This is a genomic window from Shewanella mytili (genome assembly GCF_046765975.1).
In the GTDB taxonomy this organism is placed as follows: Bacteria; Pseudomonadota; Gammaproteobacteria; order Enterobacterales; family Shewanellaceae; genus Shewanella; species Shewanella mytili.
The window spans coordinates 113,665-161,638 of record NZ_JBKOUD010000008.1 but is presented as its reverse complement, the minus strand read 5'-3'; the positions used below and the strand labels follow the sequence as shown (position 1 = coordinate 161,638).

Annotated in this window: 41 protein-coding genes, 1 tRNA gene, 1 rRNA gene, 1 other RNA gene and 2 pseudogenes (1 of these 46 cut by a window edge); 31 read left to right on the top strand and 15 right to left on the bottom strand. The window is 52.8% G+C overall.

What is annotated here, in order from left to right:
• Window positions 1-48 precede the first annotated feature (48 nt).
• From rrf to ACIDEJ_RS09875, 4 genes are all read left to right on the top strand, one after another.
• Window positions 49-164: ribosomal RNA gene (gene rrf, locus ACIDEJ_RS09890) — 5S ribosomal RNA — on the top strand.
• 57 nt (window positions 165-221) lie between these two features.
• Window positions 222-298, top strand: a tRNA-Asp gene (locus ACIDEJ_RS09885).
• Window positions 299-720: 422 nt separating this feature from the next.
• Window positions 721-2,691: a formate-dependent uric acid utilization protein AegA gene (aegA, locus tag ACIDEJ_RS09880; RefSeq protein ID WP_411987902.1), complete on the top strand. Its 1,971-nt coding sequence runs from the start codon at window positions 721-723 to the stop codon at window positions 2,689-2,691.
• 127 nt (window positions 2,692-2,818) lie between these two features.
• Window positions 2,819-4,093: a CinA family nicotinamide mononucleotide deamidase-related protein gene (locus tag ACIDEJ_RS09875; protein WP_411987901.1), complete on the top strand. Its 1,275-nt coding sequence runs from the start codon at window positions 2,819-2,821 to the stop codon at window positions 4,091-4,093.
• Window positions 4,094-4,165: 72 nt separating this feature from the next.
• Here ACIDEJ_RS09875 and ACIDEJ_RS09870 read toward each other — a convergent pair whose 3' ends face one another.
• The 3 genes from ACIDEJ_RS09870 to argE form a co-directional block, all read right to left on the bottom strand.
• Window positions 4,166-4,699 carry a DUF1439 domain-containing protein gene (locus ACIDEJ_RS09870; RefSeq protein ID WP_411987900.1) on the bottom strand — a complete coding sequence of 178 codons (534 nt, stop codon included), beginning with the start codon at window positions 4,697-4,699 and terminating at the stop codon, window positions 4,166-4,168.
• Window positions 4,699-7,344, bottom strand: a complete 2,646-nt coding sequence (gene ppc, locus ACIDEJ_RS09865; RefSeq protein WP_411987899.1) for a phosphoenolpyruvate carboxylase — start codon at window positions 7,342-7,344, stop codon at window positions 4,699-4,701. The genes ACIDEJ_RS09870 and ppc overlap by 1 nt, the downstream gene beginning before the upstream one ends.
• 105 nt (window positions 7,345-7,449) lie before the next feature.
• Window positions 7,450-8,601, bottom strand: a complete 1,152-nt coding sequence (argE, locus tag ACIDEJ_RS09860; protein WP_411987898.1) for an acetylornithine deacetylase — start codon at window positions 8,599-8,601, stop codon at window positions 7,450-7,452.
• Between the two features lie 254 nt (window positions 8,602-8,855).
• Between argE and argC the strand changes: the two genes are divergently transcribed.
• From argC to argH, 5 genes are all read left to right on the top strand, one after another.
• Window positions 8,856-9,836: an N-acetyl-gamma-glutamyl-phosphate reductase gene (gene argC, locus ACIDEJ_RS09855; RefSeq protein WP_411987897.1), complete on the top strand. Its 981-nt coding sequence runs from the start codon at window positions 8,856-8,858 to the stop codon at window positions 9,834-9,836.
• Between the two features lie 38 nt (window positions 9,837-9,874).
• Complete coding sequence (argB, locus tag ACIDEJ_RS09850; RefSeq protein WP_411987896.1) at window positions 9,875-10,657, top strand: acetylglutamate kinase; 783 nt, start codon at window positions 9,875-9,877, stop codon at window positions 10,655-10,657.
• 13 nt (window positions 10,658-10,670) lie between these two features.
• On the top strand, window positions 10,671-11,576 hold the full coding sequence (locus tag ACIDEJ_RS09845; protein ID WP_411987895.1) for an ornithine carbamoyltransferase: 906 nt from the start codon (window positions 10,671-10,673) through the stop codon (window positions 11,574-11,576).
• A gap of 33 nt (window positions 11,577-11,609) precedes the next feature.
• Window positions 11,610-12,836: an argininosuccinate synthase gene (locus ACIDEJ_RS09840; protein ID WP_411987894.1), complete on the top strand. Its 1,227-nt coding sequence runs from the start codon at window positions 11,610-11,612 to the stop codon at window positions 12,834-12,836.
• A gap of 62 nt (window positions 12,837-12,898) precedes the next feature.
• Window positions 12,899-14,263 (top strand): argininosuccinate lyase, encoded by a 1,365-nt coding sequence (gene argH, locus ACIDEJ_RS09835; RefSeq protein ID WP_411987893.1) that lies wholly within the window; start codon window positions 12,899-12,901, stop codon window positions 14,261-14,263.
• Between the two features lie 68 nt (window positions 14,264-14,331).
• On the opposite strand, the gene ACIDEJ_RS09830 is transcribed toward argH, so the two are convergent.
• Entirely contained in the window at window positions 14,332-16,854 is a 2,523-nt protein-coding gene (locus tag ACIDEJ_RS09830; RefSeq protein ID WP_411987892.1) for a penicillin-binding protein 1A, read from the bottom strand.
• A gap of 183 nt (window positions 16,855-17,037) precedes the next feature.
• Here ACIDEJ_RS09830 and ACIDEJ_RS09825 point away from each other — a divergent pair, with 183 nt between their 5' ends.
• From ACIDEJ_RS09825 to ACIDEJ_RS09785, 9 genes are all read left to right on the top strand, one after another.
• The gene (locus ACIDEJ_RS09825; protein ID WP_411987891.1) at window positions 17,038-18,117 is read left to right on the top strand and encodes a pilus assembly protein PilM; all 1,080 of its coding nucleotides are present in this window, start codon (window positions 17,038-17,040) and stop codon (window positions 18,115-18,117) included.
• Window positions 18,105-18,698 (top strand): PilN domain-containing protein, encoded by a 594-nt coding sequence (locus tag ACIDEJ_RS09820; protein WP_411987890.1) that lies wholly within the window; start codon window positions 18,105-18,107, stop codon window positions 18,696-18,698. Before ACIDEJ_RS09825 ends, ACIDEJ_RS09820 begins: the two co-directional genes overlap by 13 nt.
• A complete protein-coding gene (locus tag ACIDEJ_RS09815; protein ID WP_411987889.1) occupies window positions 18,695-19,312 on the top strand; it encodes a type IV pilus inner membrane component PilO in 618 nt (205 codons plus the stop codon). Before ACIDEJ_RS09820 ends, ACIDEJ_RS09815 begins: the two co-directional genes overlap by 4 nt.
• Window positions 19,309-19,824 (top strand): pilus assembly protein PilP, encoded by a 516-nt coding sequence (locus ACIDEJ_RS09810; RefSeq protein ID WP_411987888.1) that lies wholly within the window; start codon window positions 19,309-19,311, stop codon window positions 19,822-19,824. The genes ACIDEJ_RS09815 and ACIDEJ_RS09810 overlap by 4 nt, the downstream gene beginning before the upstream one ends.
• Window positions 19,825-19,845: 21 nt before the next feature.
• Window positions 19,846-21,897, top strand: a complete 2,052-nt coding sequence (locus ACIDEJ_RS09805) for a type IV pilus secretin PilQ (RefSeq protein WP_411987887.1) — start codon at window positions 19,846-19,848, stop codon at window positions 21,895-21,897.
• Between the two features lie 211 nt (window positions 21,898-22,108).
• A complete protein-coding gene (gene aroK, locus ACIDEJ_RS09800) occupies window positions 22,109-22,624 on the top strand; it encodes a shikimate kinase AroK (RefSeq protein ID WP_411987886.1) in 516 nt (171 codons plus the stop codon).
• A gap of 8 nt (window positions 22,625-22,632) precedes the next feature.
• Complete coding sequence (aroB, locus tag ACIDEJ_RS09795; RefSeq protein ID WP_411987885.1) at window positions 22,633-23,712, top strand: 3-dehydroquinate synthase; 1,080 nt, start codon at window positions 22,633-22,635, stop codon at window positions 23,710-23,712.
• 17 nt (window positions 23,713-23,729) lie between these two features.
• Window positions 23,730-25,184 (top strand): AAA family ATPase, encoded by a 1,455-nt coding sequence (locus ACIDEJ_RS09790; RefSeq protein WP_411987884.1) that lies wholly within the window; start codon window positions 23,730-23,732, stop codon window positions 25,182-25,184.
• Between the two features lie 63 nt (window positions 25,185-25,247).
• Window positions 25,248-26,093, top strand: a complete 846-nt coding sequence (locus tag ACIDEJ_RS09785) for a Dam family site-specific DNA-(adenine-N6)-methyltransferase (RefSeq protein ID WP_411987883.1) — start codon at window positions 25,248-25,250, stop codon at window positions 26,091-26,093.
• A gap of 76 nt (window positions 26,094-26,169) precedes the next feature.
• On the opposite strand, the gene ACIDEJ_RS09780 is transcribed toward ACIDEJ_RS09785, so the two are convergent.
• Window positions 26,170-26,484: a hypothetical protein gene (locus tag ACIDEJ_RS09780; protein WP_411987882.1), complete on the bottom strand. Its 315-nt coding sequence runs from the start codon at window positions 26,482-26,484 to the stop codon at window positions 26,170-26,172.
• Window positions 26,485-26,707: 223 nt separating this feature from the next.
• Here ACIDEJ_RS09780 and rpe point away from each other — a divergent pair, with 223 nt between their 5' ends.
• The 3 genes from rpe to trpS are packed head-to-tail and all read left to right on the top strand — an operon-like array spanning window position 26,708 to window position 29,086.
• Entirely contained in the window at window positions 26,708-27,376 is a 669-nt protein-coding gene (gene rpe / locus ACIDEJ_RS09775) for a ribulose-phosphate 3-epimerase (protein ID WP_411987881.1), read from the top strand.
• 2 nt (window positions 27,377-27,378) lie between these two features.
• A complete protein-coding gene (locus ACIDEJ_RS09770) occupies window positions 27,379-28,059 on the top strand; it encodes a phosphoglycolate phosphatase (RefSeq protein ID WP_411987880.1) in 681 nt (226 codons plus the stop codon).
• 19 nt (window positions 28,060-28,078) lie between these two features.
• Entirely contained in the window at window positions 28,079-29,086 is a 1,008-nt protein-coding gene (gene trpS / locus ACIDEJ_RS09765) for a tryptophan--tRNA ligase (protein WP_411987879.1), read from the top strand.
• A 91-nt stretch (window positions 29,087-29,177) separates the two neighbouring features.
• Here trpS and ACIDEJ_RS09760 read toward each other — a convergent pair whose 3' ends face one another.
• The 4 genes from ACIDEJ_RS09760 to ACIDEJ_RS09745 form a co-directional block, all read right to left on the bottom strand.
• Entirely contained in the window at window positions 29,178-29,750 is a 573-nt protein-coding gene (locus ACIDEJ_RS09760; RefSeq protein WP_411987878.1) for a BON domain-containing protein, read from the bottom strand.
• On the bottom strand, window positions 29,747-30,340 hold the full coding sequence (locus tag ACIDEJ_RS09755; protein WP_411987877.1) for a phosphoheptose isomerase: 594 nt from the start codon (window positions 30,338-30,340) through the stop codon (window positions 29,747-29,749). The genes ACIDEJ_RS09760 and ACIDEJ_RS09755 overlap by 4 nt, the downstream gene beginning before the upstream one ends.
• Before the next feature lie 95 nt (window positions 30,341-30,435).
• Complete coding sequence (locus ACIDEJ_RS09750; RefSeq protein ID WP_411987876.1) at window positions 30,436-30,762, bottom strand: YraN family protein; 327 nt, start codon at window positions 30,760-30,762, stop codon at window positions 30,436-30,438.
• Between the two features lie 13 nt (window positions 30,763-30,775).
• Window positions 30,776-32,656, bottom strand: a complete 1,881-nt coding sequence (locus tag ACIDEJ_RS09745; protein WP_411987875.1) for a penicillin-binding protein activator — start codon at window positions 32,654-32,656, stop codon at window positions 30,776-30,778.
• Between the two features lie 88 nt (window positions 32,657-32,744).
• Here ACIDEJ_RS09745 and rsmI point away from each other — a divergent pair, with 88 nt between their 5' ends.
• From rsmI to ACIDEJ_RS09725, 4 genes are all read left to right on the top strand, one after another.
• Window positions 32,745-33,587, top strand: a complete 843-nt coding sequence (rsmI, locus tag ACIDEJ_RS09740) for a 16S rRNA (cytidine(1402)-2'-O)-methyltransferase (protein WP_411987874.1) — start codon at window positions 32,745-32,747, stop codon at window positions 33,585-33,587.
• 44 nt (window positions 33,588-33,631) lie between these two features.
• An RNA gene (gene rnpB, locus ACIDEJ_RS09735) (RNase P RNA component class A) lies at window positions 33,632-33,988 on the top strand.
• A gap of 484 nt (window positions 33,989-34,472) precedes the next feature.
• The gene (locus ACIDEJ_RS09730; RefSeq protein ID WP_411987873.1) at window positions 34,473-34,865 is read left to right on the top strand and encodes an ASCH domain-containing protein; all 393 of its coding nucleotides are present in this window, start codon (window positions 34,473-34,475) and stop codon (window positions 34,863-34,865) included.
• 23 nt (window positions 34,866-34,888) lie between these two features.
• On the top strand, window positions 34,889-35,401 hold the full coding sequence (locus tag ACIDEJ_RS09725; protein WP_411987872.1) for an ATP-binding protein: 513 nt from the start codon (window positions 34,889-34,891) through the stop codon (window positions 35,399-35,401).
• 34 nt (window positions 35,402-35,435) lie between these two features.
• Here the strand turns inward: ACIDEJ_RS09725 and ACIDEJ_RS09720 are convergent, their stop codons facing one another.
• From ACIDEJ_RS09720 to ACIDEJ_RS09700, 5 genes and pseudogenes are all read right to left on the bottom strand, one after another.
• Window positions 35,436-36,536, bottom strand: coding sequence for a hypothetical protein (locus tag ACIDEJ_RS09720; RefSeq protein WP_411987871.1), 1,101 nt, complete (start codon window positions 36,534-36,536; stop codon window positions 35,436-35,438).
• A gap of 25 nt (window positions 36,537-36,561) precedes the next feature.
• A pseudogene (locus ACIDEJ_RS09715) lies at window positions 36,562-37,635 on the bottom strand (IS3 family transposase).
• A 72-nt stretch (window positions 37,636-37,707) separates the two neighbouring features.
• A pseudogene (locus tag ACIDEJ_RS09710) lies at window positions 37,708-37,944 on the bottom strand (oxidoreductase); the annotation flags it as partial.
• A gap of 86 nt (window positions 37,945-38,030) precedes the next feature.
• Entirely contained in the window at window positions 38,031-39,641 is a 1,611-nt protein-coding gene (locus ACIDEJ_RS09705) for a BamA/TamA family outer membrane protein (protein WP_411987870.1), read from the bottom strand.
• Between the two features lie 99 nt (window positions 39,642-39,740).
• Window positions 39,741-40,961 (bottom strand): threonine/serine exporter family protein, encoded by a 1,221-nt coding sequence (locus ACIDEJ_RS09700; RefSeq protein ID WP_411987869.1) that lies wholly within the window; start codon window positions 40,959-40,961, stop codon window positions 39,741-39,743.
• A 163-nt stretch (window positions 40,962-41,124) separates the two neighbouring features.
• Here ACIDEJ_RS09700 and ACIDEJ_RS09695 point away from each other — a divergent pair, with 163 nt between their 5' ends.
• From ACIDEJ_RS09695 to ACIDEJ_RS09680, 4 genes are all read left to right on the top strand, one after another.
• Window positions 41,125-41,523 carry an MAPEG family protein gene (locus ACIDEJ_RS09695; protein ID WP_411987868.1) on the top strand — a complete coding sequence of 133 codons (399 nt, stop codon included), beginning with the start codon at window positions 41,125-41,127 and terminating at the stop codon, window positions 41,521-41,523.
• 149 nt (window positions 41,524-41,672) lie between these two features.
• The gene (locus ACIDEJ_RS09690) at window positions 41,673-43,961 is read left to right on the top strand and encodes a YgiQ family radical SAM protein (protein WP_411987867.1); all 2,289 of its coding nucleotides are present in this window, start codon (window positions 41,673-41,675) and stop codon (window positions 43,959-43,961) included.
• Between the two features lie 276 nt (window positions 43,962-44,237).
• Window positions 44,238-45,755: a flavocytochrome c gene (locus ACIDEJ_RS09685; protein ID WP_411987866.1), complete on the top strand. Its 1,518-nt coding sequence runs from the start codon at window positions 44,238-44,240 to the stop codon at window positions 45,753-45,755.
• Window positions 45,756-45,767: 12 nt separating this feature from the next.
• On the top strand, window positions 45,768-46,157 hold the full coding sequence (locus tag ACIDEJ_RS09680) for a cytochrome c3 family protein (protein WP_411987865.1): 390 nt from the start codon (window positions 45,768-45,770) through the stop codon (window positions 46,155-46,157).
• Between the two features lie 26 nt (window positions 46,158-46,183).
• Here ACIDEJ_RS09680 and ACIDEJ_RS09675 read toward each other — a convergent pair whose 3' ends face one another.
• Window positions 46,184-47,068 carry a LysR family transcriptional regulator gene (locus tag ACIDEJ_RS09675; protein ID WP_411987864.1) on the bottom strand — a complete coding sequence of 295 codons (885 nt, stop codon included), beginning with the start codon at window positions 47,066-47,068 and terminating at the stop codon, window positions 46,184-46,186.
• Between the two features lie 107 nt (window positions 47,069-47,175).
• On the opposite strand from ACIDEJ_RS09675, the gene ACIDEJ_RS09670 reads away from it, so the two are divergent.
• A complete protein-coding gene (locus tag ACIDEJ_RS09670; protein WP_411987863.1) occupies window positions 47,176-47,862 on the top strand; it encodes a TetR/AcrR family transcriptional regulator in 687 nt (228 codons plus the stop codon).
• 40 nt (window positions 47,863-47,902) lie between these two features.
• Window positions 47,903-47,974 carry the 5' portion of a YkvA family protein gene (locus ACIDEJ_RS09665; protein ID WP_411987862.1) on the top strand. It continues 264 nt past the right edge of the window, so 72 of the gene's 336 nt are visible here — the first part of the coding sequence; its start codon is at window positions 47,903-47,905; its stop codon lies off the right edge, out of view.

The window sequence follows — 47,974 nt, the reverse complement described above, 5'->3', positions numbered from 1 at the left end:
AAGTAGAGAACGGCTACTGAAGATTAGCTTTCCAGATTACCAAATTTGCCTGGTGACAATAGCGTTGTGGTCCCACCTGATCCCATCCCGAACTCAGAAGTGAAACACAATCGCGCCGATGGTAGTGTGGGGTCTCCCCATGTGAGAGTAGGTCATCGCCAGGCGCCAATTTCGGCGAGATGCGGTTGCATCAGCCAGTAAGAATTGGGCTTCGGTCCAGTGGGGTGGTAGTTCAGTTGGTTAGAATACCGGCCTGTCACGCCGGGGGTCGCGGGTTCGAGTCCCGTCCATCCCGCCACAAATAGCAAGGCCTCGTCAATGACGAGGCCTTTTGCTTTTTATCCCGTTCACTTTCTCTCTCGTTTCTTCGCCTGTCTTTTTATTGCCTGTCACTTGAGTCATGGCTCATGGTGCATGCAATACGCCTTTTTATCTTTGTCTACCATGTAGTTGACGTGGCATTTTCAATACAGACTAACTTCCTGAATAATTCAGAAATTTTGTTTTATTTTTAGGCAAAATGGCTGATCGGATGAGTGGGGTTTATCACATTCACGGCATTAAAAACTGGCTTGTTCCTGTTCAGTATCAAGTTTTTACTACAATTTAGCAGGTTAGAATATACGCTTGTAAATCTGTTGATTGTTTCTGGTGGTTATCGTTTGTGTTGGGGCACAACAAGTCATCCGGGACGTAATATCGCTTGATTGGGGAACAGTGATGAATCGGTTTGTAATTGCCAACGCCTATAGCTGTATCGGTTGTCGGGCATGTGAAGTCGCCTGTGTGTTATCGCACAATGACGGGCGTTATCCGGATGGGGCAGAAGCGTTTCACCCACGGATCCGGGTGGTGAAATGGGAGTCCCGTGTGTCAGCGGCGGTGTGTCATCACTGTGAAGATGCTCCTTGTGCCAATGCCTGCCCGGTGCAGGCGCTTACCTGTGAAGATGGCACCATCCAGTTGCAGCAAGACAAATGCATAGGGTGTAAAAGTTGTGTGCTGGCCTGCCCGTTTGGCGCCATCAACATGGTGTATCAAACCACTCCCAATGGGGATAAGGCCTATGCCCATAAGTGCGATTTATGCCATAGCAATGACGTAGGGCCGGCATGTGTACAGGCTTGCCCAACCCAGGCGCTGCGATTACTTGATGATCAAGGCCTGGCTGAACTGCGGCGTGAAAAACAGTACCGGAGTGCCGGGGTAACGTTTGAGCCCCGTTTGCCGCGTATCAACCGGGTGGCCCCGCTGCTGGCCGCTTTGCCGGATCATCCCCGTCAGGAGGCGCTGAAAACGCCATTGGCGCTGCGCAAAACCAGTTTTGTGGAAACCTATCAGCCTTTTTCAACCCAGCAGGTCATCTCTCAGGCAGAGCGTTGCCTTAGCTGTAGTGATCATGCCGTGTGTGAATGGACCTGCCCGCTCCATAACGATATTCCACAGTTGCTGAGCTTGGCAAGGCAAGGCCGTATTGATGAAGCGGTAGCGCTTTCCCATCAAACCAGTTCATTGCCGGAGGTTTGTGGCCGGGTTTGTCCACAGGATAGGTTGTGTGAAGGTGCCTGTACCCTGAAAGATCAATATGGGGCGGTGACCATCGGTAATGTGGAGCGCTACATCACGGATACTGCCTTGGCAAATGGCTGGAAGCCCGATTTGCGCCATGTTAAGGCAACGGGTAAACGGGTGGCGGTGATTGGCGCCGGTCCTGCTGGGCTGGGTTGTGCTGATGTTTTGGCCCGCAATGGGGTTCAGGCGGTAGTATTTGATCGGCACCCGGAAATTGGCGGCATGCTGACATTCGGTATTCCTGCATTCAAACTGGACAAACAGGTGCTGATTAATCGTCGGGCACTGTTTAGTGACATGGGGATTGAGTTTCGCCTGAATACGGAAATAGGCCGTGACATCCCGTTATCCCAGTTACTTGACGAGTTTGATGCGGTGTTTGTGGGTACCGGCACCTATCAGTCTATGCAAGCTGGGTTGGCGCACGAAGATGCTCCCGGCGTGTATGAAGCCCTGCCATTTTTGATTGCCAATACCAAACATGAGATGGGGCTGGCTGAATTGGCGGAAGAACCCTATATCAATCTTTCCGGCAAAAAAGTGGTGGTGTTAGGCGGTGGGGATACGGCGATGGATTGCCTGCGCACATCTTTGCGTCAGGGGGCGGCCCAGGTGACCTGCGCTTATCGGCGTGATGAAGCCAATATGCCCGGCTCCAAGAAAGAAGTGAAAAATGCCAAGGAGGAGGGCGCCGAATTTTTATTCAATGTGCAGCCTTTGGGGATCTTGCTGGATGCACAGGGCAATTTTGCCGGCATCGAACTTATTCGCACGCAATTGGGTGAACCTGACAGCAGTGGCCGCCGGCGGCCGCAGCCGGTAGCGGGTTCTGAATTCGTGCTCGAGGCTGATGCACTGATTATCGCATTTGGTTTCAGTGCTCACCAGATGCCATGGCTGGAGCAAGCACAGGTCAAATGCAACCGCTGGGGGCTGATTGAGGCGCCTCGTGGTGGTCAATTCCCCTGTCAGACCAGCCACCCGCAGATTTTTGCCGGGGGCGATATTGTTCGCGGCGCGGATTTGGTGGTGACCGCCATGGCGGATGGCCGCAAAGCCGCATTGGGGATCATCGCTTCTTTGGGGCTGGCGCCCCAGACCGCACCCACGTTATCGTAAATCGTCATGCACGGCCCGCCAAGTTGCGGGCCGCTTTGTTATCTACTCTTCCCTTTTCATACCCTTATGCCATGAATTAGCGTAATCTGGCAGTCATTACACGGACTTGAAAAGAGCAGGAGCTTTTATGAAATTGGAGATGATTTGCACCGGGGAAGAGGTGCTTTCCGGGCAGATAATAGATACCAATGGTGCCTGGTTTGCCAATCTGATGATGGAGCATGGCATTGAGGTGCAACGCCGGGTGACGGTGGGTGATCGGCTAGAAGATCTGGTGGCGGTTTTTCAGGAGCGTAGTCAGCACGCCGATGTGATTTTGGTCAATGGCGGCCTAGGCCCTACCTCTGACGATTTGTCTGCCGAGGCCATGGCCATGGCAAAGGGTGAACCGTTAGTGGAAAACCAGGCCTGGCGTGAACACATGATTGACTGGTTTGCCCGCAATAACCGGCCCATGCCCGCCAATAATTTCAAGCAGGCGTTGTTACCTGCATCCGCGGTCATGGTGGATAATCCGGTGGGAACCGCCTGTGGTTTTCGGGTAAAGCTCAACCGGGCTTGGCTGTTTTTTACACCTGGCGTTCCCTTTGAACTGCATCATATGGTGCAGGAACAGTTTTTGCCTTTCATTCAGGAGCACTTTGCCCCGACAGCGGCTGTGGCGTTGGAGAAACTGCTGACGATTGGTCATGGTGAATCCTCACTGGCGGAAAAACTGGAGCCGCTTTCATTGCCTGCCGGGATTACGTTGGGGTATCGCTCTTCCATGCCCCATATTGAAATTAAAATCTTTGCCAGAGGCGATGAGGCCATTGCCCAGTTACCCGATGTGACTGCCCAGGTAAAGCAGGCGCTGGGCACCGCGGTGGTGGCGGAGAACTGCAGCTCTCTGGCTCAGGAGATCCACCAGCGCTTATACCAATCAGGCCTGAGCCTGAGTGTGGCAGAGTCCTGCACTGGCGGCATGATCACCAGCCAATTGGTGGCTTTCCCCGGTAGTTCCTCTTATTTGCAGCAAGGACTGGTGACCTATTCCAACGAAAGCAAAGTGCGGGTTCTTGGTGTCAAGGCGCACACGCTGGATGATAACGGCGCCGTGTCCATTGCGGTTGTTGAAGAGATGGCGCGGGGGGCCCGCGAGTTGCTGGACAGCGATTTTGCCTTGGCCACCAGCGGTATTGCTGGTCCTGATGGTGGCACTGCAGAAAAACCTGTGGGCACCGTTGCCATTGCACTGGCAACCCGTAACGGCGTGTATAGTCAGATGATTTTGCTCTCTGGTCGCTCCCGGGCATTGGTGCGTAGCATCAGTGCGGCAGTGGCTTATGACATGTTGCGCCGCGAGTTGCTTAATGAGGCGGTGATTGTGGATTACTCCTTCATCAAGCGCTATCCCAAATAGGCCCCAAAATAGGTAGAGGGCATACACTTGTCTGCCCTCCTTGACGGCTTGGCCGCAGCTGCCTTGGCAGGATTACTGAAACAGCAGTAACAGCCTGCCCTTTTCCACTTTTATCTCACGGGTGATTTGCGCCAGCTTCGCTTGGGTGTTGTCCCGGTTGTCCAACACATACACGGGTTGGCTTTCCAGCAGCGTTCGTGTCATCTGTAGTAGCTGCGGGGTGATGCCACTGAGCAACCGTTGCAGTTGCGCCGGTCGGGAGCTGAGCTGCACCAGTTGCAGGTCTTTGAGAAACACCCCATGGCTTGATGCATCGTAGACAGGCTTGGCGGTGAATTCCGCCTGCAGCGTGGCGCTCAGGGGCATAATGGGGGTGAGCAGTTTGGCCCTTGCCTGCGCTGTCACCGCCATTATCCCGGGTTGATGCCCCAGTTTGACGCTGACGTTTTGCAATCCTAACGTCAGCGCTGCTGTGCCCTGTTGCATCTGGTACTCTTTGGCAATTTTATCATTTAGATAATGCGCTATCTGCTGTTCACTGATGCTGTACTGGTTGGCACATCCCCCCAGGTACAGCATTGCCAAGAATAGGGTGACAAAACGCATCAGCCGGTATTCCTCATGCCCGCTGCAACACCGGCAATGGTCAACATCAGTGCTAGCTCCAAGGTGGCAGAGGTTTGCTGTTCTTTCCGGGTGCGCCCCAGGAGTTCGGCTTGCAAGAAGTTGAGTGGGTCGATGTAGGGATTGCGCAGTTTCACCGACTCCCGGCTCCAGGGGGTATGGGCCATCAGGGTGTTGCTGCCGGTGAGCTCCTGCACCATCTGGATGCCTAGTTGCAGCCTGCCGATAAGCTCATCGCCAAGATGATGCAGCGCTGGCGGTACCAGGCAGGTTTCGTAGTAACGGGCCAGATTGGGCTCCGCTTTGGCGTAAACCATTTCCATCATGGAAATCCGGGTGCGGAAAAATGGCCAGTCCCGCTCCATTTCCAGCAATAACGATTTTTCACCGCGTTCCATGGCGGCTTGCAGGGATTCGCCTGCGCCCAGCCATGCCGGCAACATCAGCCGGTTTTGTGACCAGGCGAAAATCCACGGGATGGCCCGCAGGCTTTCTATTCCCCCGTCCACCCGACGTTTGGCCGGTCGGCTGCCAAGGGGCAGTTTCCCCAATTCGACTTCCGGGGTAATGGCGCGAAAATAGGGCACAAAATCTGCATTTTCACGCACTACCTGCCGATAGGCGGTGACGGAATCAGCGGCAATTCTTGCCATGCCATCGCGCCATTGGGGTTTAGGTTCCGGCGGCGGCAGCAAGGTGGCTTCCATGACGGCAGAGGTATAAAGCGCCAGAGACTGGATGGCCTGTTTGGGCAGGCCGAATTTAAAGCGGATCATTTCGCCCTGTTCGGTTACCCGGATGCGGCCGTCCACGGAGCCCGGCGGTTGGGATAAAATGGCATCATGTGCCGGGGCACCACCTCGGCCCACGGTGCCACCGCGGCCATGGAACAAAATGAGTTTTACCGCTGCATTGCGGCAAACCGCTACCAACTGCTCTTGAGCCTGGTATTGGGCCCAGGCCGCAGCCATCACCCCGGCATCCTTGGCGGAGTCGGAGTAACCTATCATCACTTCCTGCACCCCTTTGGTATAACCGCGATACCAGTCAATGTTCAGCAACTCGGTCATGCAGTTGGCGGCATTATTCAAGTCATCCAGGGTTTCAAACAGGGGCACTACCCGCATGGGGTGCTGGCAGCCGGTTTCTTTCAATAGCAGCAACACGGCCAATACATCGGATGGTTGGCTGGCCATGGAGATCACATAAGATCCCAGGGCATTGGCGGGCTGCTTGGCAATCAGGCGGCAGGTGGACAGGACTTCCGCCACTTCATCAGAGGGTTGCCAGTGGGTCGGCAACAGCGGCCGGCGGTTGGTGAGTTCTTTTAGTAAAAAGCCCTGTTTTTCCGATTCGTCCCAATGGGCGTAATCGCCAATGCCCAGATAGCGGGTAAGCTCTGCAATCACATCAGCGTGTCTGGCGGCATCCTGGCGGATGTCCAGCCGTACCATGTGGATGCCAAAGCAGGCCAGGCGGCGCAGGGTGTCGAGCAGTAGTCCGTTGGCAATCAGGCGCATGTTGCAGTCGCACAGGCTGCGGTACAGCAACATCAACGGGGTTTTGAGATCTTCTTCATGCCAGATGATGGTGTGGTAATCCACCTCGGGTTGGTGGCCTTCAATGCGGGCATTGAGAAAGTCGATGGTATTGCGCAGTTTATGGCGTAAATCCCGCAATACATCCCGGTAGGGCTCGCGGCTGTTGTGGGTGTAAGCCAGCAGTTCTGGGTTGGCATCTTCCATGGACAGCTCGGTAATGAGCTCTGCCACATCCTTAAGGTGCAGCCGTGCAGCGGCATGGCGGTTTCTGTCTAGCACTTCCTGGGTCACTTGGGCGGTGACAAAGGGGTTGCCGTCCCTATCGCCGCCCATCCAGCTGGAAAATCTTACCGGGGCGATATCAATGGGTAGCTGGGTGCCGGTGCGCTCTTCTATCTGATCGTTGAGCTGCCTGAGAAAATCTGGCACGGCCTGCCATAGTGAGGTCTCGATGGTGGCCAGTCCCCAGCGGGCTTCATCCACGGGCGTGGGGCGCTCGCTGCGGATTTCATTGGTATGCCAGATTTGCGAGATCAGCTGCCTTAGGCGCAAATTCAGCTGTTTTGTTTCCCGTTGCCCCAGCTTGTCGTTTTCCAGTGCTGCCAGACAATCCACCACGGCGGCATATTTCTGGATCAGGGTGCGCCGGGATATTTCGGTAGGATGTGCCGTCAGTACCAGGTCGATGTCCATGGTTTTCAGGCAGTCCAGCATCTGCTGTTGGTCAATCGGGCCATTGAGCATGCGTCCCAGCAGCAAGTCTACCGGATCCGGCACGCATACCAGTTCATCGCAGTTACGGCTGATGGTATGAAACTGCTCGGCAATATTGGCCAGATTCAAAAATTGGTTGAAGGCTTTGGCCACCGGCACCAGCTCATCATCGGGCAGTGCATTTAACAGCTCCAGCATCTGTTCCCGGGCAGCGCTGTCACCCTTGCGTGAGCGCTTGGCCAATTGGCGGATCTGCTCGACTTTTTCCAGAAATGGCTCGCCCAAGTGATCGCGCATGGTGTCGCCGAGAATTTGCCCCAGCATACTGACATTGGCCCGCAGCGAGGCGTACATATCTGTCGTTTGTTCCATTATGGTTTCCATTTCCCCAAAAAATGTGTGGCTGTACTGCCGTGCTGTTCACCATACCCAGCCGCAGCGCCAAAGGTCAATCACGTCACCCTGAAAAGGCTGTCCTCATGCAATACAAGCATGATAAATCAGCTGTTTTAACAACGAAACCGTTGGTTGTATCTGACTCAAATCCAAAAACTCGTTGGGTTGATGGGCTTGTTCAATGCTGCCGGGCCCCAATACCAACGTATGGCAACCCAGGCTGCGGATGTATGGTGCTTCGGTGGCGTAGTTTACCACTTCCGGTGCGTTGCCGGAGAGTTTGGCCACCAGTTGACTCCAGGGGGAGTCGGCGGTGTCGGCAAAAGGTTCGGCGCCCGGATATAGGGTGCGAATGCTCACCGTGCCCGGGTATTTTTCTGAGATGGGCAACAGGTATTGCTGCAGCATCAGCTCCAAATCGGCAATCGCGATGCCGGGGAGCGGGCGGATATCCAGATGCAACTCACAGCAGCCACAAATTCTGTTGGCCGCATCACCACCGTGAATATGGCCGAAGTTCATGGTGGGATAGGGCACACTAAAGGCGTTTTCACGATAGTTATCAGCAAGATGCTGTTTCAGTTTCAACAGCTGGCCTATTACCTGGTGCATCACGTCTATGGCATTAAGGCCCTTGGCCGGATCAGAGGAGTGGCCGCTGCGCCCGGTAATGCGGATCCCTTGCGCCAGATGGCCTTTGTGCATGTAGACCGGCCGCAGGCTGGTGGGCTCACCGATGATGGCATATTCCGGGCGAATGGCCGCATTGGCGGCAAATGCCTTGGCACCGTTCATGGTGGTTTCTTCATCGGCGCTGGCTAAAATGTGCAGTGGCCGTTGCAATTGTTGCAGCGGCATGTCTTTAAGGGCTTCTAGAATGAGGGCGAAAAAGCCCTTCATGTCGCAGGTGCCCAATCCATACCAGCGGCCGTCCTTTTCGGTCAAGGCAAAGGGGTCCTGTTGCCAGTGACCTTCATCAAACGGCACGGTATCCGTGTGTCCCGCCAGTAACAGCCCCCCCCGGCCACTGCCCAGTGACGCCAGCAGGTTATGCTTGTTGCGGCTGTCCGGCACGGCCTGTTGCTGGCAATCAAAGCCCAGCTCGGCAAACCAGTTGCTGAGCAAATCCAGCACGGGTTTGTTGCTTTGATCCTGCGCGGGTTCAATGGCACTGATAGAAGGCGCGGCAATCAGTGCGGAAAATGTGTGTTTAAGTTCCGGTAGTGTGGTCATAATTCCGCCAAATCAAACAATATAACTATTCATATATATTGCATAAATAAACTTGTGTGGTAGTCTAGCAGACAGCTAAGACCGGCGTCATCAGGCAAAACTGACATGTTAATAAAATATCCTGTTTGTATGCTGTATTCAGTTTAATACCAACAGCGACCCTATCCATGCATTTACCGTGGATACCGTTATCCAGCTTTGTTGCCAGGGCATGACTTTAGCCCTTCTTTTTGACTAGATATAGATTTGAGACCATGAAAAAAATTGCCATCATCGGTGCCAGTGGCTATACCGGGGCCCAAATAACCGCGTTGATTGAACAGGAAGCCGGACTGAGCGTACAAGGGTTGTATGTGTCCGAAAACAGCTTTGATCAGGGCAAAGCACTGACAGAGTTGTATCCGGTTTACCAACCGTTGCCATATGTATTGCAACCTTTGAGCGATACCGCCAAGTCCCAAATTGCCGCTGAAGCCGACGGTGTGGTGCTGGCCACCGAACATGTGGTGAGCCTGGAACTGGCCGCGTGGTTTTATGAAAAGGGCCTGAGTGTGTTTGATCTTAGCGGCGCCTACCGTTTTGCGGATGTTTCCCAATACCCAAAATGGTACGGTTTTAACCATACTCAACCCCAGGTATTGGCGCAGGCCGTATACGGGCTGGCCGAGTGGAACGCTGAGCTGATCCCTGGCAGCCGGATGATTGCGGTTCCCGGTTGTTACCCCACCGCCTCTTTGCTGGCCTTGAAACCGCTGGCCCATTTACTGACCGATGCCTGGCCGGTCATCAATGCGGTCAGTGGCGTTACCGGCGCCGGGCGCAAGGCGCGGCAACACACCAGCTTTTGCGAAGTGAGTCTTACGCCCTATGGGGTGCTGGGCCATCGCCATCAGCCCGAAATTGCCACTTATCTGGATCATCCGGTTGTTTTCACGCCGCATCTGGGCAATTTCAAGCGGGGGATCCTCGCCACCATTACCGCTCAGTTGCAGCCCGGTACCACGGCCGCACAGGTAGAAGAGGCTTACCGGATATATGATGACGCCAACGTGGTGATGGTCAATGGCCAGCGTTTTCCCAAAGTGGACGACGTGGTACTGACGCCAAATTGCCATATCGGCTGGAAATTTGATGAAAGCAGTGGTTATGTAGTGGTTGCCAGCGCGATTGACAATTTGATGAAAGGCGCTGCCAGTCAGGCACTTCAATGCATAAAGATTCATTTTAATCTGTAATTTGAGCCGCTAAGGCGGCATTTTTGAGAGCTTGGGTTATGAACACGAATGACAGTGTGTTGGTTCTGAAGGTCGGCGGCGCGTTGATGCAGTGCGAAATGGGCATGGCGCGATTGATGGACACGGCCGCCAAGATGTTGTCCCAGGGACAAAAAGTGGTATTGGTGCATGGCGGCGGTTATCTCGTGGACGAGCAGCTAAAAGCCAATGGCATGGAAACCGTGAAACTGGAAGGACTGCGGGTGACTCCGCCAGAACAGATGCCCATTGTTGCCGGCGCATTGGCGGGCACCTCCAATAAAATCCTGCAGGGCGCCGCTGTTAAGGCGGGCGTCGTGGCGGTAGGCATGAGCCTGGCAGACGGCAATCTGGTGGAAGCAAACATCAAGGATGAACGGCTGGGGCTGGTGGGTGAAGTGACCCCCAAAGACAGTGCCTACCTGCAGTTCGTGCTGGCCCAGGGCTGGCTGCCCATTGTCAGCTCCATCGCCATCTCCGCCCAGGGCGAATTGCTCAACGTGAATGCGGATGAAGCGGCAACGGTTTTGGCCAAACTGGTGGGCGGTAAATTGGTGCTGTTGTCGGATGTTTCCGGGGTGCTGGATGGTAAAGGACAGTTAATCCCGCAACTGAACCGGGCGCAAATCCAGCAGCTGGTGCAGCAGGGCGTGATTGAAAAAGGCATGAAAGTAAAAGTAGAGGCTGCGCTGGAGGTGGCGGAGCAGATGGGGCAACCGGTACAGGTGGCCTCGTGGCGAGATGCAGCCCAGTTGGCTGCCCTTGCCCAGGGAGAAAACATCGGAACACAAATTCAACCGTAAGTAAGGATTAGTTATGAAGCACCTTTTGTCCCTTAAAGACTTGAGCCAATCCCAGTTGTTGGCTCTGCTGGAGCTGGCACAAAAAATCAAGGCCAACCCCGCCGAATACCGTCATGCGTTGGATGGAAAAAACGTTGTGATGTTGTTTGAAAAGCCGTCTTTGCGCACCCGAGTCAGTTTCGATATCGGCATCAATAAACTCGGCGGACACTGTGTCTACATGGATCAACAAAATGGTGCTTTGGGCAAGCGGGAATCCGTTGCCGATTTTGCCGGCAACATCTCCCAGTGGGCTGACGCCATTGTGGCGCGTACTTTCAGCCACCTGACCATTGATGCCTTGGCTAACACCGCAAGCGTGCCGGTGATCAATGCCCTGTCAGACCTGTATCACCCTTGTCAGGCGCTGGCGGATTTGCTCACCCTGAAAGAGGTGCTGGGAGATTTGAGCCACCTGAAGCTGGCGTACATGGGGGATGGTAACAATGTGACCCATTCGCTGATGCTGGGCGTTGCATTGCTGGGCGCACAGATGACCGTTATCTGCCCGGAAGGCAATTTTCCCGACGGTTTTGTTGTCACTCAGGCACAAGAAGTGGCGGCAGCACACGGCGGCAGCTTGTTGTTAACCCCGGATGTAAGCGCCCTTGAAAACGTCGATGCGGTTTACACCGACACATGGATTTCCATGGGGGACGATACGGAATTGTCCGACATCGAAGCCAAATTTGCCCAATATCAGGTCAATCAGGCGCTGATGGAACAATACAAGGTGAAATACTTCATGCATTGTCTGCCGGCGCATCGCGGGGTGGAAGTGACAGATGAAGTGATGGATGGTGAGACATCGCTGGTGTTGCAGCAGGCACAAAACCGGATGCATGCCCAGAACGCAGTACTTGTCACATTGTTAAGTTGATGGCCCGAGGCCTTTTTATCCAGGAAATATAAGATGTCTATTGCACAGAAAAAAACACAAGTGAAAAAGGTGGTACTGGCTTACTCCGGCGGTTTGGATACTTCAGCCATTATCCCTTGGTTGAAAGAAAACTATGACAACTGCGAAATCGTCGCCTTTTGCGCCGATGTGGGCCAGGACCCGGAAGAACTGGTTGGGCTGACGGAAAAAGCCCTGGCATCCGGCGCATCCGAGTGCCATATCGTGGATCTTAAAGAAGCGCTGGTGGAAGATTACATCTACCCGACCATTGCCACCGGCGCCGTATACGAAGGCACCTACCTGCTCGGTACCTCCATGGCGCGGCCGATTATTGCCAAAGCCCAGGTGGAAGTTGCCCGTAAAGTGGGCGCTGATGCCCTGGCCCATGGTTGCACCGGCAAAGGCAATGATCAGGTACGTTTCGAAGGCTGTTTTGCCGCATTGGCACCGGATCTTAAAGTGATTGCACCCTGGCGGGAATGGACCATGCAAAGCCGTGAAGATTTGCTGGCATATCTGGCAGAGCGCCAGATTAAAACCACCGCGTCTGCCACCAAAATCTACAGCCGTGACGCCAACGCCTGGCATATCTCCACCGAAGGCGGTGAGCTGGAAAGCCCATGGAATGAACCCAGCAAAGCGGTTTGGACCTGGACCGTCGATCCGGAAGAAGCCCCGGATGCTGCCGAATATGTCACTGTAGACGTGAAAGACTGCCGGGTGGTTGCCGTGAACGGCGAGCAGCTGTCCCCTTATGCCGCCCTGGTCAAGCTCAATGACATTGCGGCAGCTCACGGCGTTGGTCGGGTGGACATTACCGAAAACCGCCTGGTGGGGATGAAATCCCGTGGTTGCTACGAAACTCCCGGTGGCACCGTCATGATGACCGCCCTGCGCGCGGTGGAAGAACTGGTGCTGGATAAAACCAGCCGTGCCTGGCGTGAGCAGATCGCTGCCCAGATGGCACACCTGGTCTATGACGGCCGCTGGTTTACGCCGCTGTGCAACTCCCTGTTGGCCGCCTCTGAAGCACTGGCCCAGGATGTGAACGGCGAAGTGGTGATTAAACTCTATAAAGGGCAGGCCACTGCCGTGAAGAAACGTTCACCCAACAGTCTGTACTCCGAAGCCTTTGCCACTTTTGGTGAAGATGATGTATATGATCAGAAACATGCAGAAGGCTTTATCCGTCTGTATTCTCTGGCCAGCCGTATCCGCGCCATTAACAGCAACAAGTAAGCTTGTGCGCTATGGGGCGCTTCGGCGCCCTTTTTGTTTATCAGTAACCGAGGAATTTCAACATGGCACTATGGGGTGGCCGGTTCAGTGGCCCAAGCAGCGAGCTTTTTCAACTTTTCAATGACTCTCTGCCAGTGGATTATCGCTTGGTGGAGCAGGATATTCAGGGGTCCGTGGCCTGGGCGGCCGCCATTGCCAGCGTGGGTGTGTTGACCGAGGCGGAACGGGTATCCTTGCAGCAGGCACTGGAGCAACTGCGACAGGAAGTGAAAGACAATCCTCAGCAGATTTTAGCGTCAGGTGCAGAAGACATTCACAGCTTTGTAGAGCAAAAACTGATTGAAAAAGTGGGCGATTTGGGCAAAAAGCTGCATACAGGACGCTCCCGTAACGACCAGGTAGCGACCGATCTCAAACTGTGGTGTAAGGAAGAGTCCGAGCACTTGCTCAGCTTGTTGACCCAGTTGAAAAGTGCCCTGCTGGCGCTTGCTGAACGGGAACTGGATGCGGTAATGCCGGGGTATACCCATTTGCAGCGTGCCCAGCCTGTGACCATGGGACATTGGGCTTTGGCCTATGTGGAAATGTTTGAACGGGACTTGAGCCGCCTGCAGGACACCATGAAGCGCTTCAATACCTGTCCACTGGGCAGTGGCGCGTTGGCCGGCACCGCCTATGCCATCGATCGCCAGGCGCTGGCCAGCAGTCTGGGATTTGCCGCGCCGACCCTGAACAGCCTTGATGGCGTGTCAGACCGGGATCATGTGGTAGAGCTTTGCAGCGATGCCGCCATTAGCATGATGCACTTGAGCCGTATGGCGGAAGACATGATTTTCTTCAATTCCGGTGAGGCTAACTTCATTGAACTGGCGGATAACGTTACCTCCGGCTCTTCGCTGATGCCCCAGAAAAAAAATCCGGATGCACTGGAGCTCATCCGTGGCAAAACCGGCCGGGTTTATGGCTCGCTTACCGGCATTCTGACCACCATGAAGGCATTGCCACTGGCCTATAACAAGGACATGCAGGAAGACAAGGAAGGGCTGTTTGACGTGATGGACAGCTGGAGCTTGTGCCTGAAAATGGCAACCTTGGTACTGGAAGGCGTAAAGGTTAACCGCAGTCGTGCTTTACAGGCGGCGCAGCAGGGGTATGCCAACGCCACCGAACTGGCGGATTATCTGGTATCCAAGGGCATGCCGTTTCGTGAAGCTCACCATGTGGTGGGTGAAGTGGTGCTCAAAGCCATTGCCGAAGGCCAGCCCATTGAAGCCTTGCCGTTAGCCACACTGCAATCCTATGCCGCGGTGATTGATGATGATGTGTATCCAAACCTGACCATTGATGCTTGCCTGGCAAAACGCAACGTATTGGGCGGCACGGCGGTGGTGCAGGTAAAAGCGGCTTTGGACGCCAAAAAATACTAATGCCCGTTCTGGGAGATAAAAAAACGCGCCCATGGGCGCGTTTTTTTACATGTTGCTTAAGTGCTCAGTTAGTGAAACAGCTCTTCGGCAGTGCTGCCGGCATCCAGGAAAATATTGTTGCCCTCTGCCCCGTCATTGGCATATTCCTTGGGCTCCGTGCCCTGAATGAAATACTCAAAATCACTGGTGTAATCATTTTTCCGTGACAGTTTGCCGGTAGCCAAATCAATGCGCACCGAAACAATGCCAGGGGGTGGCGTTATCGGACGTTCAGGGGTGCCCTGCAGCACATCATGCATAAACTCGTTCCAGGCAGGGCCTGCGGTTTTGGCGCCGGATTCCGCCCCGGAAATCTGATCCTTGGCACCATTGGGGTTCCAGGCGACCCGTCCTAATTTGCGGCTGTGATCATCAAATCCCACCCATACTGTGGTGACCAAGTCGGGATTGAAACCACTGAACCAGGTATCCCGTGATTCATTGGTGGTACCGGTTTTCCCCGCGATATCATGGCGTTTTACCACTCGGGCAGCACGCCAGGCCGTACCGTTCCACCCGGTGCCGTGTCGCCAGTTGCCGCCCCCCCAGATAACGCTTTTGAGGGCATCGGTAATTAAAAATGCTACCTGTTCGGAAATGACCCGTTGAGCCCGGCGAGCTTGCGGATTGTCACAGTTGTAAGGCAGCAAGTGCGGGGCGCCGTCTGCTATTGCTTGTGGCGTCATGCTTGGTGTGGCCGGGTCTGGCTCCGGAGTTTTACAGGCGAGAGCGGGCTGTGCCTGCTCAATGCGGTCACCATAGGCATCTTCCACCCGGTTGATAAAGTAGGGCTCCAGTAACAGCCCGCCATTAGCGAAACTGGAAAATGCAGTGACCACCTGCAAGGGGGTTACCGAGGGCGAACCCAATGCCAGTGATTCATTGCGGTTTAAATCCGCAGGGTCAAAGCCGAATCGGGTCAGTTTTTCAATGGCCGCATCCAGCCCCACGTAACGCAGCGTTCTGACGGACATTACGTTGATGGACTGGGCCAGTCCCACACGCAGGCGGGTAGGGCCGCCGTAAACATCCGGTGAGTTTTTCGGCCGCCAGGCAATGCCCTGGCTTAAATCCGGTTTGTTGATGGGGGCGTTGTTAATCAGGGTGGCAAGGGTGTATCCCTTTTCCAGCGCCGTGGCATAAATGAAGGGTTTGATGTTGGAACCCAATTGGCGTTTGGCCTGCACCACCCGGTTGTACTGGCTTTGGCTAAAGCTGAAACCACCTACCAAGGCACGGATGGCACCATCGTGGGGATCAAGGGATACAATGGCGCTGGCCACCTGGGGAATTTGTGACAGCTGCCAACTGTCACCCATGGGGCGAACCCAGATTTGCTCGCCAGGCTTTAGCACCTCTTCCGCGGTTTTGGGAATGGCGCCCTGGCGCCGATCACTAATGAAGCGCCGGGCCCAGTTCAGTCCTTCCCAGGGCAGGGTGATCGTATTGCCATCAGCCAGCAACACTTGTGCCTGCTGGGCTTCAACCTGCATTACCGCCGCCGGTTGCAAATCCTGTAAGGGCGCCGTGGCCTGTAATTTTTCCAGCAGTTGTGGTTGTGATGGCGGCGTATCGGTCCAGAGTACGGTTTGTGGTCCGCGATAACCATGGCGCTCATCATAGGCGTATACATTGTTACGCAGCGCTTTTTGGGCTTTCTGCTGCATGTGGGAGTTCACCGTGGTGTATACATTGTATCCACCGGTATAGGCTTCCTCTTCGCCATATTTTTGCACCATGTAGTCCCGGGCCATTTCGGAAACATAAGGGGCATAAAGATCAATTTCAGCACCGTGGTAGGTGGCGGTAATCGGCGCGTCTGCCGCCAGCGTATATTCCTGTTGGTTAATGTAACCCACCTCAAGCATGCGCTTTAACACCACATTGCGGCGGGTAAGCGCTCGCTCCGGTGAAGAGATGGGGTTCATGGTCGAAGGGGCCTTGGGCAAACCGGCAATAACAGCCATCTGTGCCAGCGTGAGTTCGTTGACATCTTTGCCATAATAGACTTGGGCGGCCGCCCCAACACCGTATGCCCGTTGTCCCAGATAAATCCGGTTGACGTACAACTCAAGAATTTCATCCTTGGTCAAGAGTTGCTCTATGTGAAGTGCGATAAAGATTTCTTTCACTTTGCGGATAAACTTCTTATCCCGGGTCAGAAAGAAATTGCGGGCCACCTGCATGGTAATGGTACTGGCACCTTGGCGTTTCTGTCCGGTGGTCAACATGACCAAGGCCGCGCGCATGACACCTATGGGGTCGACACCTTTATGCTCATAAAAACGGGCATCTTCCGTGGCAATGAAAGCCTGGAGTAGAGGTTTGGGGACTTCATCAAGCTGCAGCGGGATGCGACGCTTCTCGCCGAATTGGGAGATGAGCTTGCCGTCGCTGGAGAATACTTTCAGCGGCGTTTGGAGTTTGACCGTTTTTAGCGTTGTGACATCTGGGAGATCGGGCAAAACGTAATAATAAGCGCCGACAATGGCAATGATGCCCAATAGCGTAAGACTAAAAACAGCGATAAGAATGCGTTTTAACCACTTCACCGGATTATTCCATAACCTGTTGAGGGTTAAATAGTATATAAGGCACAGATGCTGGGGTGAAGTGAATTACAATTATTAAAAAATAAACAGTTTAAAATGTTAATGGAATTTTATATAAAGATCACAATCAAACTATGATTGTGCTACGCTTGGGTGCAACAAAAACGATAAGGCGCAGGGATCATGCTTTCTAATCTGTGGAAGCGTCAAGCCCCTCAAATGGTCGGCATAGACATCGGCTCATACGAGGTCAAGGCTATTTTGTTGGGTAAGACCGCTGAAAGTTATAAAGTACAGGCATACGCGTCGGTGCCTGTGAAAAAGGGCGCCGTCAGCGACCATGATATTAGGGATACAGACGCCATTATCGAGTCTTTAAGGCAACTCCGGCGTCAACTGCCAAAATCCTGCAAATATGTTGCGGTTGCCGTTTCCGGTTCAGCGGTGATGACCAAGGTCATCTACATGGATGCCGCATTAACCGAAGCAGAAATGGAAGCCCAAATTGAGATTGAGGCCGATAACCTCATTCCCTATTCCCTCGATGAAGTGTCCATTGATTTTGAAACCCTCAATGCAAATAAGACCGACCCCTCCAAGGTGGATGTATTACTGAGCGCCTGCCGTACCGAGAATATCGACTCCCGCATTGATGTGCTCGATGCCGTGGATTTGGAAGCCAAAGTGGTGGATGTCGAAGGCTACGCCTTGGGGCGCGCTTACGAACTCATTGCCGGTCAACTGCCGCCGGAGGCCGCCAACGGGGTGGTGGTGCTGGTGGACATCGGGGCCAATATGACCACGTTTGCCGTGGTGGAGCAGGGCGAAACCAGTTTTATCCGTGAACAGGCGTTTGGTGGCGAAATCTTCACACAATCAATCCTTTCCTTCTATGGCATGAACTATGAGCAGGCGGAAAAAGCCAAGGTGGATGGGGAGTTGCCCCGTAATTACATGTTTGAGGTCTTGTCACCGTTTCAAAACCAGCTGCTGCAACAGATAAAGCGCACCCTGCAGATATACTGCACTTCCAGCGGCAAGGATAAAGTGGATCAGCTAGTGCTTTGCGGTGGCACTTCCAAGCTGGAAGGCATGGCCAATCTGCTGACCAATGAGCTGGAAATTCCCACCGTGATTGCCGATCCGTTTCAGGGCGGATTGCAGGCCGACGAGCATCTGCAACAACAATTGCAACCGAATATCAGTAAATACATGGTGGCTTGTGGTCTCGCATTAAGGAGTTATGGTCAATGGCGAACATAAACTTACTGCCGTGGCGTGAAGAAGCGAGAGAAAAACAAAAGCGGGATTATCTCGGTATTTTGGTAGCGGTATTTATTGCGGCCGGATTGTTGGTATACCTGGCGCTGCAATTCGTTGGGCTGATGACCCATGATCAACAGCAACGCAATGCCTATCTGCAAAATGAAATTCAGCAGCTGGACAAACAAATTGTCGAAATTAATAAAATTAAGCAGCGCAAAGCCGATATTGAAAAACGTACTGAAATTATTTTGGAGCTGCAGCAGTCTAGCAATTTGCCAACGCACATACTGGATGAATTGGTCAGGGTTATCCCGCCCGGTGTTTACCTGTCCAGTGTGGAAAAGAAAGGCAGCATCATCTGGATTGAAGGGCGCAGCGAGTCCAATAACAACGTTGCCAACATGATGCGCAAGATTACCGCATCCACCTGGTTACAGGACCCTACAATGCAATCCATTGTGTCGCAAAAAGACGATATAAGAGAGCTGCAACGGTTTAGCCTGAAAGTGACCATCAAGGGCGTGGAACACATGGCGGCGAAAACTGCCCGCGCCGGTAAAGGGGGCGCAGGCAAATGAAATTTGATTTGAGTCAGTTCAATGACTTGGACATGGAAAACATCGGTGGCTGGCCCAAACAGGTCAAAGTGGTATTTGCCATTATTCTGGCCATTCTGGTATTTGTTGGTGGTTATTTCCTGTTTGTGTCAGATGCTATTGACAGCTATAAATCCGCGCAAGCCAAAGAGCAGCAATTACGGGAAGATTTTCGTAATAAATACCAATTGGCTGCTAATCTGGAATTATATCGTCAGCAGTTGCAGCAGATGGAAGCGCAATTTGCAGAATTGCTGAAAATGCTGCCGTCAGAAAATGAAATGCCCGGATTGCTGGATGATTTGACATTTGTAGCCACCAACGCGGGATTGAGAATTCACAGCATTGACTGGGATGCGGAAATTCAGCGGGATTTTTATGTGGAGTATCCCATTCGCATGTCGGTCACTGGCGATTACCATCAAATGGGCCATATGGTGAGCGGCGTGGCAAAATTGCCCCGTATCGTCAGTCTGCATGATTTCGTGATCAAGCGGGAGGCGGATGGCAAGCTCTCGATGGACGTGTTAGCCAAAACCTATCGTTTCAAGGAAGAGGCGAAAGATGCGACCAAGGCGAAGGGGAAAAGCAAATGAGATGGATATTGCCCCTGATGTTGACGATGTTGTTGGCTGGCTGCATTGGCGACCGTGCAGACCTGCAGCAATTTGTTGAAAGTGTCAGGCAAAACCATGTGGCACGCATACCGCCATTGAAGGAGCCGCCTAAATTTGAGCATTTTCAGTATGATGCTGATTTATTGCGAAGCCCTTTCGTGCCACCGTCGCGGGAATTGACAGCAGAAGCCGTTGATACCACCAAAGACTGTTTGCAACCGGATCTTAACCGGCCAAAAGAGCGCCTTGAAAGTTACGCGCTGGATAATTTGAAAATGCGCGGTACCCTGCGGGACGGTGACAGCATTTGGGCCTTGATTGAAACGGCAGACGGCAATGTATACCGCATCAGCACCGGCCACCATTTGGGGCTTTTCAGCGGGCGCATTACCAACATCACTCCCAGCAGTATTGAAATTACAGAATTGATTCCCGACGGTTCCGGTTGCTGGACAGAACGCAGCAGCAGTCTGGATTTGACCGGCGAATAATAAGCAAAGGAAGAAAGAATAATGAGATTTTCTTTGGTGCATAAAACCCATGAAACAGCAGGCAGCTGGTGGAAAGTTGCGTGGGGCTGCGTGTTGATGGTGAGTCTTGTTCCTTGTGCTTTGGCGGCGAACAAACTTGTGGATGTGAAATATCACACGGTCATTGATCATCAACTGGAGCTGGAGTTGGTGTTTGACAACCCGGTGGCCGAGCCGGCAATTAAACTCAGTGCGGATCCTGCCACGCTGAAACTCACCTTCAGCGATGCCATTTCCACCCTGAAAAAATCCGTGCTGCCCATTAAGCAGGTTGGGGTGACACAAGTCTCCATGGCGCAGCAGCAAAACCAGTTGTTGGTGGATTTGCAATTGAATAAGGTGCGTCCCTATCAGGGCAAAATCGTGGGTAACAGCTATCGTTTGACCATTAACGATGAAGCGATGAGCCCTGCGGATAAAGCCAGTAATCCATTTGTAAACACCATCAAGAATGTCGATTTTCACCGCGCCGGGGATAACGGTGGCGAGCTGCTGGTAAAACTGGGAAATGCCTCAGTTGCCGCCGATGTGCAGCAAGTGGGCGCAAAACTGGAAGTGAAGTTCTATAACACAGACATTCCAGAAGAGATGCTGTATGTGATGGATGTGCAGGATTTTGCCACCCCCGTTCGCAGTTTTGAGACTTTCCGCGAGGAACTGACCTCTCGGTTCCTCATTGATATCCAGGGACCGTATACCTACGACTACAAGCAGGACGGCAATCTGTTTACCCTCACCATGCAAAAAGCGGAAAAAGCCGCGGCAGTGGAGTCGGAAAAAACTTACACCGGTAAAAAGTTGTCACTGGATTTTCAGGACATTTCGGTACGTACCGTGTTGCAAATCCTGGCCGATTACAATGACTTCAATTTGGTCACCAGCGATACGGTTGATGGCAACATCACATTGCGGCTGGATAATGTGCCTTGGGATCAGGCGCTGGATCTGATTTTGAAAACCAAGGGGCTGGATAAGCGTATCGAAGGCAACATCTTAATGGTGGCGCCAGCAGAAGAGATCGCTATCCGTGAAAATCAGGAGCTGAAAAACAAACAGGAAGTGCAAAGCCTGGCACCCTTGTATTCAGAATACCTGCAAATTAATTACGCCAAGGCGACCGATATTGCCAAGTTGCTCAAAGGCGAAGGCACCAGTTTGCTGTCAGAACGTGGCTCAGTTGCGGTTGATGATCGCACCAATACCCTATTGGTAAAAGATACCGCTGCCACCATTGAAAATGTTCATCGGCTTATCAAGGTGTTGGACATTCCCATCAAGCAGGTACTGATTGAGTCCCGCATGGTGACGGTCAGCGATACCGTGGCACAGAACTTGGGGGTACGCTGGGGCGTTACCGATCTGCAGGGCAACAAAGGCACCTCCGGCACGTTGGAAGGGGCATCAAGCCTGGTTTCTGGCACAACGCCGGCATTGGGTGACCGTTTGAACGTGAATCTGCCGGCGGGGGCCAACAGCGCCGCCAGCATTGCGTTTAATGTGGCCAAATTGGCGGATGGCACTATTTTGGATTTGGAATTGAGTGCGTTGGAGCAGGAAAATCAGGGCGAAATTATTGCCAGCCCCCGTATCACCACCTCCAATCAAAAGGCGGCATATATTGAACAAGGGGTGGAAATCCCTTATGTTGAGTCCGCCTCCAGCGGTGCCGCCACCGTGCGATTTAAAAAGGCGGTGCTGTCTTTGCGAGTGACCCCACAGATCACTCCGGATAATCGGGTCATTCTAGACTTGGAGATTACCCAGGATTCTAAAGGGGAAGTGGTAACGACCCCGCTGGGTGAAGCCGTGTCCATCAATACCCAGAAAGTGGGGACTCAGGTGTTGGTGGATAACGGTGAAACGATTGTATTGGGTGGTATTTATCAGCAACAACTGATTAATAGCGTAAACAAGGTGCCGGTATTGGGTGACATTCCCGTACTGGGGGCTCTGTTCCGTAACACCTCAGATGCCAATGAACGTCATGAATTACTGATCTTTGTGACCCCCAAAATCGTGATTGAAAATTTCTGATATTACAGCACTATCCATAAAGCCAGTGTCCTCCACTGGCTTTGCTTTGTGCTAATAATTTAGCTTTAATGGGTGGCGATGCTTGCCTAAAGCCTCATTAAGCTGAGATAATCCCCGGTCAAGTCTCTATAGAGCAAGGTAAAAAAATCCTGTCGGTTTGACTCTGAACCGGCTTTCGGCAAACTTTTCATAAGATTCAGACGTATAAGAAATGGCTGAAAAACGTAATATATTTCTGGTAGGTCCTATGGGGGCGGGTAAAAGCACCATAGGTCGTCACTTAGCACAGATGCTGCATCTGGAATTCCACGATTCAGATCAGGAAATTGAAAGTCGCACCGGCGCAGACATAGCGTGGGTATTTGATGTAGAGGGTGAAGAAGGTTTTCGCCGTCGCGAAGCTCAGGTGATCTCCGATTTAACTGAAAAACAGGGAATTGTACTGGCAACCGGCGGTGGCTCAGTGCAGAGCAAGGATATCCGTAACTATCTCTCTGCGCGGGGCATTGTGGTATATCTGGAAACCACCATTGACAAACAAGTGGCGCGTACACAGCGTGATAAGCGCCGCCCGTTGTTACAGGTGGACAATCCGCGGGACGTGCTGGAAAAACTGGCCGAATTGCGTAACCCGTTATATGAAGAAATCGCAGATGTTGTGGTGAAAACCGATGAGCAAAGTGCCAAGGTTGTTGCCAATCAAATCATTGAACAGTTAGGTTTTTAAGGCCGATTATGGAACGGATCCAGGTAGCGTTGGGGGCACGTAGTTACCCTATTGTCATTGGCCGGGATCTGTTGAAACAGGCTGACGCATTGCTGGTGGATTTTACCGGCAAAACGCTGTTTATTGTCACCAATGATACTGTCGGCCCGCTGTATTTGCAGCGGGTAACCGATGTATTGTCCACCTTCGCTGCAAAAGTGCATGCGGTGATATTACCCGATGGTGAGCAGTTTAAGACACTGGCGCATCTGGACGATATCTTTACCGCGTTACTGGAGCACAATTGTAGTCGTGATGTGGTGATAGTGGCCCTTGGGGGCGGGGTGATTGGCGACATGGCAGGCTTTGCTGCCGCCAGTTATCAGCGCGGCGTGGATTTTATTCAATTACCCACCACTTTACTGGCGCAGGTAGACTCATCGGTTGGCGGCAAAACCGCGGTCAATCATCCGTTAGGCAAAAACATGATAGGTGCGTTTTATCAGCCCAAAGCGGTGCTGATAGACACCTTGTGTTTGCAGACACTGCCCGCTCGGGAATTTGCAGCCGGGATGGCTGAAGTCATCAAGTATGGCATTATTTGGGACAGGGAATTCTTTGCCTGGCTGGAGCAGCATGTGGCTGAGCTTCAGGCGCTAGACCCCCAAGCGTTGTCCTACGCCATTCGCCGTTGTTGTGAAATCAAGGCCGAAGTGGTGGCCGAAGATGAAACTGAACATGGCGTGAGGGCATTGCTCAATCTCGGCCATACCTTTGGTCATGGGATTGAGGCTGAAATGGGTTACGGCAACTGGCTCCATGGGGAAGCTGTTGCGGCTGGCACGGTCCTTGCTGCTGAAACCGCTAACATCATGGGATTGCTGGATGCGTCAATTGTCCGTCGTATTCGACAGCTGCTGGTGAATTTTAATTTGCCGGTAAAAGCGCCTCAGTCCATGGATTTTGAAAGCTTTATCAAACATATGCGGCGTGATAAGAAAGTCCTGGCCGGTCAGATCCGTCTGGTGCTCCCCACCGCCTTGGGGCAGGCAGCTGTCTTTGGCGATGTGAGCGATTCACTTCTGGCACAGGTTATCCGCCAACATTAATCACTGTGGTGATGTGAATGGCTGGCGAACAACTGCTTTTACCCTCCCAGGAGGCCTTGCTTCACCGATTGCAGCACCTTGCTTGCTATGGCGAGCAACTGGTGTTGCTGGAAGGTGAAAAGGGGGCCGGTAAAACCACCCTGTTGACGGCATTGGCGAACGGGCTGGATGATTGCAATCTGGCGCTTGTTGCGTGCCCTCAATATGCCACTGCCGGCGAAATCCGTCGTAAAATCATCATGCAGTTGTTGCCAGATCCCCTGTTTGACGATGAAGCACCATTGGCGGATACACTGCTGCGTTTTATTCCCGAACTGCACACCCCTTTGCACATACTGGTGGATGATGCCGAATACCTGCCGCTCACGTTGTGGGCGGAGTGCTTGTTGTTGACCCAACTGCAATGCGCCGGTGCTACCGTAACGCTCACCTTGGCGGTTAACGCCGGGTTCGGCCAGCAGTTATTGCCCCAGTTGCCAAAACCCCAACGACAATGGTTATTGCCGGTAACGCTAGAGCCTTTGTCGTTGCCTGAGCGGGAAGGCTTGTACCAAACCCTGCTGACACGTTCACAACAACCGGTATTTACCCCCAGAAGCATTGTTATTAAGCAGCTGGAGCAACAAAGTGGCACACCGGCGGCGGTGCTGCAACTGGTACAATTGGCGCTTGACGGAACCCCCAGTGCCCGTAAAACATGGCCATGGCGCCGGTTGACGCTGGGGTTGTTGCTGGTCGTTTTATTGCTGTCGTCAGCCATCTGGTACATTGGCAAGTGGATGACCCCCTTGCCCCAACAGCCCGTGGCTACACTAGTCATCCATGGGGATTATCGCTTACCGGACACATTATGGCAGTGGTTGCCAATAGCCTATCGCCCCACGGCAGCTCCAATTGCCCCGGATGACGTTGCGCCGTTGTCGCCGCTCTTGCCGGCACTGACAAGCCCTGCCGTGATGGCCGCACATCAAACAGTTGTGGCCCCTAACACGGCGCCAGTTAGTGAGTCGAAAAGTACATTGCTGGAGGATGCGGCGGCCACCGCTGATGTGGTGACGGCGGACATTCCCACTAGCACTGCGCCAGCTGCAGTGGAAATCGGGCAGGCAAGCGCGGTATCTGCTGCCGAAAACCCGGTGGCTGCAGCCCCCGAACAAAGTGTTACTGTTGAGCCTGCCATTACCGTGGTGGGCGAGCTGCCCAAGCGCGGTTATACGCTGCAGCTGGTTAGCATGAAACAGCGCGCCTCTGCCAATGAATACCTTACGGCACTTTATCTCAAGGCTCCTGCCGGTAGAACGGACATCTGGCTGTGCCGTCATGGGCAGTGGTGGGTCATTCTCCAAGGCAATTTCACCAGCCGTCAGCAAGCACTCACTGCGGCACAAAACTGGCAGCAAGAAACCGGTGAGCAGGCATGGATTCGGGCGTGGAAAGCCATTCAGGGCTACCAGCCCCAACCCTTGCCATAACCGTGATATTTACAGGCAAACAAGGTACAATCTCGGCTTCGTACGAGTGGGCATCACACATAAATGAATAAAAAACAACGGGCCTTTTTGAAGTGGGCTGGCGGAAAATTCAAGCTGGTTGATGCTATCACCCGTCATTTACCCCAAGGGCAGCGCTTGGTGGAACCTTTTGTCGGCGCAGGCTCCGTCTTTCTCAACACCCATTACGCCAGCTATCTGCTATGCGATATCAATCAGGATTTGATTGACCTGTACCAGATTATTCAGCGTGAGCCACAGCGTTACATCGGTGCGGTAGGGGAGCTTTTTGTCCCTGAAATGAACGACCGGGATGCCTTTTACCGAGTGCGGGACAGGTTCAACCGCAGCCGCTGTGCATTTGATAGGGCCGTGAGTTTTTTGTACCTGAATCGTCACGGTTTTAACGGATTGTGTCGTTACAACCGCCGCGGCGCTTTCAATGTGCCGTTTGGTTCCTATAAAAAGCCCTATTTCCCCGAACGGGAAATCCTCGCCTTTGCCGCCAAGGCCGACAAAGCCGAATTTGTGTGTATGGGGTATGAGCAGGCGTTTGCCCAGCTGCAATCCGGCGATGTGGTGTATTGCGATCCGCCTTATGCTCCCTTATCCACAACCGCCAGCTTTACCACCTATGTGGGGGCCGGTTTTAGCTTGGATGATCAAGCCATTCTGGCACGTTGCTCTCGGCATACGGCCTGTGAAAAAGGGATCCCCGTGGTGATTAGCAATCACGACATTGCCCTGACGCGGGAGCTTTACCGTGGCGCGCAGATGGAAACACTGCAAGTGCAGCGCAACATTAGCCAAAAGGGCAGCGCCCGCACCAAAGTGGATGAGCTGATTGCCCGTTATGATCATACCTGCCAATGGGATGACAACGCGGTTTAAGGCAAATTGCCGTTAGTTAGCGGTGAGAAATGGAGAGAAAAAGGCATGTTTACCCGCACCATGCCAAGACAAGCTGCTATAAAGCGGAACGTCTGGCCGGTGATATGCCATCAAGCGGTTTGCGCTCATGGCCGTGCAACAACTCCAGCAAATCAATAAAGTGGAATTGTCCGGAGCGGCTTTTGCCGCTGAACCAGCTGCCCCAGCTCAAATCATCTTCCTGCACGGCACAGCGGTTGTTGGGGCTATTGCCCGGCAGTTGGGTGTTGTAGTCGGTGATCTGGCTGCAGTATTTGCTGCGGGAATTATCGGTGATCAGCAGGGTTTGCACTGTCACGGCGGTAAGCCCTACACTACCGGCAGCGGTTGCCAGTATCAGCGCAGATTTCATGCCAACGATGCCATGCATTATTTTAGAGGCCATTTTCCCTTCGCCGAAGATGTGACAGTTTTTCGAGTATATCAAAATTGCTGTTAAATTAAACAGCTTTTTGGTAAGACCAGAAAAATGCCATTTTATCGACCGCAATCGGGATAATCATGGCGCTTTCGCTAGAGCCTGACCGCCTTGGCGGGTAAAATAGACGACTTCTTAAACATCCCGTGAGAATTTTATGCGACCTTTTTTGATAGCCCCATCCATTTTGTCGGCTGACTTTGCCCGTTTGGGGGCAGAGGTTGATGCGGTGCTGGCAGCGGGTGCCGATGTGATTCATTTTGATGTGATGGATAACCATTATGTCCCCAACCTCACCTTTGGGCCGATGATATGCAAAGCGCTGCGCAAATACGGGGTTACTGCGGATATTGACGTGCACCTGATGGTGAAACCGGTGGACACGCTGATCCCTGATTTTGCCAACGCCGGCGCTTCCATCATCACTTTCCATCCTGAAGCCAGTGAGCATGTGGACCGCTCTTTACAATTAATCCGTGACCACGGTTGCAAGGCGGGACTGGTATTTAATCCGGCCACGCCCTTGAGCTATCTGGATTACGTGATGGACAAACTGGACGTTATCATGCTGATGTCGGTAAACCCAGGGTTTGGCGGCCAGTCTTTCATTCCGGCCACCATGGACAAGTTGGCCCAGGTACGGCAACGCATTGAGCAAAGTGGCTATGATATTCGCCTGGAAGTGGATGGCGGTGTCAAAGAGGACAATATCGCCGCCATTGCCAAGGCCGGTGCCGACATGTTCGTGGCCGGTTCGGCAATTTTTGGTCAGGATGACTACAAAGCGGTAATTGACAGAATGCGACAGGCATTGGCAGGGCTTTAAGGATGACAGATTTTACACAAATAAAAGGCATTGCGTTTGATTTGGATGGTACGCTGGTAGACAGCGTACCGGATTTGGGCGCGGCTTGCCGGGCAACATTGCAGGATTTGGCATTAAGCCCCTGCAGTGATGAACAGGTGCGTAACTGGGTGGGCAATGGCACCACCATGCTGATGCGCCGGGCCATGCACAACAGCCTGGGCTGTGAGCCCACCGATGCCCAGATGGACAAGGCCATGCCGCTGTTCATGCAGCATTACCAGCAGTGCCTGAATCAGTACAGCTGCTTGTATGAGGGTGTGGCTGAGGTGTTGCCAAAGCTGCACCAGCAGGGCTATCGTCTGGCAATTGTGACCAATAAACCGTACAAATTCACCGTGCCCTTATTGCAGTCCTTTGGCATTGCGCCGCTGTTTTCATTGATTCTTGGGGGTGACAGCCTGGATAAAATGAAGCCCGATCCGCTGCCGCTGCAGCATGTGATGCAACAATGGCAACTGGAGACCCACGAATTCCTGATGGTGGGGGATTCCCGTAACGATATCCGGGCAGCCAAAGCGGCATCGGTGGCTGCCGTCGGCTTGACCTACGGTTACAACTACGGTGAAGATATCAGTCTCAGCGGCCCGGATGTCGTCTGTGATCATTTTGAGCAAATTCTGGCGTTATTGGCGTCAAAGTAAACGGAGTAAATAAAACATCATGAGCAGTAACAGCAAACCTATTGTATTCAGCGGTGCCCAGCCTTCCGGTGAATTGACCATCGGCAACTATATCGGCGCATTGCGGCAGTGGGTGAATATGCAAGAAAGCCATGATTGCATTTACTGTGTGGTGGATTTACATGCGATAACGGTACGCCAGGACCCGCAAAAACTGCGTAAAGCCTGCCTGGATACACTGGCCCTGTACCTTGCATGTGGTGTAGACCCGCAAAAAAGCACGGTATTCATGCAATCGCAGGTACCGGAACATACCCAGCTGGCCTGGGCACTCAATTGCTACACCCAGATGGGTGAGCTGAGCCGCATGACCCAGTTCAAGGACAAGTCCCAGCGCCATGCCAATAATGTGAATGTGGGCCTGTTTGATTATCCGGTATTGATGGCCGCCGACATTTTGCTGTACCAGGCCAACCTGGTACCGGTCGGGCAGGATCAGAAACAGCACCTGGAACTGACCCGTGATATTGCCACCCGTTTCAACAACGCCTACGGTGATACTTTCACCGTGCCGGAGCCGTTCATTCCAGAGTTGGGTGCCAAAGTCATGGCATTGCAGGAACCCACCAAGAAGATGTCCAAGTCCGATGACAATCGCAATAACGTGATTGGACTGCTGGAAGATCCCAAAGCGGTGATGAAAAAGCTGAAAAAGGCGATGACCGACAGCGAAGAGCCACCAGTGGTGCGTTTTGATGTGGAAAACAAACCCGGGGTGTCTAACCTGTTGAGCCTGATGTCCGGGGTGACCGGCGACAGCATCCAGTCACTGGAAGCGCAGTTTGAAGGCAAAATGTATGGCCATCTGAAAACCGCTGCCGGTGATGCCGTAGTGGCCATGCTGGAACCGCTGCAGCAGCGTTATCAGCAATACCGTGAGGATACCGATTACCTTAACCAGGTGTTGCACGAAGGGGCCGAAAAAGCCCGGGTGCGTGCTGCTGCCACCTTGAAGCTGACCTACGACAAGCTGGGGTTCCTGCTGTAATGGCAACAGGGGTGTGCTAAAAGAAAAAGCCGGCAACAGTCACTGTTACCGGCTTTTTTAGTGCCATGTGTTGGCCATTGTGCAGGGAAGATTAGTTGGTCGCGATATAGTCGAACATGCGGATGACTTTGCGCACACCGGAGGTGTTGCGGGCAATCTCCGTGGCCAAATCCCCTTGCTCCCTGCTGACCAGCCCCAGCAAGAACACCTCGCCATTTTCGGTGACCACCTTGATGCGGGTCATATCCAGATTCTTGTCGTTCAACATGCGCCCTTTCACCTTGGTGGTGATCCAGGTGTCATTGCTGCGGGTGGTAAAGGATACCGGATTGCCGATGCGGATTTGATTGTGAATCTTGCCGCCCAACTGCAGGGATTGCACCTGTTTAACCGCTTGATCACGCAGTCGGGAGTTAGGGGCCTGACCAATCAGCAGTACATTGCCGTTCATGCTGATGCCGTTGATGTTGCATTGGGATTTCAGCGCTTCATCGGTGGCCAGTACGGCGCTTATTCGAAATTCGGTATTGGTATCGTCCAGTTGGGTTGAAAGCGGGCGCTCATCATTGAGCATCACCGCGCCGCCCACCGTGCCCGCCATCATGGCGCCGGCACATCCCCCCAGTAACCACAGGCTAAGGCTCAGCAGGAGCAATGCTCTCATTGGTTGTCATCCTGTGGGAAAAGCGTGCGGTCAATGCTGTCACACAGGCAGTGGATCACCAGCAGGTGCACTTCCTGGATGCGGGCGGTAACGTTGGAAGGCACGCGAATTTCCACATCATTGGTGCTTAGCAGTCCCGCCATGGCGCCGCCGTCTTTGCCGGTAAGTGCCACAATGGTCATGTCCCGGCTCAAGGCGGCTTCCATTGCTTTAATCACGTTACGGGAGTTACCGCTGGTGGAGATGGCCAGCAGAATGTCGCCGGGCTGGCCCAATGCCAGTACCTGCTTGGAAAACACTTCGTCATAGCTGTAATCGTTGGCAATGGCTGTCAGGGTTGAGCTGTCCGTGGTCAGTGCCAGTGCCGGCAGGGGTGGACGTTCAATCTCAAAGCGGTTGAGCAACTCCGCTGAAAAATGCTGGGCATCACCGGCGCTGCCGCCGTTGCCGCAAGCCAGAATTTTATGGCCACCCAGCAGGCAGTTCACCATCATGGCGGTGGCTTTTTCAATGTCGTCAGGTAACGCTTCCGCCGCATCGATTTTGGTTTGGATAGACTCGGTGAAGCAGTCTTTGATACGTTCTAACATCTGTTCATCCTTCACTGACAGAATCACTATCATGCCATAGTCTGTGAGATATTTCAGGCATCGACAGCGGTTAAATAAGATGATTTTTTAACGGGTTAAAAAGCAGCGATAAGCCAATTTACCTGGTCGCCGTCAATGGCTATCACGTCAAAACGGCAGGCATCGCTAATGTCATGTTGTTGCAAATAGCAGCTGGCGGCTTTGCGAATGCGTTGCTGCTGGGCGGCGGTCAGCGCCTGTAATGCACCGCCAAATCCCCGGCCGGTACGGTATTTCACTTCCACGAATACCCAGGTGCCGTGCTGTTTCATCACCAAATCCAGCTCGCCAAAGGGGTAGCGCACATTCTGTTCGACAAATGACAGCCCCTGTTGTTCAAGATAACGCCGGGCGAACTGTTCTGCATCCTTGCCGCTACTCATGCCATCTGCTCCGTTACTGAGGGCGCAATACTCCGTGGCGGTATTTGCCCCATTGCAACTGCCGGTTTAATACGCCGTCATTATCCACCGAGATAAGCCCGGTGCGGCCACTGAATTGATAGCCCGGGAATGCGCGCATCTGCGCCAGTTTGTTCACTAGCTGCAAGGCATCAAAGCCCATGGCATACAAGCGTTTTTGGGTACTGCCCCAGGTTGGCCACAAGGTGGCTACCGTACTGTCGCCATCATGTTGTAACAGCCAGGGAATATCGCTAATGGTGATGTTGTTGAGCTCTTGCACCGTTTGGCGGTTATCGTGCTGGCGTGCCCGGCTGCTGGTATAAATGGGCACGGGCTCGGCAAACACGCTGAAATTCACGTCGATATAGGGTTTGAGCAGTGGAAGTGCCTGATTGCTGCAGATCATGTAAATGGCATCAATGTCCCGCCGGGAGCGAAAATCCGCCTTTATCTGACTTCCCAGTACGCTGCGAAGCTGCTTGATGCGATGCTGACTGTCGCTGACCCCAAGGGCGGTTTGTACTGTATCGCGCATGTTATCCGGTGCAAAATAATGGACTTCAGCGGCCTCGTCGGTAAGTGACTGCCAACTGGCATTAAAGCTTTCCGCCATCCGGCGGCCGATATTGTCGTTACTGACCAGCAGCAGGGGCCGTTCAATCCCGTCCTGATACATGCGCTGGGCCGCATCTGCCGACTCCTGGGTAGGCGACAGGGCAAAATAGTATTTATCTTGATCCACCACCATCTTGGCGGTGTGGTTCAGAAAAAGCTCTGGCGGTGCGGTTAATGACTGAGGCGCTGGCATGGGCGCCGTGGCGGCGGTTGCAGGCGTCTGCGGGGGAAGTTTGGGCGGCTGCAGGGCGAGGATTTTATCCACTTCATTGGGCAGCAGCGGGCCGATGATGAAATCACTTCCCTGGGTCAGGGCTTGCTGGTACGCGGTGTCGGCGCCTTTGGCAGTATCGTAAAAATTGATGCTGACGTTTTCATCCGGCTCTGCCAGATAAGCGGCAATTATTCCCTGGCGCAAGGGCGCTGCCAGTTCTGCCCGTGGGCCGCTAAGGGGCAGTAATACCGCAATTTGCCGGGGATGATAGGGTTTGGTGTTAAGCGCCCGATGCAGGTCTTGTGGCAACTGCAATGCCGCCGGATGAGACGGATTGAGGCGCTGCCATTGGCTTAAATGGCTGATGAGACTGGCAGGGTCCACGGCATAGTGCTTGGCCAGATAGGCCAGCTGCAACCAGCCCCGGTACAGGGCATCACTGCTGTGATTGGCTTGCTGCTCCAGCTGCGTTTCCGGCAACGGTTTCAGCAGGCGCCATATCTGTTGGTATTGCTGCTGGGCCGCAGTGGCCGGCAGGTATTGGCTCCAGAAGCTTAACTCTTTGGCTTGCAACAAGGGCTGTTTGGTCTTTTCATACAGCCGGGCCCGCATTTGGTGATAATCATTCCATTGCCATTGGGGCAGTTGCCACTGGGACTGAAACTGCAATTGGCCCAGCGCTTCGCCAAGCTGGCCTTGCTGCTCCAGCACTCTGGCCTGCAAATAGCGGTATTGCGCCATCAACTCGGCATCTGTGCGCTGCTCATGCTGCAAGGCATTGAGGATTTCAGCGGCAGAGGTGGTCTGGTTATCATCCAGATACGCTTTGGCTGCCAGCAACATCAAGCGTTGCCGGTGTTGGGCATTGCTGGCTTTTGCTGCCTGGGCCAGATAGGCCGCTGGCGCTTGTGTCGCCGTTTGCAGCGAAATTGCCTGACGGTCACTCGGGGCTACAGGCTGGGTGGGGCCACTGGCACACCCCCAGAGGCTGGCAAGCAGCAAAACGGCAATTGTGGGCTTAATGAGATTCTGGCTTTTCAACACAAGGCGGTACTCTGGTAAGATGCTGGCCTTAGTTTAACCTTCTATGTTGTCCAGCGAAAGACCGGACAATCTGTTATCCGAGGTGGTTATGAGCGTGTCCGTTGCTCTTTATATTGTTCCAACCCCCATAGGGAATCTTGGTGACCTCACCCCGCGGGCGATTGAGGTGTTGTCAACCGTGAGCCTGATTGCTTGTGAGGACACCCGCCACAGCGGTAAGCTGTTGAGTCACTTCAATATTACAACCCGTACCATGGCCTTGCACGACCACAATGAACGGGCGAGAGCCCAGTGGTTCATTGACAAACTGCAAGCCGGTGAGTCGGTGGCGCTGATAAGCGATGCCGGCACGCCGCTGATTTCCGACCCGGGTTACCATTTGGTGTCACAGGTACGCGCGGCAGGTTTTCAGGTGGTGCCGCTTCCGGGCGCCTGTGCGGCCATTACGGCCCTGTCTGCCTCGGGATTGCCGTCAGATCGCTTTTCGTTTGAGGGTTTTTTGCCTGCCAAAGACAAAGCCCGTACAGACAAGCTGGAATCGCTGAAAGAAGACAGTCGTACCCTGATTTTTTATGAGTCCCCTCACCGCATTCTGTACAGCCTGGCGGCACTGGAACAGGTGTTCGGTGCCGAGCGGCCCATGGTGATGGCCCGGGAGCTCACCAAAACCTTCGAGACGTTTTTATCCGGCACCATAGGGGAAATCCGCCAACAGGTGGAAGCCGACCCCAACCAGCAGAAAGGGGAAATAGTGCTGATGTGCCATGGGCATGTTTGCGCAGATGATGATGCCATTCCCGCCAAGGCACTGGACACCCTGCAACGGCTTTGTGGTGAGTTGCCCCTGAAAAAAGCCGCGGCCATTACCGCTGACATTTATGGCCTGAAGAAAAACGCACTCTACAAACAGGGCTTGGAGCAGGGCTGGTAACAGAAAAAATTGGCCTTGGGCGCTACCTGGGATATAATCCGCCGCGAGTTGACCGGGCAGTCGCTGCGTTCGCAAGAACGGGGAGGAAAGTCCGGGCTCCACAGAGCAGGGTGCCAGATAACGTCTGGGCGGCGCGAGCCGACGACAAGTGCAACAGAGAACAGACCGCCTGCCTTCGGGCCGGTAAGGGTGAAACGGTGCGGTAAGAGCGCACCGCGCGGCTGGCAACAGTCCGTGGCAAGGTAAACTCCACCCGGAGCAAGATCAAATAGGGTTCCTTATGGCGTGGCTCGCGTTGGAACCGGGTAGATTGCTTGAGCCTGCGAGCGATTGCAGGCCTAGAGGAATGGCTGCCGCTCCCTTTGGGAGAACAGGACCCGGCTTATAGGTCAACTCACCTAAACAATATAAGACGCTGTTTTTGCTTTGTTTTTGATTTTATTTGAAACCGCTGGTAAAAAGGTGGTACACAAGTGAGACATTTACAATGCAGAAATGGCGTTTTTTGTTTCAGATATAGGCTACCCCAACGACTTATTCCAATTGTCGGAAAAACAGAGACTATATACAATTTGATTGTTCCCTGTAGGGATTTTAAAATTATCACATGACTTGTAAGTGATGTGATGCCACACTGCCAAATGCATCGACATGCTTAACATAAACAGAGCGTATAGCTGGCTTTCGTAAGTATTGCCAAGTAGCTTTATGTTAGAAGGGGCATTGAGAATGCGTGAGCCAGTTGGAGGGTGGCGTGAGCTTAGCTTGCAAATTCAAGTGGATTTGTTTTTTAACCAGTGGTTTGGCGTTTGATTTAACTAGCTTAATTAGAAGGTAAAATATGGATTTTTGCATTTAACTATGGGTTAGTTTAGGGAATAAGAAATGAAAGCTTTACTTTCAATAAAACCAGAGTTTGTTGATAAGATTTTTTCGGGTGAGAAACTGTTTGAATATAGGAAAGCGATTTTTAAACGACCAGAAGTTAAATCTGTTGTTATATATTCTACTATGCCGGAAGGTAAGATCGTCGGAGAGTTTAAGATTGGAAATATTTTAGCAAAGTGTCCTGAAGAACTATGGGAAGAAACAAAAGAGGCGTCAGGAATCGAAAAGGAATTTTTTGATGAGTACTTTGTTAATAGAAAAGTTGCATACGCTATAGAGATTAAGGAATTGACTAGATATAGTCAGCCTATAGACCCTTACGAAAATGATGTGGATTTTAAAGCTCCGCAATCGTTCAAATATTTAGATTATTCTGGAAGTTTTTGCTAAGTATCTTAGTTAAGGATAGCATTTTGGATATTTACTTTATTGCTGGTATTCATGGTGTAGGGAAAGGGACTCTTTGTAAAATGCTGAGCTCTCATTTGAATTTAGATTTTTATTCCTGTAGTGACATTATTAAGGCTAACTCAAAGTATGTTGAGAAAAGCAAAGGCGTTAAGGATGCCAAGGAGAATCAATCATCATTATTAATGGGGATTAGTAAGCTAAAGTGTAATAAAGTCGCCTTGGATGGGCACTTTTGCTTACTCAATAGCATGGGGGGTATCGTTGAACTTGATTACGATGTCTTTGACTGTATTAACCCTAAGAAGGTTGTCACCGTTACATGTGATGCGAATGAAGTTAGTAATCGTCTTATTCATAGAGATGGTACTAGTCCAGATGTAGCATTGCTTGATGAATTCCAACAGAAAGAGTTGAAGCGTTCGATAGAGTTTTCCTCAAGTCGTAATCTACCACATTTTACTTATTGTTCGGGTGATGAAATTGATACACTGATAGAGTGGATTAAGGCTGATTAAAGGGGGCGTGACACATCACGACACCCCTTACCTTTTATCTTACGAGAAATTTTCTATCTAGCTCTGATAGGTCAATAATAGCCTCAAATTGTTGATTATTTAGCGGCATTACCCCCCAGTAAGCATTACGTGGCAGGCCTGCATTATCAGCCAAATACTTACGTATAGGCCGTTTTGGGAATGCAGCGTTATATGTAAAATTTATTATGAAACAATATCTTCTTTCTCTGTATATTTGCTGAAGTTCAATTTCAGAAAAAACGCTAAATTTTATGCAGTAATCTATGAAATCATCCTCATCGTCGAATTCGTCTATATGTTTCACATTCTCAATAACACATAGTGAAGTAGCTACAGATGTGTATTCGGCTGAATTCCCATCTTTAGTTCGATATATGACAACAACATCGCCTCTTCTAAAATTAAGAACATCTTGCATAGAACATATGAATATTTTATGGATACTGTTCGAATATGAGATGTCTTTTACGATATCTGGAGACTCTGTACACAATTTAGAGTCAGGGAAAAGTCTAGTATGAAAATCTGGATATATAGAAAGGAGATATTTTCTATTACCATTGATATTCACAAATGGATAATCTTTATCTACGTCCCCAGTAAATTTATTTAAGTCTCTTAATAGTACATTTTCAACACCGTTCTGAGTGGTTTTTGTTCCGTAATCTTCAAACCCGTAATGCTTGAAGAGTTCGACTAAATAGTTGTGTTTTTCTCCAAAAACAGTAACGTAGATATCATCGACTTTGGGGAGCTTAGCTAAAGCGTAGTCAAATATTTTCTTTAGGTAACGGTCACCCCTTCGCGTTTGCTGTGGATTGAACTTAAACGTCCCAACCTTCATGTGGTGCGTATCAGGTAGCAGAGGGATTGTATCGTCGTTGACACCATTCTCGTACTTGAAGTAAAGAAAACCTTCGATTCCTTTCTCATCGTTATAGAGCACCAATGCTTCACTGTCAGCTTTCCTTCTGAACCAGTCTGAAAACTCTTTGTAACTCTCTTTTAGGGTGTCAAAAAATGGGTCATCCAAGTTAACGTTGGCAAATCTCTCAATCCTTAAGTTTTCCATATTTGATGTCTCCTGAAATACTAGGTGGGGTAATCCTCCCATTTTTAACCGCAGTTAAAAATAGAAGTTAAACGACCATTAAAGGTGGTCGCCCATGGTTGGCTTTGTGTGGCCTTTCGTGATTGTAAAACCAAAGCCATTGAGTTGCATAATCTTGTACCTCTTCAATGGACTCAAACAAGTACTTGCTGACCCAACTGTAACGTATCGTTTTGTTGTGTCGCTCAATATACGCGTTCTGTTGAGGCTTGCCCGGCTGGATGTACTCAATCCGGATTTGATGTTGTTTAGCCCAGTTAACAAATTCCAAACTGATGAATTCAGGCCCGTTATCACAGCGAATGACAGATGGTGTTGGCCGTTGTTCTCACAACTGCTCCAGCTCTTATCACGCGTAATGCGGGCAATGACAAGCCTACTTCAATGGCGAGTCCTTCACGGCGAAAATCATCAATCACGTTAAACAAACGGTAGTTTCGACCATCAGACAATTGGTCATGCATAAAATCCACAGACCAGACCTGGTTAGCACGTACCGGTGCTTTCAACGGCTCTGGTGCGTGACGTTGTAGCCGTCGTCGGGGACGAATGCGTAAGTTCAGTGCCAACTCGCAATAGATGCGATAAACGCGTTTGTGGTTCCAGCCTTTGCCTTTCACATTGCGCAAATAATCAAAGCAGAGGCCAAAGCCCCAATCATTCTCAGCTTCGGTCAACTTGATAAGCCAATCGGCAATTTCAGCGTTTTCGTCACACAACTTCGGTGGATATCGATAACAGGTTTCGCTGACGGAAAACACTCGGCATGCAAAGCGAATGCTGATGTCGTGAAGCGCCACTGACTGCTGAGCAAGCGTTCGCCGCTCACAGGGCTTCACCACTTTTTTGCCATGGCTTCCTGGATGATTTCTGCTTTCAGGCGCTCTTCGGCATACATCTTTTTCAAGCGCCGATTTTCCTCTTCAAGCTCCTTCATTCGAGCCATAAGGGAAGCGTCCATGCCACCGTATTTTGCGCGCCACTTATAAAAGGTCGCGCTGCTCATGCCATGTTCGCGGCACAGCTCAGGAACCGGGGTGCCAACTTCTGCTGGCTTGAGAATGGCGATGATTTGACTGTCTGTATATCGCGATATTTTCATGTCGAATCTCCTGCGTCTAACTTTACGAGAAAATTCTACTTTTCACAGTTGTTAATTTTCGGGGGGATTACCCTGGCAGGCGTCATCCCACAATTCTACATCCGCATAAGTGATCCGCCCCTCTGGCACAACGGCGGCGGCTTCCATGATTAACATGCCAGCCCCTGATTGGGCCAGATTACCGTAGTGTTGCCAATGCCAGGGCTGCACTTGACCGTTATCGGCACTGTACATGCACATGGGGGCAATAATGATGCGGTTTGGCAGGGTGATGCTCCCCAGTGGCAGGGGGCTGAAAAGTTTAACCATGAACCAATACCTCTTATCTCCGGAATAAAAACGCGGCAGCAGGGGATGATTGTATGCGCCTTGCAACGGCCAATGGCAAGGTTTTTTCAGAAATGGCTTTTTACCTCAAAGCGCCACTCCCAGCCGTTAACATGCTCGCCTTTGCTCATGGGCAGGCTGAAATCGATGTGGATCACGTTGCCATAACTGGAGCGGGAGGAATAAATGCGAGCGCCAATGCCAATGGCACCAAGGGGGCGGGATATTTCGTTGTGTTCTGCCAACGGGCCGCTAAAGGCCTGTCCCACATCAAGAAAAGCGGCCCAGCCCAGCTCTGCCAGCTGGTACAGGTTGATATTGGGGTAATTGCGCAGCTCGCTGGTGATTAACCACTGTTTATCGCCGTGCTGGAAATCATTGGGGTAGCCCCGCATGCCGGTTTCATCCCCAAGTGCGGCCGGCCTGTCCCGAAAGTTGTTGTGGGAGCTCAGTAATCGTACCCGGTGATATGCGGACCACTTATGGTTGAAGCGGTAGAAGTATTCGGCGCTGGCACTGAGCTGGTAGTAATCGGGATGGGCGGTGGCAAAAATGCCGCTGGCTTTCAGTGCCAGTAACAGCAGCTCGTTATCATCGGCGTAACCGCGATGGGTTTGCCAGTACAGGTGATACCCAAGATTGTTGCCATCATGGGTTTCCAGTCCCACGCGCAGTTTATGGTGCCAGCCAAGGTTGATGTCTTCATTGAAATTAATCAGGTGCACATTGCTCATGACCTGATAATCATCTTGCAGGTATTCCCACTCGGCCCAAGGATAAATGAATTCCCTATCCTGGGGCAGCGGCTCAGGCGGTTGTGCCGGCTCCGGGGCAAACGCGTGGCGATCCCGGGTTACCCCCAGCCGCAGCCGCTGATGCACATTCTCATGTTGTTGCAGCAGCATGCCCCAGTAAAGCTCCATAAAGTCCAGGCTTTCCTTGTATTGCTGCAGATCTTCACCGTTTTGACGAAAAGTGTTGGTACGATCCAAACTGCGGTATTCCACGCCGTAGGCCCGGGTGTCCATCAGGGTGTAAAAGGGCTTGTCAAATTTCAGCCAAGAGGACTTGCCGTCATCGTTGTCTGAAAAACTGGCCGCCATATGGGAATTCTTGATGATGCTAAGGGGGGTCTTGAAATCGAATTTATACCCGGTGCGGTTTTCATCTGACTGGTATTCCATTTGGGTTTGTATGCCGGTGCCCAGAATGTTGTCATCCTTGATCCCGAAGGCGTAACGGTTTTTTCCGCCACTGCGTCCCCAGTCAATGGTGGGCAGGAGCGACCACTGATCCCAGGTTTTCACCAGCAATTTTTGACGGGGTTGGGGTTGGTCATCCCGGGCGGGGAGCAGGGTGATTTGGGCATCGCGGAGATAGGGTTCTTTGCGCAGAATGCGCTGGGCTTCCTCCAGCTGTTTTTGGGTGATTACGTCACCTGGCTTGAAGCTCAGGCGATCCAGAATGACATATTCGCGGGTATTCACATGCAGCGCGTTGGCCCAGTGATGTAAAAAAATGGCATTGGAAGCTGATTCGTCAAAAATCGGATTACTGATCACCTGAATAGCGCCCACGGCAATTGTGGCCTTATCTTCCGCCGGCGCGGCATGGGCGGTGAGTGTGTGGCTGTACAGTGCGACAGCCGTTGTTGCCAGTAACCACTGGTAATAATGCATTTAGCCTTTCCCCCAATCACAACCCTATGCTCCTGACTAATTGAATCATAGCTGTTTTTTCAGGGAAAGACTGATCTCCTTGAGCGCGAATGCCGCCAGTTACAAAGTGGAACGGGGGGTGATGACCACGTTGGAAAAAATCAGGCCGGCCACCAGCGACATGAAAATTAAAAACAGCTGGGCGCCCAGATGGGGCTGTGCCAACAGGGTGTCGCCGGAGACAAAAGCGCTCAGCCCCAGGTAGGTTTTACTGCCGGGCACCAGAATGACAATGCCCTGCAACAGCGCAATGGAGGCGGGCGCCTTGGCCCAGCGGGAGAACAGGTTGGCATAAATGCCCACTGCCAGGGCCCCGAAGAAAATGCCCAGCGAATCCCCCAGGTACATGCCGCCCAAAATGGCCGCCACAAAGGCCAGCACCCCTGCCAGAATCCCCCATGGGGCATCTTGCAAGCGGGCCTTGAAAATAAACACCAGCGCCGATGACAATAACGGCACCGCCAGCCAGCTGGCGCCCCGGGGCAATGAGGTTGGCTCAATAAACACATATTGGCCAAAAATGGCATTACCGACCGCAATCCCCAAAACCGCGCCGAAGTAGAGTTTAAACAGCACCATCATGGCATCCATGATGCGCATGGTGCCCGACATCAGGTCGCGCGCGGCCAACTCCGCCAATCCGAGTGTTAACGCCAGACCGGGAATGAACACAATGATGCCGGAGAGGATCACCACGGGAATGTTAATCGACGGGTCTATCTGGGCAATGGCACAACTCACTACACCGGCGGCCGTGGCCGCCAGCGGCTCCAGCAATTCGGCCATGCGCTTGGAATGCTCAGCGGCAAAGACCAGGCAATACACCACCAGCCCTACCATGCCTGACCAGAACACATCATTCCAGCTGGTGGCCATCAGCATGGCAAAGGCTGCCGCAGCGCAGCCATAAGCCCCCAAGGTGAGCAGCGGGCCATAGGGGTTGGGCATCTCGGCAATGTCATCCAGGCGCTGCAAGGCTTCCGTCAGCGTGCGCTGGCCGCTGTGGAGCTCTTCCACCAATGCATCGGTACGCGCCAAAGCGCCCAGATCCAGCTCACCGGGGCGAACCCGGGCCACATGGTTGTACTCTTGGTCCGTATCGTGTTGCAGCACAAAGGTCATGGAGGTGGGCGAAATTAAAAAGTAGCCGTCAATCCCCAGGGTGTTGGCCACTGTTTGCAGGTGGGTTTCCAGTCGGTATGCCGGCGTGCCGAATTTGTGTAATGCCTTGCCCAGCTTTATGATAAACCGCCGCTTTTCTAAAAATTCCTGAGTGTCCACCCGGGTGCCCCGTAGCTCTGAATCAAGGTTGTTAACACCGCACCATGCGGGTTTGGCGCGCATTTTAAAGGAATTTAATGCAAAGGGAATAATGACATAAAAAATTAAATTACCTAAGGTTATTTAAGGGATGTTATAGCTTGCTCACCATCAATGGAGAAACATGATGACGCTTTATATTTCAGGATTTTATTGTGCCTTGACCACATTGCTGGCGCTGTTCTTGAGTGCCCGGGTAGTGCAGCTGCGGGTGCGCTTTAAAGTGGGCGTGGGAAACGGTGATCATCCCGAGCTGTATCTGGCCAGACGGGCCCACAGCAATCTGGTGGAAAATGCCCCCTTGGGAATGCTGTTGCTCATATTGGCAGAAGCCAACGGCGTGCATGATGGTTGGCTGCATCTGCTGGGGACCATATTCCTGGCTGCCCGTTTGTTGCATGCCATTGGCCTGGCCCAGGGAAAGGGCGGTGAAAACATCGGCCGCTTGCTGGGGATGCTGGGCACCTGGGGTGTCATGATTGCGCTGGCCTTGCTGAATGTCATCCTGTTTCTGGAAGCTTGAGCCTGTTATGGCTGGTGGCTCCCGGGCACTTTGGCGGCAAAAGCGCCCGTTGCTGAAAAACTGTTCACACTTACTTGGGGGCGCCTGTTATACTCCGCGCCCCTGAAGCCATTGCCGTTTATTGTTCAACCTTTGTTGGTGGGATGCACATGCACGTTGAGTCCAGTCTGTTCCGTTACCCCCGTTATCGCGCCGATTTGCAGCCGGCTCCCTTTTTGCCCATGTCCCGCAAGGAGATGGCCCAGCTTGGCTGGGACAGTTGCGATGTGATAGTGGTCACCGGTGATGCCTACGTGGACCATCCCAGCTTTGGCATGGCGGTGATTGGCCGGATGCTGGAAGCCCAGGGGTTTCGGGTGGGAATTATTGACCAGCCCAACTGGCACAGCAAAGATGACTTCATGCGCCTTGGCCGCCCGAACCTGTTTTTTGGGGTCACCGCCGGCAACATGGACTCCATGATTAACCGTTACACTGCCGATCGCAAATTGCGCCGGGATGATGCCTACACTCCCGGCAATGAGGGCGGTAAACGGCCGGATAGGGCGGTAACGGTTTACACCCAGCGCTGCAAGGAAGCCTTTAAGGATGTACCGGTGATTATTGGCGGTATTGAAGCCAGCTTGCGGCGGATTGCCCATTATGATTACTGGCAGGACAAAGTGCGCCGCAGCGTGCTGTTTGACAGCAAGGCCGACATGCTGATTTACGGCAATGCAGAGCGGCCGCTGGTGGAAGTGGCCCAGCGTCTGGCCAAGGGTGAAGCCCTGGAATCGATGCAGGACATTCGCGGCACCGCAGTGCTGCGCAAGCAAGCCTTGCCCCTGTGGCAGGGGGTGGACTCCCGCAAGATTGACCAGCTGCATAAAATCGACCCCATCCCCAATCCTTACGGCGCCGATGATGTGGGTTGCCAGAACCTTTCAGGCCCCAGCAACGTAAAGGTGTTTGACAACAACGCCCCCCAAGCCGTTTCCGTGCAGCCGCCCAAACCCAAGCCCTGGGAAAAAACCTATGTGCTGCTGCCGGCCTTTGAACGGGTCAGTGATGATCGCTTTTTGTATGCCCATGCTTCGCGGGTGATGCATCAGGAAACCAACCCGGGTTGCGCCCGTGCCTTGTTCCAGATGCACGGCGACAGGGGTGTATGGGTCAACCCGCCGGCGTTTCCGCTCAATACCGATGAAATGGACGGCGTGTTTGACTTGCCCTATCAGCGCATTCCCCATCCTGCCTATGGCAAGCAGAAAATCCCTGCCTATGACATGATCAAAACCTCCATCAACATCATGCGGGGCTGTTTTGGCGGCTGCTCTTTTTGCTCCATTACCGAGCATGAAGGGCGCATTATCCAGAACCGTTCACAGGATTCCATCATCCGTGAAATCAAGGACATCCAGCAGAAAGTGCCCGGTTTTACCGGGGTGATTTCCGATCTTGGCGGCCCTACGGCCAACATGTACCGTCTGGGCTGCAAGAGTGAAAAAGCCGAAAAGACCTGCCGGCGACTTTCCTGCGTATTTCCCGGCATTTGCGGGCATCTGGATACGGATCATCAGCACACCATCGACCTGTACCGCGCCGCCCGTGACGTGCCCGGCATCAAGAAAGTGCTGATTGCCTCCGGGGTGCGTTATGACCTGGCAATTGAAGACCCCCGCTACATCAAGGAGTTGGTAAAACACCATGTGGGCGGGTACCTGAAAATCGCTCCGGAACATACCGAAGAGGGGCCGTTATCGAAAATGATGAAGCCGGGCATGGGCACCTATGACCGTTTTAAAGAGCTGTTTGAAAAATACTCCAAGGAAGCGGGTAAAGAGCAGTTCCTCATCCCTTATTTCATTTCGGCCCACCCCGGCACTACCGACGAAGACATGCTCAATCTGGCGCTGTGGCTCAAGGCCCGTAAGTTCAAGCTGGATCAGGTGCAAAACTTTTATCCGTCGCCCATGGCCAACGCCACTACCATGTATCACACCGGCATTAACTCGCTGCGCAATGTGAAACACGACAGCGAGCAGGTGTTTGTTGCCAAAAAAGGCCGCCAGCGCCGTTTGCACAAGGCGTTGCTGCGCTATCACGATCCGGCAGGTTGGCCGCTGATCCGCGAAGCGTTGGTGCAGATGCAGCGCCAGGACCTGATTGGTACCGGCCCCCAGCATCTGGTACCGCCTGAAGGCCGGGCCGAGCAGTTTGCCCGTCGGCAGGGACAAAAACCGCCGGCCAAGGGGCAACAGGCGTTGACACGCTTTAGCGGCAACCAGCAGCCGAAAACCGCCAAAACGACGCAGCAGCCGGCAGACCGCAACGTCCAGCCGCATGGCGGGGCGTCCCAAGGGCATGATGGCAAGCGGCGCGGCGGCAAAGGCAAGGCCCGGCCGGGCGCCAGGCCGGTATTCGGTAAAAAACCTGTGGCGGCCAAGAAACCCCGTTAATGCTCAAGTGATGCAAGCCAGATGTGGGCGCTGCAAGGCGCCTGCATGGGCATGTGTGCAATGCAGCTTTAGCCATGCCGCCATTGTTGATTGGGTAATGGGCCTTGGATCATGCATTGGAAGCGGCTCCAGCGTGTTATCCACCGCGGATTTTTGATATTCCCCACCGGGTTGGCGCCATCTGGCGTGCATGAAATTCCAGCACTTTCTCTTGTCTCCGATTTTGGAAGTCATTCCACACCTATTCTGGGTGGGCATGATTAAGGGAGATGAGATATGAACAAGCAAGATTGTTTGACACGTCGACACTTTATCAAAGGTCTCGGCGCCACTGGCGTGGCCCTGGCAACCCCGGGCATGGCCTCCGCCATGACCACAGACGCCATTCACTGGGATGAGCAGGTGGAAATCGCCATTATCGGCTCCGGGTTTGCCGGTTTGGCCGCAGGCATAGAAGCCACCAAACTGGGCTGCAACGCCGTGACCATTTACGAAAAAATGGCCGTGTATGGTGGTAACTCCGCCATTAACGGCGGTTTGTTTGCCGCGCCCAATTCACCGTTGCAGCAACAGCAAGGGGTGCAGGATTCTGCAGATACCATGGTGGCGGATCAGCTTAAATCCGGCCGTGGGGTGGCAGACGAAGCTTTGCTGAAACACATTGCCACCTATGCCAAAGATGCCTTGCAAATGACACTGGATGCCGGGGCGGAATACTATCCCTATTTGCAACAGCTGGGCGGACACTCTGTCCCCCGCACTTACCAGACCAAAGTGAGCTGCGGCGCCGGCATTACCCAGCCCCTGCTGCATGAATGCCGCAAACGGGGCGTGGCTTTGCAAAACCGCAGCAAATTTGAAGGCTTTGTGCTGGACAAGCAAGGCGCGGTTGCGGGCATTCGCATCCGTTACCCTTTTTATGAAGAGGATGCCCAAAGTGGCAAGGTGATTAACATCCGAGCCAGTAAAGGGGTGCTGATGGCCACTGGCGGGTTTGCGCAAAACGTGAACCTGCGTATGGCACAGGACCCGACCTTGAATGCCGAAGTGGGCTGCACCAATGCCAAGGGGGCTACTGGCGAAGGGATGCTGGAGATGTTCCGGTTGGGCGCGGTGCCGGTGCATCTGGCCTATATTCAGTCCGGTCCTTGGGCTTCACCGGATGAGGGCGGCTTTGGTTATGTGTCCAACTACTCCATTTTTAACTTCCCCCATTCCATTGCGGTGAACTGCCTGACCGGCAAGCGCTTCATGAACGAAATCGCCGACCGTAAAACCCGTGCGGATGCGGAGTTGGCGTGCCGGGACAACGATGGCAAACCGCTGCCCCCCATCATGATCACCAGTTATGCTCACGCCAAGGAACACCCCACCTGTGAAAAGGTGCTGAAATATGACGTGGGCTGGAAATTCGACAGTCTGCAAGCCATTGCCAAACGCTTCAACATTCCGCTGCAGCCTCTGGAGCAGCAGGTGGCCGAGTACAACGCTTATGTAAAAGCCGGAGACGACAAACAGTTTGGCAAGAGCATGGCCAAAGCCAAGGGCATGTACTTGCAGGCGCCCTTTACCGTGGTGCGTTTGTGGCCAAAAGTGCATTACTGCCAAGGCGGTGTGCAGGTAAACGTGAAAGCCGAAGTGCTGGACAGCAATAGCGGCAAAGCCATCAAGGGGTTGTATGCGGCCGGTGAAGTGTGCGGCGGCATTCACGGGGTGAGCCGTTTGGGGAGCTGTGCCATTCCCGAGTGTATGGTGATGGGCATGACCGCAGCACACAGCATCATGGGCGCGTAAGGAGGCACTGCTATGAAATCACTTTTTTCCGGTTCAGCCATGGTGGCGGCAATGCTGGCGCTGTCATTTTCCGCCGTTGCTGGCGATACCCTGGTATCCCAGGACAACATCATGGGGCGCAGTTATCACCAGCAACTGTATGTAAAACACCAGTGTGCCACCTGCCACGGGGTGGACAAGCCTGTTAGCCGCGCACCGGATGACAGCTGCCTGAAATGCCACTCAGTGGACAAACTGGCCCAGAAAACCGCAAGGCAAGGGGATGAAGTCTGGCAAAACCCCCATAACAACCTGCACTACGGCAAGGATGTGCCGTGCACGGAATGCCATGCGGAACACGCGGTGAAACAACCCATGTGCAAGGATTGCCACACCTTCAAGTTCAGTCACTTCAAAGCGTAATTACATCATCTGACTCATGGCAGTGTTCAGCTAGGCTGGGCACTGCCTTTTACGTGTTGCAGCGACAACCGGGAAAGATTGGCTTTGAGCAGCGCCTTGAGCTGCGCGATGGCTTTGGATTCTGAAGCCGGATTCACATACAGCGACTCATTGAATGTGGGCAGTAGCGGCAGTCCGTGCTGCTCCGGGTTGAGAATTTGCATCTTGTGGGTAACACGAAATTCCGCCAGTGGCGCAATCACCAAATCATCTTCCACCGCACTGCAGATGGCTTGGGGTGAAGGCGTGGTCAGCAGGACGTTAAGCGGCCGCATCAGCAGGTTATGATTGGCAAATACCTGCACCCGAATGGGGCAGTTTTCCGGATACAGTGCCACCGGAATGGTCTGGCGTTTATGGGCCTGGCCATGTTTGGCCCCACACCAGACAAATCGCCGTTCAAACAGCAATTCGCCGTTGGGCTGGGGTTGCCAGTGGGTGGCAATGATGGCGTCGAACTCCCCGTTTTGCAGGCGGCGAAACAGGTTGCCGGAAACATCGGTATCAATCACCAACTGCAGATAGGTAAATTCGCGGATAAACTCGATAAGGCCGCTTTCCAGATACCATTTCACATAATCGGTGGGAATGCCCAATCGGATGGTTTGCTGCCCGTCTTCTTTGAGGTCATCCATGGCCTGGCTGCTGAGCTGCAGCATTTTGTAGGCATAGTTCAGCAATTTTTCACCGGCGTCAGTGAGCCTGGCACCTTTGTTGTCCCGTAGCAGCAGTACCTGGCCTACGCTCTCTTCCAGCTTTTTAATCTGCAAACTGAGGGCTGACTGGGTGCGGCACAGGCGTTCTGCCGCTTTTGACAGATTGCCGGTTTCTGCAACGGCAATCAGACTTTCAAGAAGTTCTAATTTCAGCATGGGATATTGCAGTTGCTCATGGTGCTGCAATTATTACTCAATAGGGGATGGCGCCCCAGATTGGTATGATGAGAGTGTGAAGAAAGGCGGTATTTCGGAGGCCATCAATGAGCAGCTGGCAACAGCGGTGCGATTACTTGGTGTCAGTGGCACAGGCGCATTTGCGGGGGCACGTCCTGTTTGATTTGTGCCGTGCCCATCTGGTGGACATCAGCCAGATTTCCCGGGGTACCGTGTATAACCATTTCCCCCATGAGTCCGATTTGGCGGTGGCCGTGGCAGCGGCAGAATTTAACGACTTCTGGCAACATGCCCAGCAGGTATCATGTTATGGGGATAATCCGCTGTTTCATTACCTGTATCATTATTGCTGGCGCTTGCAGGAAGTCACCGCCCGTCAGCGTTTTGTCATTTCACGGGTCATGCCCAACGGTGATTTACTGGCACAGGCCAGCAGCCGCTACCGGCAAAGTTTCAATGAAGCTTATGCGCGTTATCAGCAGTGGAACCGGCAGCAAATCCGGCGCATGGGCGAAATCAAGGGTTTTGACCGCTGGGCACTGGTGCGTGACTTCATCCGCGGCACCATGATTAATGTCAGTGAAGAAGCGGTGGATGGCGAAGATGTGCAGCTGTACTATCAATACTGTTATGCCCTGAGCCAACTGCTGGGGCAGTCGGATAAGCGGGTGCCGGACAAAAAACTGCTAGCCCGCTGGTTGCAACAGTTAAGCCCGGCGCCAGCGGTCAAGGCCAGCCAGACCCGGTTTGCCCTGGAGCAAGTGCCCGCCTGATGTAACCTATCGTGCCGTTAACTTTTACCGGAGTAGCCAGATGCAGCAGCAATACAGCGAACAGGGATTTTGGGATAAGCTCAAGGGCTTTGCCATGCGAGCCGGCCGGGAG

Excerpts from the sequence above, each read along its gene's own strand:
- aroB (WP_411987885.1), top strand. The coding sequence starts at position 22,633 with ATGGAACGGATCCAGGTAGCGTTGGGGGCACGTAGTTACCCTATTGTC.
- ACIDEJ_RS09750 (WP_411987876.1), bottom strand. The coding sequence starts at position 30,762 with ATGAGTAGCGGCAAGGATGCAGAACAGTTCGCCCGGCGTTATCTTGAA.
- ACIDEJ_RS09755 (WP_411987877.1), bottom strand. The coding sequence starts at position 30,340 with ATGTTAGAACGTATCAAAGACTGCTTCACCGAGTCTATCCAAACCAAA.
- trpS (WP_411987879.1), top strand. The coding sequence starts at position 28,079 with ATGAGCAGTAACAGCAAACCTATTGTATTCAGCGGTGCCCAGCCTTCC.
- argC (WP_411987897.1), top strand. The coding sequence starts at position 8,856 with ATGAAAAAAATTGCCATCATCGGTGCCAGTGGCTATACCGGGGCCCAA.
- ACIDEJ_RS09680 (WP_411987865.1), top strand. The coding sequence starts at position 45,768 with ATGAAATCACTTTTTTCCGGTTCAGCCATGGTGGCGGCAATGCTGGCG.
- ACIDEJ_RS09685 (WP_411987866.1), top strand. The coding sequence starts at position 44,238 with ATGAACAAGCAAGATTGTTTGACACGTCGACACTTTATCAAAGGTCTC.
- ACIDEJ_RS09730 (WP_411987873.1), top strand. The coding sequence starts at position 34,473 with ATGAAAGCTTTACTTTCAATAAAACCAGAGTTTGTTGATAAGATTTTT.
- ACIDEJ_RS09815 (WP_411987889.1), top strand. The coding sequence starts at position 18,695 with ATGAAATTTGATTTGAGTCAGTTCAATGACTTGGACATGGAAAACATC.
- ACIDEJ_RS09805 (WP_411987887.1), top strand. The coding sequence starts at position 19,846 with ATGAGATTTTCTTTGGTGCATAAAACCCATGAAACAGCAGGCAGCTGG.
- ACIDEJ_RS09785 (WP_411987883.1), top strand. The coding sequence starts at position 25,248 with ATGAATAAAAAACAACGGGCCTTTTTGAAGTGGGCTGGCGGAAAATTC.
- ACIDEJ_RS09840 (WP_411987894.1), top strand. The coding sequence starts at position 11,610 with ATGTCTATTGCACAGAAAAAAACACAAGTGAAAAAGGTGGTACTGGCT.
- aegA (WP_411987902.1), top strand. The coding sequence starts at position 721 with ATGAATCGGTTTGTAATTGCCAACGCCTATAGCTGTATCGGTTGTCGG.
- ACIDEJ_RS09780 (WP_411987882.1), bottom strand. The coding sequence starts at position 26,484 with ATGAAATCTGCGCTGATACTGGCAACCGCTGCCGGTAGTGTAGGGCTT.
- ACIDEJ_RS09705 (WP_411987870.1), bottom strand. The coding sequence starts at position 39,641 with ATGCATTATTACCAGTGGTTACTGGCAACAACGGCTGTCGCACTGTAC.
- ACIDEJ_RS09790 (WP_411987884.1), top strand. The coding sequence starts at position 23,730 with ATGGCTGGCGAACAACTGCTTTTACCCTCCCAGGAGGCCTTGCTTCAC.
- argH (WP_411987893.1), top strand. The coding sequence starts at position 12,899 with ATGGCACTATGGGGTGGCCGGTTCAGTGGCCCAAGCAGCGAGCTTTTT.
- ACIDEJ_RS09675 (WP_411987864.1), bottom strand. The coding sequence starts at position 47,068 with ATGCTGAAATTAGAACTTCTTGAAAGTCTGATTGCCGTTGCAGAAACC.
- argB (WP_411987896.1), top strand. The coding sequence starts at position 9,875 with ATGAACACGAATGACAGTGTGTTGGTTCTGAAGGTCGGCGGCGCGTTG.
- ACIDEJ_RS09720 (WP_411987871.1), bottom strand. The coding sequence starts at position 36,536 with ATGGGAGGATTACCCCACCTAGTATTTCAGGAGACATCAAATATGGAA.
- ppc (WP_411987899.1), bottom strand. The coding sequence starts at position 7,344 with ATGGAACAAACGACAGATATGTACGCCTCGCTGCGGGCCAATGTCAGT.
- aroK (WP_411987886.1), top strand. The coding sequence starts at position 22,109 with ATGGCTGAAAAACGTAATATATTTCTGGTAGGTCCTATGGGGGCGGGT.
- ACIDEJ_RS09870 (WP_411987900.1), bottom strand. The coding sequence starts at position 4,699 with ATGCGTTTTGTCACCCTATTCTTGGCAATGCTGTACCTGGGGGGATGT.
- rpe (WP_411987881.1), top strand. The coding sequence starts at position 26,708 with ATGCGACCTTTTTTGATAGCCCCATCCATTTTGTCGGCTGACTTTGCC.
- ACIDEJ_RS09825 (WP_411987891.1), top strand. The coding sequence starts at position 17,038 with ATGCTTTCTAATCTGTGGAAGCGTCAAGCCCCTCAAATGGTCGGCATA.
- argE (WP_411987898.1), bottom strand. The coding sequence starts at position 8,601 with ATGACCACACTACCGGAACTTAAACACACATTTTCCGCACTGATTGCC.
- ACIDEJ_RS09770 (WP_411987880.1), top strand. The coding sequence starts at position 27,379 with ATGACAGATTTTACACAAATAAAAGGCATTGCGTTTGATTTGGATGGT.
- ACIDEJ_RS09845 (WP_411987895.1), top strand. The coding sequence starts at position 10,671 with ATGAAGCACCTTTTGTCCCTTAAAGACTTGAGCCAATCCCAGTTGTTG.
- ACIDEJ_RS09875 (WP_411987901.1), top strand. The coding sequence starts at position 2,819 with ATGAAATTGGAGATGATTTGCACCGGGGAAGAGGTGCTTTCCGGGCAG.
- ACIDEJ_RS09695 (WP_411987868.1), top strand. The coding sequence starts at position 41,125 with ATGATGACGCTTTATATTTCAGGATTTTATTGTGCCTTGACCACATTG.
- ACIDEJ_RS09670 (WP_411987863.1), top strand. The coding sequence starts at position 47,176 with ATGAGCAGCTGGCAACAGCGGTGCGATTACTTGGTGTCAGTGGCACAG.
- ACIDEJ_RS09820 (WP_411987890.1), top strand. The coding sequence starts at position 18,105 with ATGGCGAACATAAACTTACTGCCGTGGCGTGAAGAAGCGAGAGAAAAA.
- ACIDEJ_RS09690 (WP_411987867.1), top strand. The coding sequence starts at position 41,673 with ATGCACGTTGAGTCCAGTCTGTTCCGTTACCCCCGTTATCGCGCCGAT.
- ACIDEJ_RS09810 (WP_411987888.1), top strand. The coding sequence starts at position 19,309 with ATGAGATGGATATTGCCCCTGATGTTGACGATGTTGTTGGCTGGCTGC.
- rsmI (WP_411987874.1), top strand. The coding sequence starts at position 32,745 with ATGAGCGTGTCCGTTGCTCTTTATATTGTTCCAACCCCCATAGGGAAT.
- ACIDEJ_RS09760 (WP_411987878.1), bottom strand. The coding sequence starts at position 29,750 with ATGAGAGCATTGCTCCTGCTGAGCCTTAGCCTGTGGTTACTGGGGGGA.